The following is a 57,671-nucleotide window of genomic DNA, read 5'->3' on the forward strand; positions in this document are numbered from 1 at the left end:
GAACACCGACCGCAACACCTCATGCCGCCCGACCACCCACCGCAGCGCCCCCTCCAGCGCCACCACATCCAACGCACCCTCCAGCCGCAACGCCAGCGACACGTTGTAGAACGGATTACCCGGCACCAACCGATCCAGGAACCACAACCGCTGCTGCGCGAACGACGACACCAGCTCCCCGCCGCCACGCGGCACCGGAGCCAGCTGCGGCAACGCCGACCTCGGCTCCGGCAATGCCCGCCAGTCCACCTTGCCGTTGGCCGTCAGCGGCACCTCGCCCACCACCACGAACGCCGACGGCACCATGGGCTCGGGCAGCCGTTCACGTGCGTAGGTCCGAGCCGCGGCCGTGAGGTCCTGAGCCCTGGCTCGCACGCGCCGAGCGGCCAGGGGGTCGTTGGTGAGGGGGCGGTGTCGCAGGAGGTCGTCCTGCGGGAAGACGACGGAGCCCGCCTCCGCCGAGGGGACGAGGGCCACGTCGAAGTCGCCCGTGGCTGCTCCGCGCGACCAGCTGAGGTGCACTGAGCAGGGCAGCTCCGCCTCCAAGGCCCAGATGTCCTCGGGGTCGACCCCCTTCTGCACGCGACGCTCCAGGTCGTCGGCCGTGAGCGGGCCGGCGGCTCCGTCCAGGAGCAGCTGGAAGGCGTGAGCCGGCCGGTTGACGCGGGCGTTGGGGACGGACTTGATGCCGACCCCGGCCGGGTGGCTCTCCAGCAGCTCGCGGGCCGACTGCGGCGACAACCGGTCCGCGTTCCAGTCGAGCCAGGTGCCGATCTCACAGGTCTGGGTTTCTCCCACGTGGAGGATGACGTCATAGCGGAAGCGGGTGAGCTCGTCGTCCATGCGCCCGCGCTTGGGCAGGACCTCGCAGTGGGAGACGCGGCCGTGACGCCGCGCGAAGTCGGCGAAGTAGGCCGGGGCGACGGCCAGCTCGCGCTCTTCGCCGAGCGAACGGCGTACCGGGCCTTCGAGGTGCCGCAAGGGCGAGCTGTCCGAGGAGCGGGCCAGGGCGACGGCGAGGTGGTGCGCCCCGAGCAGCGGCAGGCTGCGTACGTCGCCGACGAACACCGTGCCCGATCCGGCCATCACGGCTATCGCGTCGTTCAGCACCTGCTCCAGGTAGTCCTGACCGGGGAAGTACTGGATGACCGAGTTGATGATCACGGTGTCGAAGCCGGTGCCCGCGACCTGGGCCGTCCGGAGGCCGTCGCAGGCGAACAGCGTGACATTGTCGACGCCTGCCTTCTCGAGCGCGGTGCCGAGTCCGGCAACCGTGGCGGGCGACAGGTCCGTTCCCACGTAACGCTCGCATCCAGGAGCGATGCGCCAGGTCAGCAGGCCCGTGCCGCAGCCGATCTCCAGGACGCGCGAGGGGGCCAGCCGCCCGATCCTGGCCACAGTGGCGTCCACCCAGGCGCGCATCTGGTCGTCGGAGAGGGGCAGTCCGTCGAAGCTGCTGGTCCGGCCCGCGAGGTTGAACCGCTCGTCGTCCGCGACCCACGTGGCGGTGTCGTCGAAGAATTTCTGCCACTGGCCGACTTGAGAGGCGGCCAGATCGTCGTCCTCCGCCGCGTCGGGCACCAGGTAGGCCACGACCCGCCGGCCGCCGGACGCGTCCGCGCGCACATCCACCACGGCCTGACGCACCCCGGGGCACTCCTGGACCACGGCCTGGATCTCGCCGGGTTCGATGCGGAACCCGCGGATCTTCACCTGGTCGTCGACCCGGCCCATGAACTCCAGATCACCGCTCGACCGCTGCCGTACGAGATCACCGGTGCGGTAGAGACGCGCCCCGGCCCGGAAAGGGTGCGGCACGAACGCCGCCGCGGTCAGGCCCGGCCGCCCCCGGTAGCCGCGGGCGATGACCGGCCCGCCGACGTACAGCTCGCCCACCGCGCCCGGTGCGACCGGCCTCATGGCTTCGTCGAGGACGTGGACGTCGGCGTTGCGGATCGGCACGCCGATGGGGACGGGCGTTCCGTCCGGGGGCGGGCCGAGGACCGCGTGGGCGCAGCAGCCCATGGCCTCCGTCGGCCCGTACTGGGTGAGGATCACGGCGTTGCGCCACCGCGGCACCTCGTCCGGCCAGCCGGGATCCTCATCGGCGAGCACGACCACGCGCGCCGCGTCGTCCGGGATTCCGCCCGTGAGCCGGTGGGTGATCGCGTCGAGCTTCGCCGGCGTGATCGTGAGGAGGCTCAGGTCGCGCTCGTCGTCGAGGAAGCGTGCGAGCCCGTCCGCTTCTCCGCCGTCCGGCACGAGCCTGAGCGTGTTCCCGGCGACGAGCGGGGCGAACAGGGCCGGGACCGTCCCGCTGGAGTCGATGGTCGAGTGCAGCGGCACGCCGCGGCCGCCTGTGAGGTCGACCCGATCGGCGAGCCAGGAGAAGTAGTTCACGAGCTGGCCGTGTGTCACCTCGACGCCCTTGGGACGGCCCGTGGTGTCGGAGGTGTAGATCACGCACGCGAGGTTGTCCCGGACGGCGGCACGCGGAAGGGCATCGCCGGGCTCGGCGGCGAGCTCCTGCTCGACGCGGTCCAGCCGCACGACCTCCGTCCCGGCCTGACCGAATCCGTCGACGTCACCGGTCGCCACGATCAGCCGGCAGCCGGCGTCCGCCAGCCTGAAGGCGGCGTGGTCCGCGGGCAGGTTCGGATCCATCGGCAGGAAGGCGCCCCCCGCCTTCATGACGCCCAGCAGGGCGACGATCAGCGACGCGCTCCTGGGGCCGCACACCCCCACAACCGTCTCCGGGCCGACCCCCCGGCCCCGCAGCCGGGCGGCCAGCCGGTCGGTCCGCGCGGCGAGCTCCGCGTACGTCACCTGCCGGCGTCCCTCGGCCAGCGCCACGGCCCCGGGCACGCGGGCGGTCTGAGCGTCGATGAGCTCGTGCAGGGTGAGCTGCAGGACGGGTGCCTGAACGCCGTTCCGGTCCAGGGGCGATCGGTCTGTGGCCTCGTCTCTCATGCCGTGATCAGCCAGCCTCGCCCGAGCGCATGGCCAAGCGCAGGCTGCGAGGTCTCATGTCGGTCCACACCTCGTCGATGTAGCTCAGGCAGTCCTCCTTGGTGCCGGACTTGCCGCAAAGGGCCCAGCCGGCCGGCGGGTCCTGCTCCGCCCACCAGATCGAATACTGATCCTCGTCGTTCTTCACCACAGTGAAGAGATCCGGATTCGCCATGGTATTTCCCCGTCTCCAAATGCTCCGCAGCTCGGACACGCGGTCTTCGCCGCGCCTTTTACTGGACGATTTCCCGGCGGCGTGCCGCGTTCTGCAGCAGGGGGGGCTCCGCACGGCCCTCGCCCCGTACCTGCCTGGCCACCTCGGCCAGCATGTCGTACTCTTTTTCGTCCGCCGGATTCGGTGCGCAGAGGATCGCCAGGTCGACGCCCGCCTCGGCCATGCGGCCCAGCCGCTCCACGTGCAGCGGGACGTCGTCGCCGCTCACCAGCCCCACGGTGGTCCGCACGATGTCGTCGTACGGCCTGCCCACCGCCTCGCAGTGCCGGCGCAGGACCGCCAGTTTCCGCTCCAGCCCGGCCAGATCATAAAGGTCGTAGAAATTACAGGCATCGGCGTTCTCCGCCACGATGCGCAGTGTCCTGCGCTCGCCCTCACCGCCGATGAGAATCGGTATCCGCCCGGTCGGGGGAGGCACGTTCAACGGCCGCTCCAGCGTGAAATACGTGCCGCGGAACGGCGTCGAATCACCGTCGAACATCTGGCGGGCGATCTGCACCGCCTCCGTCAGCTCGCCCAGCCGGTCACGCGCCGACGGGAACCGCAGGCCCAGCGCCTGGGTCTCCTCCTCGTACCAGCCCGCGCCCACGCCGAGCCAGGCACGCCCACCGGACAGGACGTCCAGCGTCGTCGCGAGCTTCGCCATCAAGGCGGGGTGCCGGTAGGGAGCCGCCGTCACCAGGGTTCCCAGCTGCACGTCCCTGGTGCGTCCGGCGATCCACGACAGGGTCGTGTACGCCTCGGGCATGGGCGCACCCGCCCCGCCGAAGAGGGGCACGTTGAAGAAGTGATCCGGCGTCCAGATGCTATGGAAATCCGCTCCCTCGGCCGCCTGGAGCAGATCGTCGAGCATGGACCGGCAGCCCTCCGGCTCCGCCGGCCAGGGAAGGCTCGCGAGATAGAGGCCGATGCGCATGCTCAGCCTTCCCCGCCCGACGACGCGATCGCGTCGGCCACCGTGCCGGTGGAGCCGCTCGGATCCGATGCCGCGATGGCCGCCAGCCCGGCGGTGACCCCGTCCAGGAACGTGGCCACGCCGTCCTTCTGGTAGCGCTCAGGGTTGCAGATGGAGCCGATGTTCACCTGCTCGCCCACTCTGACCTCGATCAGCAGCGGCATGACGTCGTTCCCGACGCTGTACGCCGACTGCGTCGGGACGGGTATGCGCGTGCCGAGGACCGGGTCGTCCCGCGACGGTCTCTCCGGGGACGCGAAGTAGTTCACCGTGAGCGCTCTGGCCAGCCGCATCATCGTCTCGAAGTCCATCGCACCCGTGCCGAGCAGGTGCCTGAACAGCCGCCCCAGGGTGAACGGCGCGGCGGAATACGTCACGCTGTCCAGCCAGCCCCGCGCCGCGTTCCTGATCAGCCGCTCCACCGGGAGGTCCCGGTCCAGGCCGAGCTTCACGAAGGAGGTCCGGGTGAAGCAGCCGACCAGTCTCATGGAGCCCGGCACGTCACGCCCCAGGTGCACGTTCTTGACCAGCATGTCCGTGACGCCGGATCTGGCCATCGCCGTGACGCCGATCGACGCGATCGCCAGTGCGGGCATCGGGACCCGGAGCTTCCTGCTCAGCTCGAGCAGCCGGGTGGTGGTCTCGGCGCTCACCGCCCTGGCGATGGTGGCCGCGACCGCCTCTTTCGCGCCGGTTCTGGCCAGCTCGGTGGGCAGCTCGTACGGTGAGCTGTCGAGCAGCAGGTCCGACCAGTAGCGGACCTGCGCGTCGGTGACCGTCTCACCGGCCTCGCACTCCAGCCCGACGTGGTCGGTGAACGAGATCCTCAGGCCGGGCAGCTCCGGCTGCACACCCGAGCACAGGGCGGCATAGGCCTGGGTGAGCTCGCTTATGAGCAGTTCGAGACCCCACCCGTCGATGGCCATGTGATCGATGTGGAGCGCGAAGGCCGTCCTGCCCGCCTCCTCGTCACGGAAGAACGCGCTGCGAACCGGCCCGTCCTTGTAGATGTCAGGGTGCTGCAACTGGAAGTCGGCCAGCGCCGTGTCGATCGACTCGACCACGTGCACCTCCGGCCGGGCCGGCTGCCCGGTGTCCCGGAACTCCTGCCGCAGCGATCCGTCGTCCTGCTTGAGCAACCGCATCCTGAGCGGCTCGTGCCGGGAGATCACAAGGTCGAGCGCGTCCGCGAGCCGTTCGGTGTCGATTCCGCCGGCGAGTTCGTAGGCGGTCATCATGGTCACTGGACCGATCGGGGCCAGTTCCTCCTGCGAGAGTGAAAGCGGCAGCGGCATGCCTACCTCGACTTCCTCACCAGGTGACCTCCAGAGAAGTCAGCCCATAGACAATATTCGTCGTGCGGAAACGTGCCTCGTCGTCCGTGGCGCGCAGGCCGGGAAAACGCTGCAGCAGCCTCGGCAGCGCCACCCTGAGCTCCAGCCGGGCCAGCGGCGCTCCGAGGCAGTGATGAATTCCGTGGCCGAAAGCGATGTGGCCCGCTTCGCCGCGCGAGAGGTCGAGCCGGTCGGGATCGTCGATCAGCGCCTTGTCGCGGTTGGCCGCAGGCAGCGAGCACATCACCAGGCTCCCGCTCGGGATGTGCTGTCCGGCGATCTCCACGTCCTCGGTGGTCCGGCGCGGTGCCGTGATGTGCACGACGGTGAGCCAGCGGAGCAGCTCCTCCACCGCGGCCTCCGTGAAGCGTGGCTGCTCCTGGAGAAGCTCGAGCTCGTCCCGGTGCCGCATCAGGGCGAGTGTGCCGAGGGCCAGCATGCTCGCCGTGCTCTCGTTGCCCGCGACCATCAGCAGGTGACCGAGACCCGCCAACTCCTCCCTCGACAGCCGCTCGCCGTTCTGCTGCCGGATCAGGGCCGGGAGCAGACCGTCACCGGGAGCCTGGCTCATCCGGTCCACACAGTCGAACATGTACGCGCGGATCGCCTGCTCGGCCGCCATGCGTTCGGCCGGCGCGACCGCGATGTCCAGCATCCTGTCCACCTGTTCCTGCAGGAACGTGCGATCCGTCACCGGTACGCCAAGAATCTCGCAGATCACCAATGCCGGGACCGACGTGGCGAAGGACCGGACGAGGTCGACCGGTGGGCCGCTGCGCGCCATCGCGTCCAGTTGCTCGTCCACGATCCGGCGTATCCGGGGCTCCATGCCCTTGATCCGCCCGGCCGTGAACGCCGGCCCCACCACCCTGCGCAGGCGCGTGTGCTCTGGCGGGTCGAACGCGAGAAGGTTGCCGGCCCGCAGGATCCGTCGCTGTTCCTCGTCGAGGGACGGCCCTGCCTGTCCTAGTTCTTCACCGCTCACGATGCGGAAACGTTTGTGGTCGCCCAGCACTTCGCGGACGTCCGTGAAACGGGTCACGAACCACATGGGCTCGATCCCCGGAATATTTACCGCCGAGATTCCGTCCGTGTCGCGAATGGCGACGAGCTCACGGCTCGGCCCGAATTCGGAGCGGCTGAAATGAACCCGTGGATCGTCTTTCCTCATGACAGGTCCGCACGCCCTCTCCAGTCGGTCCCGCACCGCTGTGCATTGGCAGAGTAGACGCCCCTATGCGCGGCTGTCCATAGTCGTGTTTTCCGCCGGAAAGCCCCGCAAAAATTCGGCCGCCGGGCCGAACAGAAGTCCGTCTGAAAAAAGACCCGGGAAAATTGGGCGCGCCCGGCCGGTCGCTGCACGATGCACGTCCCGCCTGTTTTCGCGGCACGCCGGAGCCCGCCCCGGTTCATCGTGTGAATTCGTGACCGAATACCTGGATCCGCCGTGGAGACGGACGCCACCGGAGCCGGGAGGCCATGCCTCAACCGGCTCCCGCGAGATCACCCAGGAGTGGGCTCAGCGAATGATGCCCTGCTGTTCAGGGGTCGGGAGCGCCGACCGGAGGAGCGACACCAACCGGCGCAGGCCGCCGTTGCCGCTGAAGGACGACGCCGCGGATCCGACCTTCCAGAATTCGACGCCGGCGACCCGCACCTGGAGAGAGTCGATCACCGCGTATCCGGAAAGATTCCGCAGCCACTCCATCACTTCGGCATGTTCCTGTACGTCGCCCAGTTTGCCGTCGCGGCTGCGGATCACCTCGATGACTTGTGGCAGCAGGGCATGGATCGCGTTTATTCCGACCCCTTTCTGGATGACATATTCGTCGGGATCGCCGTTGAAGGCCTCCGGCAGGACCTCCGCAATTCCACACCAATGGGAGTTCACCAGCAATGCCATTTCCGACGGATCGGCGCCGCGCAGGAGCGGGAACTCCAGCACCGGCCGCAACGACCGGACGAACTGCGACCGCCCGACAATCCGGCCGTCGCCTTTCCTTTTCCTGCGGTTGACCGGACGGAACCTTCCCTGCCAGGGGCCGTCGAGTTTCTCCAGTTCCGCCACGGCCTGGTCGCCGCGAATGAGCCAGTCCTTTCCTTTCTCCGCGAGAGCTCCGCGGAGTTCGGTGTCCTCGGCCGCGAGCGCGGCGAGCAGCGTCCACGCCAGATCGGTCTGGACGCTGACCGCATTGGTATTGAGCTCGTAGAATTCGCGCGCCTCGGCCTTCCAGCTGAGGCCCAGGGTTATCGCCACCGGGACGGGGAACGAGGCGAACTCGTCGGGCATCGCGGTGAGCAACTGGGTGAGGGCGGCCCGGCGGTGCTGGCCGTCGTACACCCAGAGCGGCACCTCGGAGCTGAGCTCCAGCGTGGCGGGGCCCGACCAGTTCCCCCGGTTCCTGCAGGCCTCCTCGTAGGCGGCCCGCTGGCCGCCGGCCGGCACGATACGCACCGGCGGGAGATCGCAGTCTCGTATGTTGAGCATGAGCGGGTTGGGCATCGTACCGCCGCGCAGATAGTACTCGGCCACCTTCGCGATACGAAACCTGGCCACGGACCGCTGATATCCCGTGCCGGAAACCGGATCGTGCGTGTCGACGCGGACCTGGCCGGCTATTATGCTGGCCGGCACATATCCGGTGAACATGAGAATTCCACGTTGAACGCAAAGCGCTCCGTGCAGGACGATGTCATCAGTTTTCCGGTCATTCACCTGGAGGACTCACTCATTCGCTACACCGCACCAGCCTACGAGTTGAATCGCATGCCCCGGATCAGCGTCGACAGCCCCACCCCGGACACACGCCGCCTGCTCAGCCTAATGTCACCCCGGACGAGTAGCCTGCAGACCTTGAAGGCATCGCTTCACCACGTTCCACCGAGGTCCGCACCAGGGCACAGTTCGAAATACTGCTAGGCAGAGTAGATCGCCATATCGGGCCTGTCAATGTCCTGGATGTTAAATAGCCGATATGGTGGACGCTTTAGTTGTGTTGCAGAGAGCGGTTCCGCCGACGCAGCAGACGGAAACCGATCCACTGCGATATGTGATCGATGATGTCATGTAGGTGTCGATTAGACTGCCGACCTCGATTCTCCGGCCCACCGGGGCGCGGGGGCGGCTCCGCGGCTGTCCGTAATACCCCCGAGGAGGTCGGAGCGGGCCGGATCAGGGCGCGGGTCCGGCGGGCCCGACGGAATCTGGGCCAGGCCAGGGCAGGCGGGAGAGCGCCGAGCTGCGCGAGAACTGGCGTACTTGAGAAGCAGCCCTGGATTCAGGCGGCCTGGGCAGCACGGCGCTTCTGAAGTACGGCGACGGCCTCACCACCCTCGCCTCCTTGACACGCCTTGCCGGCCAGGGTGGGCTCCCGGCCCGTTCCGGCACGCGTGGGACGCCCCGGATGCGGACGGCGCTCCCGACGTCCGCACGACCGGACCGTCCGGCGAGGCGATGCCCCGGACGTTCATCCCGTCTACGCGGCGCTTGCCGGAGGACACACCGCCACGCGGTCGCCGCGGACACGCCGAGACCGGCTCCCAGTTCGATGATCGTCTCGCCCTTGCGCAGGTGGACCGGCACCAGCAGGGCCTGCCGGCCAGGGCTGAGCAGCAGCCGGCCCGACCACAGGCGCCGCTGCTCACGGTGCGCAACCACCGGCGGAAGCCGGAACCGCGCCATCCGCCTAAATCACGAAGAGCCGCTTTCCGACGAGTTTTCCTGGCGCCGCCACGACGAAATACAGCTGAGCTCACGGAGCACGCCGTTTTGCGAGATCGCCACTGTGACCTGCGAATATGGGGGCACGAGGGAGCCGTAGCATTCCTCGTGAGAAATTCAGAACACCTGCGCCGGCCACTCATTGGTGCCGTAGACTGCCGAACCCGGACTCAGTATTCTCTCGACATCCCCCTGATTACCTCGGAAGGAGTCGTCGTGACTTTTGCGGCACGCGATACGCTGCTGCGATTCTTCCCCGCTGTGGCGCCGCGCTGGCGGCTGGTACGTCTCATGCTTCGGCTGAGCCCTGGCCTCGCTTTAGGGTGCGCCGCGCTGATACTGCTCAGCGCGGCGTTGCCGATGAGCGTCATCATTGTCGTGGGGCTGGCGCTCGAACGCGTTCCCTCGACGGTCGGCGGTGGTTTCGGCAGTGCGGCGGGCCGTGAGCTGCTCTGGGCGCTGGTCGCTCTCGGTCTTCTCTACGTCGGCCAATATCTGACGGAGGTCGCCAGAGAAGCGACCGCGCAACTCGTCTCCGACCGCGCCAACGACGCGGTACGCCGGCGGCTGATGTTCATCGTGGACAAGCCCGCCGGCATCGCTCACTTCGAGGACGAAAAAGTCGCCGGCCTCATCACCACGGCCCGCGGCGCCGTCAGCGGCTTCACGGCCGGGACCGCGGCCAGCGGGCTGGTGAAGATCTGGAGCAGCGCCGCCGCCGCCGTCGGCGCGGGGCTGCTGTTCTTCACTCTCAACTGGTGGCTGCCGATCGTGGTGATCGTGGCGTGCGCGCTGGCCGCCAGGGGGAACCGGGCGGAGTACGTCCGCAGCGTGCAGGTCATGGCCGAGCGCGATCAGATCCTGCGGCGTGCGGCCTACCTGAGCGATCTGCTGATGCTGCCCGAGGCGGGGAAGGAGGTCCGGGTCTTCGGCCTGCTCGACTGGCTCGTTGCACGGATGACCTCCGAATGGCGTACGGCCATCACGCCGGTCTGGGCGACGCGCCGCAAGGACGCCCGCTCAGCGGTCTGGACGAACCTGCTGCTGCTGGCCGCGAACCTGATCGCCATGGTGGTGATCGCCCGTTCGCTGATCGAGGGCTCGCTCGGTTTCGGCGCGGCCATCATCCTGCTCATGGCACTTCTGGCGGTGAACGAGCTCGCCACTCCCAGCCCGGACCTCCTGAGCGTGGAGTACGGCACCGCCTGCCTGCCCGCGCTCGACGAGCTCGAACGCAGGCTCTCCGCTGACGCGCCCCGGCAGAGCGGCGGCGAGGACGAGCCGCTCACGGCCCGCACGATCCGCTTCGACGGCGTCGGCTTCCGCTATCCCGGCTCGGAGAAACAGGTGTTCGACGGGCTGGACCTGGAGATCGAGACCGGTCGCTCGCTGGCGATCGTCGGTGTCAACGGGGCCGGCAAGACCACCCTGATCAAGCTCCTCACTCGCCTCTACGCGCCGACCGAGGGCCGGATCACCATCGGCGGCGAGGACCTCGCGGAGGTTCCCGCCGGGCAGTGGCGCCGCAGCATCTCGGCGATCTTCCAGGACTTCGTCCGCTACCCGCTGCCGGCCAGGGACAACATCGCACTGGGCGACCTGGGCAAGGAGACGGACGACGAAGCCGTGTCCAGGGCCGTCTCGCGGGCCGGCGCCGAGGACATCATCGCGGCGCTGCCCGCCGGCCTCGACACGCCGCTCTCCCGTGCGTTCACCGGAGGTCAGGACCTGTCCGGAGGTCAATGGCAGCGCATCGCGCTCGCCAGGGCGTTCCACGCCGTGGAGCGGGGCGCCAACATCCTCGTGCTCGACGAGCCGGCCGCGAACCTCGACGCGCGGGGTGAGGCGGAGCTCTACGAGCGGTTCCTGGAGATAACCCGCGGCCTCACCACGATCATCATCTCGCACCGCTTCTCCAGCGTGCGACGTGCCGATCGCATCGTGGTCATGAACGACGGACGGATAGTGGAGCAGGGCACCCACGAGGAGCTCCTGGACCTGGACGGGGAGTACGCCGAGATGTTCCGGCTCCAGGCCGAGCGGTACGCCAGCGAGGTGGAGTCATGAGCGCACTGCGTGAGCGCCTCAGGGGCATGGTCGCCATGATGCGGCTCGGCTACGAGGCGGACCGGATGCTGATGGTCACCGTGTACGCGCTGACCGCCCTCGGCACTCTGGCGCTGGTCGGCTCCCTGTACTGCTTCAAGCTGCTGGCCGACGCCGTGCTCGCCGGCGACAGCGGCGCGGCCTACCGCGCCGCGGCGATCTTCGCCGTCGCCGTGGCGGTCAACGGGCTGTGCCAGTCGGTGGCGCTGGGCCAGCGGACGACGCTGGCCGACAAGACCAACCTGCTGGTCGACCGGCGGATCATGGAGATCACCTCCGGCGTGCCCGGTCTCGAGCACTACGAGCGCCCGGCGCACGCCGACGAGATCGCGCTGCTGCGGCAGCTCCGCTCGCAGCTCTCCCTCGTGGTGGACTACACGCTCGTCACCCTGGCCGTCGTGCTGCGCGTCGTCGTGACGACGGCCATCCTCACCGTGATCTATCCGGTGTTCATCCTGCTGCCGCTGTTCGCGGTGCCGTCCATCTGGATGACCGCGCGGGCGCAGCGCGCCTCCTTCGCGGCGATCATGAGCACCGCGGAGAAGGGACGGCTGGCCGACGCGATCTTCAACGTGGCCATCTCTCCCGGCTCGGCGAAGGAGCTGCGGGTCTTCGGATTCGGCGAGGAACTCGCCCGTCGCGAGCGCGAGATCCGGAGCGACATGGCCCGCGTCCGCCGCCGGGCGGCGCTGCGCGCCTCGGCCCTGAACGTCGTCGGCTGGCTGGCCTTCGCCGTCGCCTTCCTCGGCGCGGTCGTGATCGTCATCTTGCTGGCGATCGAGGGACGTGCGACGGTGGGCAACGTCTTCCTGACGCTGCTGCTCGCGGCGCAGCTCAACAGCCAGGTCAGCATGCTGGTCACGTCGGTCAAGGGGCTGATGGGGTTCGCCACCACGACGGACAAGTACCTGTGGCTGCGCGAGATGGCCGAGCAGTGGAAGAGCCGCAGCGGCCACGGGCCGGTTCCCGAGCGGCTCACCGACGGGATCGCGCTGGACGACGTCACCTTCCGCTACCCCGGCACCGACGTCGACGTGCTCAAGAACGTGAGCCTGCACATCCCCGCGGGGTCGATCGTGGCCCTGGTCGGTGACAACGGCGCCGGGAAGTCCACGCTGGTCAAGCTGCTGTCCCGGTTCTACGAGCCGCAGCAGGGGCGGATCACCGTGGACGGCGAGCCGCTGGACGGGCTCGACCTCCAGCAGTGGCGGTCGCGGCTGTCGGCGGGCTTCCAGGACTTCGTGCGCTTCGAGTTCGTGCTGAGGGAGAGCGTCGGCCTCGGCAACCTGGAGCGCATCGACGACGAGGCCGCGCTCGCCGCCGCGCTCGACCAGGGCGGCGCCACCGAGCTGGTCGCCTCGTTGCCCGACGGCGCCGAGACCGAGCTCGGCGGGAGCTTCAGCGGAGGCAGGGAGCTCTCCGGCGGTCAATGGCAGCGCCTGGCGCTCAGCCGCGCGATGATGCCTGACTCGCCGCTGCTCGTCATGTTCGACGAGCCCGCCTCGGGGCTGGACCCGCACGCGGAGGCGGAGCTGTTCGACCGCTACGCGACGGTGGCCAGGCAGGCGGGCGCCAGGAACGGGGCCATCACGCTGTACGTCTCGCACCGCCTCTCGACCGTGCGGATGGCGGATCTGATCGTCGTCGTCTCCGGCGGGCAGATCGTGGAGTCGGGCAGCCACCAGGAACTGATGCGACGCGGCGGCGCCTACGCCGAGGCGTACAGCGCGCAGGCGCAGGCCTATCAGTAGGTGTGCTCACGCAGCCTGGCGTCGATGCCGGCGAGCATCCGCCGCTCCTCGGCGTGCAGGAAGAAGTGGCCACCGGGCACGGGTTCCAGCGTGAACCTCCCGGTGGTCCGCTCCTGCCACGGCTCCATCGTCGCCCTGGCGACCGACGGATCAGCCTCGCCGTAGAAGGCGTGCAGCGGGCACGCCAGCGGCGGCCCGGGCCGGTGCACGTAGCTCGCGGCCACCGCGAAGTCGGCTCGGATGGCCGGCAGCATCAGTCTCAGCAGGTCGGTCTGGGAGCTCGCCGCGGGCAGCAGCCGGAAGGCACGCAGGTAGTCGATGAACTCCGCGTCGGAGAGCGACTCCACCGGCTCCGCCGAGAACAGGTGCGGCGCGCGCGTGGCGGAGACGAAGAGCTGGACGGGGGACGTCGTCCGGGCCAGCTCGAACGCGAGCAGCCCGCCCAGGCTGTGCCCGAACAGTGCCAGCGGCCGGTCCCGGAGCGCGGCCAGCTCGGCGGCGAGCACGTGGAGCACCTTGTCGAAGTCACGCAGCGGCGTCTCCTTGAAGCGGGTCTCCCGGCCGGGCAGCCGGACCACGGCCACCTCCACGCCGGGCAACGACGCCGGCCAGGCGCGGAACGCCCCGGCGCCGCCTCCGGCGTACGGGACGCACACGAGCCGAAGCGGCGCGTCCGGCCGGCGGGCGGGGAACCAGAACCACGGGCTCACCTGCGTCATCTCACCCATTCCCCTCGTCAGGTGCGCCGGCGTCGCACGTGCCTGCCCAGCACGCGTGCGACGCCTCGCGGCGCGAGATCCAGAACTGTCATGAGCGCTCTGTACCGCCGCCCGGGCACCGAGACGACCTTGCCCCGCCGCAGGTCCGCCAGCCCCTCCTCGACCACGCGTGCGGCCGTGAGCCACAGGAACGCGGGCCCGGCCGCACGCACGCCGGCCCGCTGGTGGAGCTCGGTGCGCGTCCAGCCCGGGCACAGCGCCATCACGCGGACGCCGCGACCGCGCGTCTCGGCCGCCAGCCCTTCGGAGAACGAAGTGACCCAGCTCTTGCTCGCCGAGTAGGTCGTCTCGTAGCCGGGGATGAAGGCGGCCATGCTGGAGACGTTGACGACGTCCCCGCGCCCGCGGGCGAGCATCCCGCCGAGCGCGGCGTGGGTAAGGCGAAGCACGGCGGTGACGTTCACGTCGAGCTGGTGCTGCAGCAGGTCCATCGGGGCCGCGTCGAAGCCGTCGGCGACGCCCAGGCCGGCGTTGTTCACCAGCATGTCGACCGGCTCGGCCGAGAGCCGCTCCGCGACGAGCGCGCGTCCGGCCGGCGTGGACAGGTCGGCGGGCAGCGGGTGCGCCGTCACGCCGTGTCGTCCGGCCAGCTCCGCCGCGCTCGTACGGAGGCGGCCGGTGTCCCGTGCGACCAGGACGAGGTCGTATCCCTGCCCGGCCAGCGTCCGGGCGAACTGGGCGCCGATCCCCGAGGTCCCTCCGGTGACGAGTGCGACAGGCATGCCTGGATCACCCGCGCGTGAGCCCGAGGGCGGACCGGATGGCCCAGCCGGTGAACAGGTCGGAGGTGAACCCGGCCATGCCCGCGACGATCCGGCGGCGGAGCACGTCGTTGCCGCTGTTGCGGCTCAGCAGCAGCGGGCGGGCCAGCCGTACGGTGGCGGAGGTGCTGGTGAAGAGCAGGGCCAGCGTGTGGCTGAGCCGGCTGACGTAGCCGAGGACGGGCCGCCGCGCCGCCTCGTACCGGCCGATCGCCTCGTCCACGGCGGTGGCGCTGAGGTCCCGCACCGCCTCCAGCTCTCCCGCCAGGCACCAGGCGTCGCCGATGGCGGCGTTCATGCCCTGCCCGACCATGGGGTGCACACCGTGCGCGGCGTCGCCGAGCAGCGCCAGCCCCGGCACCTGCCACGTGGGCGCCACGAAACGCCAGGCCGGCAGCACCTGGACGCTGTCCAGCCCGGCGCGCAGCGGCCCGGCCACCCGCCGCAGCGCCGGGACCTCCCGCAGCAGGTCGTCGGCCCAGGCCCCGAGATGGCGGCGGCCGATGGAGCGGAAGCGGCCGGCCGGTATCTGGACGTAGAGTCGCGCCCGGCCGCCGGGCATCTGGAAGAGCACCCGCAGCCCGCCGGGCGTGAGGTACATGGCCATGTCCTCCCCCAGCTCGGGCGCGTCGGGCAGGTCGAGGCCGACGAGCTGGTGCGGGTAGCGCCGGATCCGCGGCTCGATCCCGGCGGCGTTGCGCAACCGGGACTCCCGGCCGTCGCAGGCCACGGTGAGGGTGGCCGCCACCTCGGTGACGCGGCCGGCGGTCCCCAGGTACGCCCCGGCGACGCGGCCGTGCCGGTCGCGCCGCAGCTCCCGCACCGAGGCGCCCTGCCAGTAGTCGACGGTGGACCCGAGCCGGCCGCCGAGCACGTCCCTGAAGTCCTTGTAGTAGTGCAGCAGGCCGTAGTCGTAGGGCTTGTCCAGCAGCCTGAAGTCGAGGTCGATGAGCTCGTCGCCGCGCGGGGTGTGGCAGCTCAGGCGGCGGACCGTCCTGGCGCCCCGCTCGGCCAGCGGCTCGACGAGCCCGGCGGCCTCCAGGATCTGCACCGTCCTCGGCTGCACCAGCTCGCCCTTGTGCGCGCTGCGCGGCCTCGACTGCTTGTCGGCCAGCAGGACCCGGTGTCCTTGCCGCCCGAGGAAGTGGGCCAGGGTCAGCCCGCCGGCGCCCGCGCCGCAGATCAGGACGTCATAGTCCGGCATGGACGGCCTTTCCCGGGCCGGGCGGGGCCGTGGCCTGCCGGTATCGGGCGAGCGCCTGCAATGCGTAGCCCGCGGCGAGCAGATCGCAGGAGTACTTCAGGTCCAGGAAGTACATGCCGAGGATCGTGGGCTGCCACAGCCCGTCCGGGCGCTGGTGCGACACCAGCCAGGCGACGCCGTCCTGCACGGCGGGCTCGCTCGCCGGGCCCGAGCCGAGCAGCCCGAGCAGCGCCCAGGCGGTGTCCTCGGCCGTCGAGGCGCCGAACTCGTCCTGGCCCCATCCGCCGTCGGGGTTCTGGTTGGCCAGCAGCCAGTCCCGGCAGCGCCGGGCCGTCGGGTCGTCGGCGAGCCCCAGCCCGGCCAGTGCGTCCAGCACGTTCCCGGTCCCGGCGACCAGGCCGCGGTACCAGGGCGTGGTGAACGAACCGTCCTCTCGCTGGTTGCGGCGGAACCAGGCCAGGGCCCTGGCGATCGGCCGGTCGGCCGCCGTCAGGCCGCCCGACTCGCGCAGCGCGGTCACCGCGTGCGCGCTCATCACCGAGCAGGCGCCGTCCAGGGCGATGGGGTTGTTCCTGCAGAAGCAGCTCCACGAGCCGTTCCTGCTCTGCATGGCGACCAGCCAGTCCACGCCCGCGCGTACCTGCCCGTCGGTACGCGGGTCGCCGAAGCGGGCGAGCGCGATGAGCGCGTCCGCGGTGTCGTCGGTGTTCGGCCAGCCGCAGCGCCACGACCATCCCCAGCCTCCGGGCGGGCACCCCGTGGCGGAGAAGCGGGTGTGGCGCTGGCAGTCGCGGATCCACTCCCGGGTGGCGGCGAGCCGCTCGTCGGAGGCGTACCCGGTGTCCTGGAGGCCGTGGGTGACGAACGTGGTGGCGCACAGCTCCAGGTCCCGGTTGACCGGCCAGGAGCCGTCGGGCCGGACGGTCCTGTGCAGGTAGGCGATGCAGCGCTCGACGATGTCGCGCCGCAGCCCCGCCCTGGCGAGCGCGAGGCAGGCCAGCGCCACCATGAACGGCGACTCCTGGTAGCCGCCGTCCTCGCCCTCGAACTGCTCGAGCTCGTCGAGGTAGGCGAAGATCGGCCGCTCGCAGACCCGGTTGACGGCTCTGCGCAGCGGGTTCCACGGGCGGGTGTGTGCCTGCATCATGCCCCACAGCAGCAGCCAGGGAACGGTGAAGGAGACCTTCTGCCGGAACATCCGGGGGAGGAAGATGATCTCCAACGGCAGGCGCATGATCTTCCGCTCGTCGTACAGCCCGCCCAGGCTGAGGAACTGCTGGCACATGAGGAAGATCTTGCAGATGTCCCGGTCCGCGACCGCCTCCATGCCGCCGAAGCCCTCGATGCGCTCCAGCCCCCGCCGGATGTGCTCGGCGGAGCCCTCGGGGTCGATCAGGGAGAGCGCGCCCGTCGCCATCGGGGTGACGTTGAAGGTGGACGGCGCCTTCGCGGCGTCTCCCCATCCGCCGTCGTCGCTCTGCGCCGCCCGCAACCACGCCGCACCCGCCCGGATCAGCGATGCGGAGCCGACGGGGTCGGCGAAGTGCAGGGCGACGATGGCCGAGGCCGTGGCGATCGGGGCCGAGGGCAGGTGGTCCTGCCAGGAGCCGTTCACGCGCTGCCGGTCGAACAGGGCATCGACGGCCAGCTCGACGCTCCGCCGCACGTCAGTCATGCGTTCATCCCTTCCTTTTCCCCTCCGGGGGCGACCTGGGCGAACTCGTACCGGGCCCGCATGATGCGCTGGGTGAGCCAGGTCAGGACGAGGACCGCGACCAGCAGCGGCAGGGCCAGGCCGGCTCCCCTTCCGAGTGCCAGCAAGGCGGCGGCGAGCACCAGCCGCTCCAGGACGAAGAACTCGTGCGCGCGCAGCGCGGTCCGCGGGGACAGCGGGCGCGGCGCCCGCAGGATCGAGACGAGCGCCGAAGCTCCCAGCGCGGCGGCGATCCCGAGCAGGATCCAGTACCAGCCGGCCGGGCGCGGCTGCGGGACCAGCGCGGGAACGGCGGCGGCCAGCGCCAGCACGGCGGCGTAGAGGACGGCCGCCCAGGTCAGCGCCACCGTCACGCCATGCCGCACGGGGACGGTCCCGTACCCGCCCTCCCTGTCGCCGTCCAGGTCGCGCAGCGTCCCCACCAGGTTCGAGCTCGCGTCGTGGAGCCAGAACAGGGCGGCGACGGGCAGCAGGTACGGCGGCGGCAGCGTGGCCGTCGCCATGGTGCCGAACAGGAACGCGAATGCGGTCAGGCCACCCCGCACCAGGTTGCCGGACAGCCCGCGCGCCTTGAACCACGTGCTGTAGAGGATGCCCGCGACCAGGGCCAGGCCGACGAGGCCGAGCGTGCGCCAGTTGAGCAGCAGCGCGCCCACCGCTCCTGCCGCGCAGCAGATCACCATCATGGCCAGCGCGGTGCGCGCGGGCAGCCGGCCGGACGGGATCGGCCGGTGTGGCTTGGCGATCGCGTCGAGCTTCCTGTCGAAGTAATCGCCGCCGTACAGGCCGGCCAACCAGCCCAGCGTCGGCACCCCCCACGCGCCCAGGAGCTGCCACGGCGACGGCGACGGCGACGCCAGGGCGCCGGCCGCCAGGCCGACGAGGCCGACGTAGGTCAGCCCGTAGGGGCGCCAGGTCTCGGCATGCGCGACCAGCGCGACTCTTAACCCGCCGCTCGGCATCAGCGCACTCGCTCGACCGCGTCGTCGGCGAGCTGCCCGAGCCGGTCGCGGCTCGGCGTGTCCGGCAGGAGCAGCAGCTCGTCCTTCGCCGAGGTGATGTGCTCCAGGGCGACCTTCCGGCAGATGTCGAGGACGCCGGTACGTTCGACGGCCTTGGTGGCGGCGGCCAGCGCCTCCTGATCTCCCAGCTCGCCGGAGAACGCGTCGTCGAGCAGCCGGACGGCGACGGGGTCCGCGCTCTCGTAGACGAGGATGAGCGGCAGCGTCAGCCGCCGGTTCCGGACGTCGCTGGCCGGGTGCTTCCCGGTCACCGACCCGTCGTCGGTGAACGCGAACAGGTCGTCGATGATCTGGAACGCCACACCCAGGCCCGTCCCGTAACCGCCCATCGACCGCACCGACGCCTCCAGCCCGCCGCCGAGCACCACGCCGCACTGGCAGGCGCTGCGGAACAGGGCGGCGGACTTGAGGTCCACCATGCGCAGGTAGCGGTCGCGATCGCGGATCGAGTTCTTGGTGATCTCGCTCTCCAGGTGTTGGCCGCGGCACATGTCCAAGCCCGCCGTCGCGGCGATCTCCAGGGCCCTGACGACCCGCTCGGCCGGTGCCCCGGCGCGCCGGCACTCGGCCAGGCAGAGGAAGAGATGGAAGATCAGGGCGTCGCCCGCGACGATCGCGTCCTCGATGCCGTACCTGGAGAACACGGATGGGCGGCCGCGGCGCAACTCGTCGCAGTCGATGATGTCGTCGTGGATCAGGCTTGCCGTGTGGCCGTACTCGCTGCCGACGGCGGCCGGCAGGACATGCGCGATCGTGCCTCCCACGGCGAGCGCCGACTCGACCATGAGCATCGGACGGAAGAGCTTGCCTGCGGGCATGAGGGCGTAGCGGCAGATGGCGTCAAGGCTGTCACCTCCGTCCGACCAGCGGTGGCCTAGCTCACTGATGATGTTGCCGGTTGGCTGAGTTCCGTTGACGTGCTTCGTGTGCACCGTACCGACCACCCTGGAGTTGATGAGACCGGCGAATTTCTCAGACGATTTCGAGCGAGGCCGGCAGGTCCGCCTGCGCGCCGGCTTCGGTCAGGACGAGGCTGAGGATCTTGCCGTCCTCCTCGAACAGCAGAGACCGCTCCCGCAGGAGAGCCAGCCGCCGCGCCACGGCCTCCGGGTCGAGCCCGAGCTCTGCGGCGAGCCTGTCCGGCTTCGCCGGCGACGACAACCGGTGCAGCAGCAGCCGGGTCTCCGCGTCCACGGGCAGGGTCGTGGCGGGCCCGCCGCCGCGCGAGTCGGTGATCTGCTCCTGACCGTCGGCGCCGCGTTCGAGCGTGAGCGACGGCGGCCGCCGGGACCAGGCTCTGGTCCACTCCTCGACGCGCTCGCTCAGCCGCGCGTGCCAGCGGGTGGACGCGGCCGCGTACGGTCCGAGCTTCTCGTCGGTGAAGTAGTAGGCCAGGTCGGTGAAGGTGTCTTCGGGGAACGGGTAGACGTAGCGGTAGTGATCGGAGGGCCGCAGCTCCAGGCCGTAGAAGCCGCCGTTGGTGTGGTACGGGCTGTATCGGTCGAACCGCACCACGTAGACGCCGTTCGGGGGAGGCAGGTGCACCAACGACGGCAGGTCGTCGAAATACTTCTGGAACACGCTCTCGGGCTCGCCGGGGAATCCGATGAGCAGATTCCAGTACGGCTCGATGCCGTGCCGCATGCACTTCTTCAGGAACTGCAGGTTCTGGAAGGCGGTGGTGCCCTTCCGCATGATCGAGAGTGTCTGTGTGGAGAGCGCCTCGATGCCGGGCTGGATCTGGTTCACGCCGCCCGAGACCATGGCCTCGAGGTCGTGATCGGCGATCGGGACCTTCACCTCGTAGAAGATGGACGTGCCGGCCGGGGGCTGGAGCGGGCCGAAGACTTCCTTGGGATAATTTCGCGGCATGATGTTGTCGGTGCAGACGTAGCGGTTGCACCACGGCGCCAGTTCGAAGAGCCGCTCGAACTGACGGATCGCCTTGCCCGCCGACAACGCGCGGTAGTCCATGCCGAGCCCGTTCAGGCCACAGAACGTGCAGTGCGAGCGCGCACCCCACCAGCAGCCCCTTGACGTCTCGAAATAGAGCTGGGGGTGGGCGGTGCCGTCCTGGACCGCCTTCCAGAGCACCTCGTCGCGCGGTAGCGCGGTCAGCCAGCCCGAGTAGTCGGGAGGGATGTGGTCCTCGATGTCCCGGTCGCGGCCGACGGCGTTGCGGAAGCGGGGATCGCCGCAGTTGCGCCCGGTGACGATGCCCGGGATGGCATGGGCCGTCTCGGTGTCGCCGTTCAGCAGGGCACGCAGCAATTCGGGATAGGTGTGCATCGACGGACCCGAGAACACGAAGTCGATGGTCGGCGTCTGCTCGGCGATGACGGCCCCCATCGGCGCCTCGCAGTTCGCGCCGCCCATGAGCGTCACGACCTCGGGGTTGATCTCCTTGATCAGCCGGGCGACGGCGATGCTGGGCACGTTCTGCGCGAACATCGAGCTGAAGCCCACCACGTCGTAGGACGCCAGCCGGTACCGATCGATCAGCTCGCGGCAGCGCTCCTCCAGCCCGGGACGTCGTTGCAGGACGCGCTCGCGCAGCCGCAGCCAGCGCGGGCCGCGGTAGTAACGGCGGAAATAGGCGCGCTCATTGTCGCCCGCCTCCGGAAAGGCGATGTCGCGGAAGACCCACTCGCCCAGCCCGGCGAGCAGATGCTCCCCGTCGTTGGCGAGCGAGTCGTATTCAGGCAGACCGAAATAGCGCGCGAAATCATGGTTGAGGTAGAAGACGTCCGAGGTCACCTGGCCGGGAAATTCGTGGTGTCCCAGAGCGGCGAGCTGGCTGAGCGCGAAGGACGGGTAGTGCCAGTTGGCGAACGGCATGTTCACGAGGGCTATACGCATGGGCTCAGTGCTCGATCACAGTGTCTCACGCCCCAGCTTGACGATGGGGGTGGAATCCCGGTCGACCAGGAACTCCGGCCGGTTCGGATGTCGCGGCAGATTGGTGACGGAGTTATAGCTGATGATGAGCAGCGCGCGCCTGTCGGCCGAGAGATTGGCCGACGACGAGTGCACGATGCACGGATGGAACACGTAAATGGTTCCGGGCGGTCCGGTCAGCAGCTCGGTGCCCCGCTCCGCAGCCAGCCGCGAGGCGACCTCGCCGGGTACGGTCAGCGGCAGCGAGGCGCGCATGTTGACGCGCCAGTCGGCCGCGGAGTCGTCCTCGTCCTCCGCCGCGTTCCACAGCGGGCCGAGCCGATGGCTACCGGGCACCAGGACCACCGGCCCGTTGTGCTCGTGCGCGTCGTCCAGCAGGATCGCGATGTTCACGGCGTGCGGCGCGGGCATGCCGTCCTCCGTCTGCCAGAACGGGAAGTCCTGGTGCCAGGGCCACTCGGCGCCGTCCCTCGGCTGCTTGAGGTTCACCTTGAACTGGTAGACATAGGCCGGGGTGCCGAGGATCTCCTCGGCAACGTCGACCAGCGGGGGAAGCCGGGTCAGGTCCGAGCACACCGGGTCGAAACGGTGGCAGCCGTGAATTCCGCGCACCGCCTGCGAGCCTTCTTCGTATACCAACCCCGGACGGCGCTCACTAATGTGACGTTCCACGCTGTCCCGCAATTTTTGGATTTCGCCGTCGGATAACCGATGGTCCAGCCGGCACCAGCCCTGGCGCTCGTACAGAGTTTTTATTCTGGTAATGGTCTGCTGAGTCATGAGCGCCCTCTCCGGGCCACTGCGGGCCGCTGCACCAGACATTCCAGAGGTCATCTTTGGCGATGACCGACGACCTGTCAAGATAGGCGGGAATCGAGGCTGTGCCACCGAAATATTCGCCGCGAAAAAAGCGCCTGCTTCCCATACGCCGGGCGCCCTTGTTATAACTTCCCATAACGAGCGACCACTGCCGAGGTGAGAGAATTCCCATGCCAGCCCAGGACGGTTTGCCGGCGTTGCCCTTCCCTCAACCCGACCCGATGTCCCCGCCGCCGCGGCTGCTGGAGCTGTCCGAACACCAGCCGGTCGCCCGCGTCCGCACGCAGGCCGGCGACGAGGCCTGGCTCGTCTCCCGATACGCGTACGTGAAGCAACTGCTCAACGACGACCGGCTGGGAATGTCGCACCGCGAGCCCGAACGCGCGGCCAGGATCTCGAACGCGAGCCTGTTCAGCGGCCCCTCCCCCGAGTACACCTTCGACACCGAGGTCGAGCGGCACACGGCGATGCGCCGGATGTTGTCGCCGTTTTTCTCCGCGAAACACATACTGAGGCTGCGGCCGAGGGTCGAGCAGCTCGCCGCCGAACTCGTTGCCGAGATGGCCGGCCTCACTCCTCCGGTGGACCTGCACACCGACTTTTCCTGGCCGTTTCCGGTGCTGGTGATCTGCGAGCTGCTCGGCGTGCCGTACGAGGACCGCGAGCGGTTCCGCGCCCTGTCGTACACGATCGCCGGCCTCCGGGACAGGGACGCCTCGATGGCGGCGCTCGCGGAACTGATCGTGTACATGGGGGACCTGGCCAGGCGCAAGCGGGCCGAGCCGGCCGACGACGTGATGTCGGAGCTGTGCAGGACGCAGGACGACGACACGGTCGCGATCCGCAGCGCCGGACTGCTGTTCGCCGCCCACGAGACCACCACGGGCCGGATCGACGTGGGCGTGGCGATGCTGCTCGGTCACCAGGGCCAGTGGGACAGGCTGGTGGCGGAGCCGGAGCTCATCGACGACGCGGTGGAGGAGATCGTGCGCGCGGCGCCCATCGTCTCGATCGGGGGCGTCGTCCGCTACGCGCGGGCCGACATCGACGTGGGCGGGGAGCGGATCAAGGAAGGCGACGCGGTCCTGCTGAGCCTGGTGGCCGCCAACCGGGACCGGACGGAGTTCCCCGGAGGGGAGCGGTTCGACATCGGCTGCAAGCACGCCGGCGCCCATCTCGGGTTCGGGCACGGCGGCAGGTACTGCCTGGGCGCCCCGCTGGCGCGCGTCGAGCTGCGGGCCGCTCTCACCGAGCTGACCACCGCTCTGCCCGGACTCCGGCTGGCAGTGCCGCCCGGCGAGCTCAGGATCAGGACGAGCCAGCTCTCAGGCGGTATCGAGGCGGTCCCCGTCACCTGGTGATCAGCCGGCGGGTCAGGAGGGCCGCCGGCGCGGGGCGCGGCTGCTACGCCGACTGTTCCCGGGGCCCGCGCTTCCTGGCCAGGGCGGCGCGCCCGAGAGGGATCAGGCTCGGGTTGACGCTCTGCAGCACCGTGTCCTCGGTGATCAGCACCCGGGCCACGTCGGTGCGGCTGGGAACGTCGAACATGACCGGCAGCAGCACCTCCTCCATGATGGCCCGCAGGCCTCGCGCTCCCGTGCCGCGCAGCAGCGCCAGCTCCGCGATCGTGTCGAGCGCGTCGGGGGTGAACCCGAGCTCGACGCCGTCGAGCTCGAACAACCGCGCGTACTGTCTGACGAGCGCGTTGCGCGGCTCGGTCAGGATCTGGACCAGGGCCTCGCGATCGAGGTCGTGCACCGTCGTGATGACCGGCAACCGGCCGACGAACTCTGGGATCATGCCGTACTTGACCAGGTCCTCCGGCATGAGTGCCGCCAAGGCGTCACCGTGGCCGTGCTGCTCGCCCGCCGGGCGCAGCACCGCGTTGAAGCCCATCCGCCGCTGCCCGACGCGCTGCTCGACGATCTGGTCGAGGCCCGCGAAGGCGCCTCCGCAGATGAACAGGACGTTGGTGGTGTCGATCAGGATGAGCTCCTGCTGCGGGTGCTTGCGGCCGCCCTGCGGCGGGACGGACGCCGTGGTGCCCTCCAGGATCCGCAGCAGCGCCTGCTGGACGCCTTCGCCCGACACGTCCCTCATGATGGACGGGTTCTCGCTCTTGCGGGCGATCTTGTCGATCTCGTCGATGTAGACGATGCCCGTCTCGGCCTTGCGCAGGTCGTGGTCGGCGGCCTGAATGAGCTTGAGCAAGATGTTCTCAACATCCTCGCCCACGTAGCCGGCCTCGGTCAGAGTCGTCGCGTCGGCGATCGCGAACGGCAGGTCGAGGAGCTTGGCCAGGGTCTGGGCCAGGAGCGTCTTGCCCGACCCCGAGGGCCCGAGCAGCAGGATGTTGGACTTCGCGAGCTCGACGTCGTCGCCGCGCGAGCCGGTGCTGCCGGAGAAGACGCGCTTGTAATGGTTGTAGACCGTGACCGACAGCGTTTTCTTGGACTTCTCCTGTCCGACGACGTGCGCGTCGAGGAACTTGTAGATCTCGTGCGGCTTGGGCAGGTTGCCGCGCCTGACCTCGGTGGTCTCCTCGGTTTCTTCCTCGAAGATCTCGTTGCAGATCTGGATGCACTCCTGGCAGATGTAGACGCCCGGGCCCGCAATGAGCCGCCTGGCCTGCCGCTGGCTCATTCCGCAGAACGAGCATTTGAGCTGATCCGCACGATCACCGAGGCGTGCCATTTCAGTCGCTCCTTCGCATCTGGCCACCCCTGGCGGAGTATCCCAGTCGTTCGGAACCTCTGGATTCGAGGCCACCTGTGCCGACATTATCCCGGCGGGGTCTCTTCCCCGGTCCGGACGCTGCCAAGCGCGGACTTCCGCGTTTTTTCGCTCCACAGCGTACACGCCTGGGACGCCCCCTCGACCGGGGCAGGGAAGGCGGCGAGCCTCGTGCGCGCCGGGCTTCCGGCCACGCCCGCCATAAATGGCGACGGCGCGCGAATTTCGGTCCGAAAATTATTGACGGTCCGGCGGCGGAGAGCGGTCTCGCAGAACTCCGGAGTCGCGGGTTACACTCGATGATCGCCCGGATCCACAGCATGGAGAGGTCATCGATGGCGTCAGCGAAAGAGAAGATGCTTGCGGGCGAGCTTTATATCGCGGACGATCCCGAACTCAACGCCGAACGGCTCGAAACGGCCCTGATCGTGGCGCGATTCAATTCGTCGAGCGCCGCCGATCCACAGCTCCGGCAGCTGATTCTGAAAGAGCTGTGCGGTTCCGTCGGCGATTCGGTCGAGGTGCGGCCGCCGTTCAGTTGTGTTTACGGTGAGCCGATCTCCCTCGGCCACCGGGTGTTCGTGAACTTCGGCTGTGTTTTTCTCGACATGGCGCCCGTCGACGTCGGCGACGGGGCGTGGCTGGGCCCGGGCGTCCAGTTGCTCACTGGCACCCACCCGCTCGACCCCACCTTGCGGAAGGCAGGTTACGAGTACGGCGAGAAGGTCACCGTGGGGCCCGACGCGTGGCTCGGCGGTGGTGTGATCGTGCTGCCCGGGGTCACGATCGGCGAGGGTTCCGTGGTCGGCGCCGGCAGCGTGGTCACGAAGGACGTCCCCGCCGGCGTCGTCGCCTACGGGAACCCGGCTCGCGTCATCCGCACCCTGACCTGAGCCCCCGCACGATCACCATGCCCCGCACCGCCGTTGTGGTGTCTGGCGGCCGTTGGCGCCTGGACTGGTGCGGCCGGTGCGCGTTGTAGTGGTTCAGGTACTCGCGGAGCACGAGGGCCAGATGGCGTTCGCTGAGGATCAGCATCCGGTCCGGGAGTTCGCGGCGCAGGGTGCCGATGGCCCGGTCGCAAATGGCGTTCATCCTCGGCGTCTGCGGCAGTGTGGTGATGGTCCGCAGCCCATTGGCTGTGAAACCTCCCGAAGGGCGACGGTGAAGAGCGAGGCCCGATCTTGGATCAAGAATCGTAGCCTGGCGATGCGCTTTCCAGATCCATGACCAAGTTGCGGGCCTGCTGCACCGTCCACGCCCCAGTCGGATGCGCGGTCACCCCACCCTGAAGGGTGTCAATACTCCGTTCACGCCTGCCGCATCGTGGGCCGGCTGACGCTGCTGACTCGTAGCGACGCGACCAAGAACATGGAGATCCTCGTGCCGCGGCACGAGGTCGCCGTGTTGCGCCGTCAACTTGGCCGTCCGAGGCTGTCGTGGGCAGATCGAGCGGTGCTGTCCGCGCCGGCCCGCAGACTGCCGGAGATGATGCGGGCACAGCGGATCTCCTCATCGGTGAACACACGGGTTGACAACGCGCCTCACCCGCCCACGTCAGCCCCCGAAGCAACGCAGCCCGGGCTTACGCCGGGGATCTCGCCTCCTCCTCCCGTGGTCGACCAGTAGCGAGGGCTGCAGACGGGCCGCCGATACGCAGGGCCGCCCTCGCCTAAGCGAACCGTCCCCAGGTCGTGACGAGCGGACGGTAGCCCTGGCGGGACCAGAAGGGGACGGACAGCGGATTCGGGGCCGCGTAGTGCACCAGTATGGTCTCGACGCCTGCCGCTGCGGCCTCGGCATGGGCGTGGGCGACCAGCGCGGTGCCGATGCCGCGGCCCCTGCTGACCGGTCGCGCGTACAAGGAGCCCACGTACGCCACGGGCGGAGGCTTCTGCACGGCGGGCGCGATCCAGCCCGAGTGGTCGGGGTGATGGACCGCGAGCATGCCGGCGACTTCACCGTCCGATTCGGCCAGCCAGCACCAGCCGTCGTCACGGGCGAGCTTCTCCTCGAGCTCGGCCCGGGCGGCGGAGGGCGTCGAGGGCAGCACCGAGAACCAGCCGAACTGGGCCTCGTAGGCGACCAGCTCCACGTACAGCCGGCACATGGCATCCAGATCGTCCGCCGTGGCCCGCCGTATACCTGGAGACGAGTGCCCGCCCGCTGAAGCGGGGCCGACGCGGACGCCGAGCACGGAGCGTGGCGCGAACCCCCGCCTGACCAGTGCCGCCACGGGCGCGGCATCCCGGCTCGGCCAGTTCACCACCAGCCCGGAACCCGGCTCGGCGTCGAGGGTCGAGATCCACCGGTCGAGGAGGCCGCCGAGGGCGTACGCGGGGTTGTCGTCGGCGACTCTGGCCTGGAGTGAGTAGGTGGTCAGCGGGCCCCAGCGCACTGACGGGGCGCCGGGGTCGGCTCTGGACACCGAGGGGGCGCCGACAGCGTTCACGGTCTCGATCAGGTCTTCGCCGAGATCCGCGACGGCGACGAGAGGGTCGGCGGCGCGCACACGCTCACGGTGACAATCGATCACATCGCTCACGGTTTGCAACACTAAACCGCCGTAGCGACATTTCAGCTTCCGCAACGGCTGCGTGCTGGTTTCCGCCCCCACATAGCCATCGAGGCCCGAAGAGCGTTGGGGGTCCGAGACGCCCCGCCTGGGGTCATGGTGGCGTCGCTGGAGGGAGACGCGGGCGGACACGTGCGGTCTGCTCAGCTCTCGGACGGGACCGCCGTCGAGGCCGACCTGGTGCCGGCCTCGCTGGGGTCGATCCGTAACGTGGAATGGCTGGAGGGCTCCGGACTGGCGGCCGGCTTCTGGGGTGTCGGCTGCGACGCCGGCGGGCGCGCCTTCGACCTCAACGGCGTGGCGACCGACAGGGTCTACGTGGCGGGAGATGTCGCGCGGCCGATCGGTCCCTCATCATGCTCGAACGCGACCTGCGTGAGGTCCTTGCCGAAGACAAGGCCTACTCGACAGGCATCGACCACATCGGACCCCGCAGCAGGCCGGCCCTCTGCGGGCGCTGCTCGATCTCGTCGACGCCGACATCGACGTGCCCCGACGCGACCGCCTCACCCGGGCATTCACGCAACCGGCCTGCAATCGAACAACGAGCGGGGCGGTAGTCAGGACCACGAATACAGCCAGGTTCACCGTGAACGGCGACAACTACGCATGCCACATCGTCAGGGCACTTCCACGGGCCGTAAATCGTGATCGAGTACGGGTACGTGGGCGCGCCGCATTTCGCTGGTCGCTGCGCCACGTTGTCGCCGTATACCCAACCGTGGCATCGCTCCGGTACGACATCCCCTGCCCCACAACGACCGACCACTCCATCTCGCGGATGACAACGTAGGGTGTCGGAACTTCGGCCCGCCCCCTCCCGGGGTCGGCGGGTCAGTACCGGCTGCCGGCCGGTGCGGGCAACGCGTCCAGGTCCGCGAGGTCTTCCGGGGTGAGCCTGAGGCGTGCCGCGGCGGCGTTCTCCTCCACCCGTGAGCGACGCCGGCTCCCCGGAATCGGGACGACGTGCTCTCCCTGGGCGAGCGTCCAGGCGAGGGCGACCTGGGCCGCGGTCGCCTGGTGCCGTGCGGCGATCCGCTCCACCGCGTTCACGATGACCAGGTTGGCCTTCAGGTTCTCCTCCTGGAAGCGGGGGTTGCGGGAGCGGTAGTCGTCCGGGGAGAAGCCGGCCTCACGGAAGCGGCCGGTCAGGAAACCGCGGCCGAGCGGTGAGTAGGCGACGAAGGCGGCGTCGTGGCGGGCGCACCACTCCAGCGACGTGGACAGGTGGTCTCTCGTCCACAGGGACAGCTCCGACTGCACGGCCTTGATCGGGTGGACGGCCTGCGCCCGGTCGAGCTGTTCCAGGCTGAACTCCGAGACCCCCACGGCCAGCGCCTTGCCCGCCGCCACCATCTCGGCCAGGGCGCCGACGCTCTCCTCGACCGGCACCTCGGGGTCCGGGCGGTGCAGGTAGTACAGGTCGACATGGTCCACGCCCAGCCGCCGGAGCGAGGCGTCGACGGCCGCGCGCAGATGCTCGGGCCTTCCGTCCGGCACAGGCAGGGCGGGGGCGCCGTTCCCGGTGGTCCGCGCGACGTTGCCGCCCTTGGTGGCGAGCACGACCTCCTCCCGCCGTCCGGCGATGGCCCTGCCGACGGTCTCCTCGTTGGTGAAGGGTCCGTACACGTCGGCGGTGTCGAGGAAGTTCACGCCCAGGTCCAACGCCCGCCCGATGACGGTACGGGGGTCCTCGGCGTCCGGGGAGTCGCCGTACGCCCACGTCATCCCCATGCAGCCGAGCCCGACCGCGCCCACCTCCGCTCCGCCGGGCCACAACCGCCGGGTCATCCGATCCTGATGCATCTCGCCGTTCACGACGTTTCTCCTCCTCATCCGATCAGACCATGCGGTCTGCCCAGGAGCGGAGTGATGAATCGCCGGTCAGCGGAGGCGTCGGAGATGGATCCGGCGCCGTCGTGGGCGGTGTGCCCGCCGTCCATGGGGATCTCCGCGCCGCTGACGCAGGACGACTCGTCGGAGATCAGGAAGGCCGGTGAAGCGGCTCAGGCGCCGTCGCCCGGGTTCGCCGGGCCGTCGCGGAGTACGCCGCGTACCGTGTCGAGCCGTACACCCGGGTCGAACTCCGTCAGCCACCAGGTCGCGCCGGCGGCGGCGTACGGCAGCGGGTCGACGCCGGCGGGCAGGCTGACGGCGATGTCGTACGAGGCCATGTCGCCGTTTCGCAGCTCGGTGAGGGTGCTGGCGACCTCGGCGAGCTGGTCCGGGTGTTCCAGGTTGATCGGAAAGAAGCCGTCGAGCCGGGCGGCCCGGCGGATCGGCTTGACGTTGCCGGGGAATCCGGCGGCCCATACCGGCACGCCTGGCCGCTGAACCGGCTGCGGCAGGAACGTGATGTCGTCGACGGTGTAATGCTCGCCGCGGTGGCGCACCGGCTCTCCGGACCACGCGGCGGCCAGGATGGCCAAGGACTCATCGAGCATCCGCCCCCGCTGCCGGTCGTCGAGCTGCTCGCCGGTCCTGGACAGCTCGCCGCCGAACCGATCGCTGCCGAGTCCGACGCCCAGGGTGAGGCGGCCGTCGCTCAGCTGGTCCAGTGTCGCGGTTTCCCGCGCCACCTTGGCCGGACGCCGGCGGGCGAGCGTCGCCACCATCGGACCGAGCCGCAGCCGCTCGGTGGCGGTCGCGACCGCCGCCAGCGTGATCCACGAGTCGGCGACCTGCTGGACCGGCTCCCGCCAGGACAGGTGATCCCACACGAAGCAGCCGTCCCACCCGGCCTCCTCCGCGTCGGCGGCCAGGTTCGCCACCGCCCGCGGGTCGGCGAGCTCGTCGAAGAGCGGCAGCCAGAGTGCCGATCGCAGCCGGCTCACGGGCGCTCTCCGCTGGAGACCGAAAGGATCTCTGCGATCGCGACGTCCCAGAGCTCCGGCGGTGGCATCTGGTGCCCCATGCCCTCGAGCGGGACCAGCCGGGCTCCCGGGATCTCCCGTGCCAGCGCCTCGCCGTGCCCGTACGGGAGCAGCGGGTCCGCGGTGCCGTGCAACACCAGCGTGGGCGCCGCGATCTCGGCGAGGCGGCCGCGGACGGGCTCGCCGCCGTCGAGCTGCCAGTGGTTCTGCGCCGACGCAGGGGACGGGCTGCGGTCCCAGACGCGGCCGGCGATGCGGCGCATCCGCTCCTCGTCGACGGGAATGGTGCCCGCGAAGGTGCGCTCGCCGTCGGTGTAGTACGCGATGACGGCCTCGCGGTCGGACCAGTCGGGCGTCTGGTCGCCGTCCTCGGCGAACCGCTTCGCCAGTTCGGCGCTCATCGGCGGCAGGTCATGGCGGTCGGGACCGCCGGGTCCGCCCGGGCTGGTGGCGATGAGCGTCAGGGAGGCGACCCGGCCGGGGTGGCGCACGGCCAGGCGCTGGGCGATTCCGCCGCCCATGGAGACGCCGACGATGTGGGCGGCCGCGATGCCGAGTTCGTCGAGCAGGCCGACGGCGTCGTCGAACAGGGCGTCGTTTCCGTACGGCGGCGCGCCGGGCGGGAAGGTCGTGGAGCGGCCGGTGTCCCGGGTGTCGTACCGGATGACGTGCCGGCCGCCGGCGGCGAGGCGCTCGCAGAAGTCGTCGTCCCACCAGTCCATCGACGCCTCGGCGCCGCCGATGAGCAGCAGGGCGGGCGCAGCCGGGTCGCCGAACGTCTGGACGCAGAGCTTTATGCCGTTGATGTCGAGGAGCCGCTCGGGGTGATCTTGGTTGGCGTTCATGTCCGGCACGCTAGGCCTGGCCGCCCCATCGCGAAAAGCTATGATTTTCGATCGAGTCGATCGCCTACAGCGATATACCGTGTTCCATCTGGCCGGCCAGCTCAGCGGCGGCTGCGACGGCGAGGTCGATGGCCCGGGCCGCCAGCGGCGAGCGGGTGCGCCCGGCCGGCCGACACAGGTACCACGTGCAGGTGGGCGGCGGTTCCAGCCGATGGATACGGAGCCGGTCGTCGGACCAGACGTCCGACCCCAGGAGGGCGAGCCAGGGCAACACCGCCGAGCCCAGGCCCACCCGCACCATCGACACGACGGTTTCGTGGCCGGCCGTGCGGAACACGATCCGCGGCCGGGCGCCCGCGCCGGCGAGCTCCCGTTCCAGCCATCTCTGGTGGACGGTGGGCGGCCAGGCGACCATGGGAGTGTCGTCGAGCAGCTCGACCGGCACCGGACCGTCGGGGAACGCGCCCGCGGCGGCCACCAGGAGGTGAGGCTCGTCCAGCAGCTCGACGTGTTCGACGTCGCCGTCGATGCGGTCGTAGTGGAACAACAGGTCGACATCTCCGATGTCCGGGTTCTCCGGTGCCACTTCCGACAGCCTGACGTCGCAGCCGGGGTGCTCGTCCAGCAACCCGCGCACCACTGCGGGCAGGATCAACCGGGTCGCGCCCTGGAAGGTGCCGATGTCGATCCGGCCGTGACCCGCCTTGAACCGATCGACGGCGTCGGTCAGCGCCTCCGACCTCGCAAGCAGATCACGCCCGTGGGCCAGGACCAGCTCGCCGAGAGGAGTGGCGCGCACCGGCCTGGGACCTCCCGGCCGGTCGAAGACGGCCCCGCCGACGGCCTTCTCCAGCGCGGCGATCTGCTGGCTCACCGACGACTGGGTGTAGCCGAGGCGAACCGCCGCCCGGCCGAACGTCCCCTCCTCGGCGATGGCGGCCATCGTCCTCAGATGGCGCAGTTCCACGTCAGCCATGACAGCCAGATTATCGTCAAGAGCGATTGATTCGAGCGAAATAATCACATTCATTGATGAATGCGCGCTACTCCCGGTGCTCCTGCGCGACCGGCTGCGCCGCAGCCCTCACGACCCCGCCGTCGGCGAGTACGCCGCCGACGACGGGTCCGGTCGACTCCAGCCTTGAGCCGACCGGACGCGGTCAAGCGTCTTCAGCCGCGCGCCGCCAGCAGGTGATCCATGGCGAGCTGGTCGAGGCGTTCGAAGGCCATTCCGCGCTCCGCGGCGGCCTTCACGTCGAAGTCCTCGTAGGCGGTGCGGTCCGCGAGGAAGTCGGCCACGGTCTCGCCCTCGCCCAGTGTCGGCAGCGCGAGTTCGTCCAGGCGTGAGGCACGCAGGGCCTCCTGCACCTCCGGGTCGGCGCGGAAGGCCGCGGCCCGCTCCTTGAGGATCAGGTAGTTGCGCATGCAGCCGGCGGCCGAGGCCCAGACGCCGTCGATGTCCTCGGTCCGCGGCGGCTTGAAGTCGAAGTGGCGGGGGCCGTCGTAGCCGCCGGTCTCCAGCAGGTCCACCAGCCAGAAGGCGGCCCTCAGGTCACCGGCCCCGAAGCGCAGGTCCTGGTCGTACTTGATGCCGTTCTGGCCGTTGAGGTCGATGTGGAAGAGCTTGCCCGCCCACAACGCCTGCGCGATGCCGTGCGGGAAGTTCAGCCCCGCCATCTGCTCGTGGCCGACCTCGGGGTTGACGCCGTACATGTCGGGCCGTTCCAGCTGCTCGATGAAGGCCAGGACGTGTCCGATGGTCGGCAGGATCATGTCGCCGCGCGGCTCGTTCGGCTTCGGCTCGATGGCGAAGCGCATGTCGTAGCCCTGCTCGACGACGTGCGCGCCGAGCACGTCGAAGGCCTCCTTCATCCGCTCCAGCGCGGTGCGGACGTCCTTGGCGGCGCCGCTCTCCGCGCCTTCGCGGCCTCCCCAGGCGACATACGTCTTCGCGCCGAGCTCGGCGGCGAGATCGATGTTGCGGATGGTCTTGCGCAGCGCGTAGCGGCGCACGTCCCGGTCGTTGGCCGTGAAGGCGCCGTCCTTGAAGACGGGCTGGGTGAAGAGGTTCGTCGTGGCCATGGGGACGACGAGACCGGTCTCGTCCAGGGCCTTGCGGAACCGCTTGATGTGCTCTTCGCGCTCGGCGTCGGAGGAGCCGAACGGGATCAGGTCGTCGTCGTGGAACGTCACGCCGTAGACGCCGAGACCGGCGAGCCGTCGCACGGTCTCGGCGGGATCGAGGGCCTGCCGGGTGGCCTCACCGAAGGGGTCCCTTCCCTCCCAGCCGACCGTCCACAGGCCGAAGCTGAACCGGTCCTCCGGGGTGGGGGTGTAACTCATGCTGCCTCCCTGCCATTTGTCATGCCGATTGACAAATTAGTACATTGAGACGTCCCGGGGAACCCTTCATCCGCATCCCGGGTTCGAGACGAAGGACGCGAGGGCGAACAGATGGCGGCAGCCGTACCCGTGCAGGAAGGCCCCTTGGTCATCGGCGTGGACAGCTCCACGCAATCGACGAAGGCGCTGGTCGTCGATGCCGCCACCGGCGCCGTGGTCGCGCGGGGACAGGCCCCGCACACCATGAGCGGCGGGCCCACGGGCGACGGCAAGGAGAGCGACCCCGAGCAGTGGTGGGCGGCGCTGCGGGAGGCGCTCGCCCAGTGCGGACCGTACGCCTCGCGGGCCGCCGCCGTCTCCATCGCCGGCCAGCAGCACGGGCTCGTCACGCTGGACCGCTCCGGCCGGCCGGTACGCCCCGCGCTGCTGTGGAACGACGTCCGCTCCTCCCCCCAGCGTGACCGGCTCATCGGCGAGCTGGGCGGCCCCCAGGCGTGGGCGGAGAGGACCGGCAGCGTTCCCGCGCCGTCGTTCACGGTCACGAAGTGGGCCTGGCTGCGCGAGAACGAGCCGGAGGCGGTCCGCGCGACCGCGGCCGTCCGCCTCCCCCACGACTACCTGACCGAACGGCTCACCGGGCAGGGCACGACCGACCGCGGCGACGCCTCGGGCACCGGCTGGTGGGCGGCCGCCTCCGGGACGTACGACGAGGAGATCCTGGAGCACGTCGGGCTCTCCCCCGAGCTGTTGCCGCGGCTCCTGCCGCAGGGCGCGGCGGCCGGGACCGTACGGAACCTGCCTGGCCTGCCCTTGGCGCCCGGCGCGCTGGTCGCGGCGGGCACCGGCGACAACATGGCGGCGGCACTCGGGCTCGGGCTGCGTCCGGGGCGGCCGGTGCTCAGCCTCGGGACCTCCGGCACGGTCTACGCCGTCACTGTCCGCAGACCCGCCGACCCGACGGGGATCGTCTCGGGGTTCGCCGACGCCCGCGACGCGTGGCTGCCGCTAGCCTGCACGCTCAACTGCACGCTGGCCGTGGACAAGATCGCCGGCCTCCTCGGCCGCGACCGCGAGGCGGTCGAGCAGGGCGGCTCGGCCGTCCTGCTTCCCTTCTTCGACGGCGAGCGCACGCCCGACCTGCCCCTGGCCTCCGGGCTGCTGTACGGGCTGCGCTACGACACGACACCCGGGCAGGTGCTCCAGGCCGCGTACGACGGCGCCGTCTTCGCCCTGCTCACCGCCCTGGACCGGGTCCTCGACGAGGACGGCCCGCCGGACGCCCCCATCCTGCTCATCGGCGGCGGTGCCAAGGGCACGGCCTGGCGCGAGACCGTCCGCAGGCTCAGCGGCCGTCCCGTCCAGGTGCCGGAGGCCAGGGAACTGGTCGCCCTGGGAGCCGCCGCGCAGGCCGCCGGGCTGCTGCTCGGCGCCGACCCGGCGGCGGTGGCGCTCGGCTGGGCCACCGCCGAGGGCGCCCTGTACGAACCGGTCCAGCGCGACGACGAGGCGTCGCACCGCATCAGCGAGGTCATGTCCGGGGCGGAAGGACTGCTGCGGCGTGGATGAGGCCGCCCGCGCCGTAGCCTGACACCTGGCGGTTCTCACTTCGCACCGCGGAGTCCGGGTCTCTCCACACGAGCCGCCTCCGCCACCCCCGGTGGCACGGAGCCGGAGAGACACGACGACCGGTCTAGAGGAGTCCAGGTGTCAGAGCCACCGTCCATCACCCAGCAGGAGATGCGCCGGCGCAACCTCTCGCTCGTCGCGCACGCCGTGGCTCGGCTCGGCCCGCTGTCCCGCGCTTCCGTCGCGGCCCACATCGGCTTGACGCGGGCCGCCGTGTCGACGCTCGTCGACGAGCTGATCCGCGACGGGCTGCTCGTGGAGCTGGGACCGTCGCGCCCGGGAACCGTAGGACGTCCCGGCAGCGCGCTGCAGCTCAACGACCAGGGACCGGCGGGTCTCGGGGCGGAGATCGGGGTCGATCGCCTCGCCGTGTGCGCGGTGGACCTCAGCGGGCGGGTGCGGGCGCGGGTCACGTACGAGGCCGCCAACCGGGGGCGCGAGCCGGGGCCCGTGCTGCGCGACCTCGCGAGGCTCGTCCGGAAGGTCTCGGCGGAGGCGGAGGGCCAGGGGCTACGACCGGCGGGGCTCGCCGTCGCGGTGCCCGGCCTGGTGGCGCGCGGGTCGTCGTCCGTGGTGCGCGCCCCCAACCTGGGCTGGGAAGGCGTGGACCTCGCCCCCGCGCTCCCCGCTCTCCCGCTGACGGTCGACAACGAGGCCAACCACGGCGCGCTCGCCGAACTGTGGCTCGGGGCGCACGACCCTTCCCTCCGCAACTTCGTGCACGTCTCCGCGGAGATCGGCATCGGTGCGGCCATCGTCATCGACGGACGCCTGTTGCGCGGGACGCACGGCTTCACGGGGGAACTCGGCCATGTTCCGGTACGCCCCGAAGGCCCGGCGTGCGCCTGCGGCGGCCGAGGCTGCCTGGAGCGATACGCGGGCGAGGAAGCCCTGCTGCGGTCGAGCGGCGTCGATCTGGCGCGGGTCGCGGCCCTGCATCCGGGTCCGGGCGGCCGCATCGCCTTTCTGGCGGAACGCGCCCGCGAGGGCGACCAGCAGGTACGGCGTGCCCTGCGCGAGGCCGGCAAGGCACTCGGCATCGCCCTCGCCGGCGTCGTGAACCTCCTCGATCCGCAGAAGGTGATCCTCGGCGGCGGGCACTCCCCGCTGCTGCCGTGGCTGCTGCCCGCCCTGGAGCGGGAGCTGGACCGCCGGGTCATGGATCCGGGCCGCGTGGGCCAGGGCGCGGTGATCGTCTCGCGCCTGGGCTCGGACGGGCCTCTCCTCGGCGCGGCCAACTCGGTCGTGCAGGCGTGTCTCGACAATCCGGCCCGGCTCAAGGCAGGCGGCAGAGGCGCAGCAGCAGGTCCTTGACCTCCGTCGCCTCGAACCGGTCCTTGCCCAGGGACGGGTCCGAGCAGAGCAGCACCGGCCCGTCGGCGGCATCGGCGGGGAGCAGCCCGTGCGAGCCTCGTACGGCGCGGGCGCCCTGGTCGAGGCCGACGACGTTCATGAGGTGGCGCAGGCCGAGCTTCTTGCGCAGCAGCGCCACCCCGGCCCTGCGCTTGGCGGCGCCGGGGTTCGCCGGGTCGAAGAAGAGCTCGGCCGGGTCGTAGCCGGGCTTGCGGTGGATGTCGACGAGGCGGGCGAAGTCGGGTGCGCGGGCGTCGTCGAGCCAGTAGTAGTAGGTGAACCACGCCTCGGGCTCGGCGAGCAGGACCAGGTCGCCGGAGCGGGGGTGGTCCAGGCCGTACGCCTTCTTCCCCGCGTCGTCGAGCACCTCGGCGACGCCGGGAAGGGCGGCGCAGAGCTCGGCGACGGCCGGCACGTCGGCGAGGTCGGCCACGTAGACGTGCGCCACCTGGTGGTCGGCGACGGCGAACGCGCGCGACGTCCACGGGTCCAGGTACTCCATGCCGTCCTGGGTGTGGACGTGCAGGAATCCCTCCGCGCGGAGCGTCCGGTTGACGTCGACCGGGCGGGAGACGTCGGTGATGCCGTACTCCGACAGCACGACGACCGTCCGGCCCGCCACCGCGGCGGTGTCCAGCAACGGCGTCAGCACTGTGTCGAGCTCGGCGGCCGCCGCGGCGGCGCGCGGGTCGGACGGGCCGTACCGTTGCAGGTCGTAGTCGAGATGCGGGATGTAGGCCAGGGTCAGGTCGGGGTCGTGCGCGGTCATGACGTGCTGGGTGGCGCGGCAGATCCAGGCCGAGGAGGCAAGGCCCGCCCCGGGGCCCCAGTAGGTGAACAGGGGGAACGTGCCCAGCTCCGCGGTGAGCTCGTCGTGCAGCTCCGGCGGGTGGGTGTAGCAGTCGGCCTCCTTGCGGCCGTCGGCGTAGTAGATCGGCCGGGGGGTGACCGTCCAGTCGACGTCGGCGCCCATCGCGTACCACCAGCACACGTTCGCCACCGTGAGGCCGGGCCGCTCGCGGCGGGCGGCCTGCCACACCTTCTCCCCGCCGACGAGCGCGTTGTGCTGCCGCCACAGCAGGACCTCGCCGAGGTCGCGGAAGTACCAGCCGTTGCCGACGACGCCATGGCCGGAGGGCGGCAGGCCGGTGAGGAACGTGGACTGGACCGAGCAGGTGACGGCGGGCAGGACGGTGCCGAGTTCGGCCTGGAAGCCGCCCTCGGCGACGGCCCGCAGCCGCGGCATGTGCGCCAGCAGCCGAGGGGTCAGCCCCACCACGTCCAGGACCAGCAGCGATGTCATGAGGTCACTCCCAGCTTGTGCAGCTCGGCACGGGCGAAGTCCAGCTCCCCGGCGATACCGGCGGCGAGCTGCTCAGGGTTCCGCGGACGCAGCGCGGGCGGCAGCACCCCCCAGGTGTAGGTCTCCACGTCGAAGTGGTCGCAGAGCGGCCGCGGCCCGCCGAGGAGTTCCGCCAGCGCCGCGCGCAGCACGGGGACGGTCGTGGCCAGCGGCGCGGCCGGCGTGACGTGGAGGGGGACGTGGTAGTGGACCCGCCACGGTCCGGGCAGCGACCGTTCGAACGCCTCGTCGAGGTCGTCGGCGGACTCCCCCGCCGGGTTGCGCGTCTGGTGCAGGAAGCGCGGCTCGGCGTACTCGCGCAGGACGTCAGGCTCGGCGGACTCCAGGGCGGCGGAGAGCTGGACCTTGACGACGGGCAGGCCGGCGCGGCCCAGCTCTTTCAGCGCGTCGGCCGGATCCTCCCACGCGCAGGCCAGGTGGGCCAGGTCCAGGCAGACGCCGAGCCGGTCGCGGTCGACGTCGGCGAGCCGGGCCACCGCCTGCGCCGTCGTCTCCACGACGCAGCCGGGTTCGGGCTCGAAGCCGACCCGTACCGGCCGCCCGGTGGCGGACTCGACCGCGGCCAGGCCGGCGGCGAGCCGATCGAGACGGCGGGCGGCGCGGTCGGCGGTCGCGGTGTCCCACGGGTCGCGCCAGGCGAGCGGCAGCGTCGAGACCGACCCACGGGCCGCGTCGTCGGGAAGCAGGTCGGCGAGAACGAGCGCCAGGTCCAGCGTGTACGTCAGGCGGTCCCGGGTGGTCCAGTCGGGACGGTAGACGGCGTGCTTGACGACCGGGTCCTGGAAGGAGCGGTAGGGGAAGCCGTTGAGCGTGACCACCTCCAACCCCCGTACGGACAGCTCGCGGCGCAGGCGGGCCCGCAGGGCGGGGTCGGCGGCCAGGGCGGCGGCGACGGGCGCGGCCAGCCAGAGCCCGAGCCCGAGGACGTCCGTGCCGAGGCGGGCGCGGATCGGGACCGCGTAGACGTCGAGCTGGGCAAGGATGCCGTCGAGGTCCTCGGCGGCGTGCACGTTGGTGCAGTAGGACAGGTGCAGCGGGGTTCCTCCCGCGTGGCGGAGCCGCATCAGCTGCCGCCGCGCTTGATGGAGCTGCCTTCGAAGGTTTCCCCGCCCGAGGCGGAGCCGGTCAGGTCGAGCCGTCCCGACTGGCCGTAGAACTCGACGGGGTTGCGCCACAACACCCGGTCGACGTCGTCGTCGGTGAACCCGGCCGCCAGCATGGCCCTCCCGGTCTCCAGCGTGAGCAGCGGGTCGGAGACGCCCCAGTCGGCGGCGGAGTTGACCAGCATCCGGTCGGGGCCGTACCGCCGCAGGATCTCCACCATGCGGGGCGGCGACATCTTCGTCTCGGGGTAGATGGAGAAGCCCGTCCAGCATCCGGCCTCGCGGACCATCTCGACGGTGACCTCATTGAGGTGGTCCACGGCGACCCGCTCGGGCGCGATGCCGGAGGCGGCGACGACCTCCAGCGTGCGCCGCGTGCCGGCGGCCTTGTCGCGGTGCGGGGTGTGCACGAGCGCCGGCAGGTCGTGCTCGACGGCGAGGCCGAGCTGCCGCTCGAAGGCGTCGTCCTCCTCCGGGGTCATCGAGTCGTAGCCGATCTCACCGACCGCGACGACCCGGTCCTTGTCCAGGTAACGCGGCAGCAGGTCGAGAACGGGACGGCAGCGGGGGTCGTTGGCCTCCTTGGGGTTCAGCGCGATCGTCGCGTGGTGGACGACACCGAACTGGGCGGCCCGGTACGGCTCCCAGCCGATCAGCGAGTCGAAGTAGTCGGTGAAGGAGCCGGGGCCGGTGCGCGGCTGGCCCAGCCAGAAGGCGGGCTCCACGACGGCCCGGACGCCGGCGGCGGCCATCCGCGCGTAGTCGTCGGTGGTGCGGGACGTCATGTGGATGTGCGGGTCGAAGATGCGCATCAGGACTCCTCGCGGGTCAGGCGGTCGAGCAGGGCGGCGGCGTCGGCGGGCATCGGGCGTCCCGCGGCCGCGCGCTCGTCGGCGAACGCGGCCAGCATCTCCGCCAGCTCAAGGTCGGCCCGCTCCTCGAGCCCGTCCACGGCGATCAGCGGCACGCCCATGAAGACGCACTTGAGCACCGCCTGCCGCCAGGCGGCCTGGTCGAGGTGACGGGCGTAGGGGCCGAGCGCGGCGGCCAGCAGGCGGGCGTCGTTCGTGCGGATGGCGTCGTGCAGGAGCGGCAGGCCCGCTACGCCGACGGCGAGCATCGGCAGGGCCTTGAGCGCGGCCTGCTTCTCGTCGGCGTCGCCGTGGTGGTAGAGGTCGGCGATCCCGGCCCCGGCCCGGTCCGGCGGCAGCGCGGCCAGCAGCAGCGCGCGGGTGGCCTCGTCCGCCGTCCAGCCGGGCACGCCGGGCAGCGGGGTGCGCCCGGCCCGCCGTCCGGCCTGGGCGAAGGACCGGCTGATCGTCTCGGGCCGCTCGCCCGCCTCGGCGAGCGCGGCGTCCACCCATTCCGCCCGAGAGGTCTCCCGCAGCGTCTCCCGAAGCGCGGCGCGCAGCCGCTCCGGACCTGTCATGCCGTCCTTCCTTCGTTGGAGGCCCGCTCGGCGTCGCGCAGGAACTCGATCGAACGCGCGGCCACGACGGGCGCGGCGTGGCTGTGCCGGGGCAGCTCGACCGCGACCAGGCCCCGGTAGCCCACGTCGGCGAGCGCCCGCAGCACTGGCGGGAAGTCGATCTCCCCTTCGCCGAGCTCCAGGTGTTCGTGCACGCCGCGCCGCATGTCGTCGATCTGTACGTTGACCAGGTGCCCGGCGAGGGCGGCGACGCAGTCGGGCACCGGCTGGGGCTCGTTGCAGCGGCAGTGCCCGATGTCCAGGGTGATGCCGAAGCCGTCCGGGGAGCCGAGCGCCTGGTGCAGCGTCCGCCAGCCGGCGATCGTCTCGACGAGCATGCCCGGCTCGGGCTCGAACCCCAGCGGCACGCCGGCCCGCCGCGCGGCGTCGAGAACCCGCCCGCAGCCGTCGACCAGCCGATCCCAGGCGGTGGCCCGGTCGACGCCGGCCGGGCGTACGCCAGACCAGAACGACACCGCCTCAGCCCCGAGATCCGCGCCGACGGCGAGGGCGCGGCTCAGGAAGTCCACCCGGCGGTCGCGGTCGTCGTCCAGCAGGGTCGGGGCGTGCTTGCGGCGCGGGTCGAGCAGGTAACGCGCGCCGGTCTCGACGACCACCGCCAGGCCGAGGTCGCGCAGCCGGTCGGCGACCCGCGCCACGCGCCGTCCCAGGCCGTCGGCGTACGGGTCGAGGTGGCAGTGGTCGAGCGTCAGGGCCACCCCCTCGTAGCCGAGGCCGGCGATGACGTCGAGGGCGTCGGTCAGGCGGTGGTTGGCGAAGCCGTTGGTGCCGTAGCCGAATCGCGTCATGTCGCGGAGATCCTTCTGACCAGGCGCCGGGCCAGCGGGACCGCCGCCCAGAGGGCGAGCGCGACGCGGGCCGCGCCGGCGCGCGCGGTGAGTGCCGCCTGGAGGGCGGGCAGGCTGACGATGCCCGCGCTGACCGCGTCGCGCACCCGGCCCGCGCGGGGGTCGGCGACTGCGCGGGCCTGGGAGAGCCCGAACTGCGCGGCGTACCAGGCGGCGAGGGCCGGCTGCGTGAGGCTCACGCCGGTGCGGACGGTGACGGCCGCCCGATCGGGGCTCGCGCCGCCGCGGGCGGTGACGGCGGCGAGCGCGACGGTTCCTGAGAGGGTGAGCGCGGGCAGGCGCGGACCGGTGCCCGACACCTCCGCCCGCGAGAGCGCGGTCAGCAGGTACGTGTGCGCGCCGACCGTGACCGCGGCAGGCAACGCGTCCGCGACATGCCTGGTGGAAAGGGCGGGGGCGGTGCCAAGGAGGACGTCGAGGGTGCGGCAGAGGGCCATGGTCAGGGGACCGGCGCGGGTGCCCTTGGCGGCCACGTCGTACGCCCAGACGGCGGCGGCCAGCGGGACGGCGACCGCCAGGGCACGCCGGCCGCCCGCGAGCCCTGCCACGGCGAGCCCGGCAGCGGTGAGGCCCACCGCGACGCCGAGAGCCGCTCCGGCGGGCACCCGCCCTGAGGGGATGGGACGTTCCGGGCGTTCGACGGCGTCGAGACGCCGGTCGGCCCAGTCGTTGGCCGCCATTCCCGCCCAGTACAGGCAGACCGAGGCGCAGGCCAGCCCGACGGTACGGCGGCCGAGCACCCCACCGGCGGCCGCCCCGGCGATCACGTCGCCGGGGACCGACAGCGCGGCAGGAGCCCGGACCAGGTCCAGCAGGTCTCGCGGCGCCGTCATCGCGGGGCGCTCGCGTACGCTTCGACGGCGGCCCGCAACGACTGCCACTGCTCGGCCAGCCCGTGAGGCACCTCTCCGAGGGGGTCCTTGAAGAAGAAGGCGAGTTCCGTGAGCGGCCCCGTGCGCCCGGCCCGGTGGGCGGCGGCGGTCAGGCGTGCCAAATCCAGGACGAGCGGTGCGGCCAGGGCGGAGTCGCAGCCGTGCCAGGTGAACTCCATGCGCATGCGGGTTCCGAGGAAGCCCTCGAAGGAGATCAGGTCCCAGGCGGTCTTGAAGTCGTCGAGGTCCTCGACGAAGTCGATCCGGGTGTCACCCTGCGGGACGTAACCGAGCGTCTCGGGGAGCACGCGCTGCTTGCTGGCGGCCTTGGCCGCGTTGGCGGCCGGATCCGCCAGGTTCGCGCCGTCACCGCCGCCCAGCAGGTTGATCCCGGACCAGGTGCGCACCTTCAGGTTGCGCTGGGCGAACATCGGGGCGAGCACCGACTTGACCAGCGTCTCGCCGGTCTTGCCGTCGTGGCCGCCGTACGGGAGGGCCTTCTCCCGGGCGAGGGCGTCGAGCGCGGGCAGGCGGGCGCCGGTGGAGGGCGTGAAGTCGACGTACGGGCAGCCGGCGGACAGCGCGGCGTAGGCGGCCAGGGCACTGGGCGGGAGAACCGGGTCCGGACCGTCCAGCGCGGAACGCAGCGCGTCGAGGTCGGCGTGCGCGAGGTGCGGTGACGGCGCCGGTTCCGTGGTGGAGACGTTGATCACGACGACCCGGTCCAGGTCGTGCCCGGCGCGGAACCGGTCGAGGTCGGCGGCGATGGCGCGGGCGGTCTCGCCCTGCGTCGCGGCGACCGGCAGGGGCCGCACGTGCTGCTCGATGCCGAGCAGCGCGTCCTGCACCGCGCTCGCCAGCCCGTCCGGGACGACTCCCGCCTCGGCCAGCGCGGCCGCCTTCTTGTCCAGGGGTGTGGAGGAGATGTCGTGGCCGCCGAAGACCAGGTCCCCGATGCCGGGCAGGGCGTCATGGCGCAGTTCCGGCGTCTCCAGGACGCATCCGGTCGGCGCGGCCAGGCCGGCCCGGATCGCCAGTGCGCCGATCATGCTGGTGACCGCGACCGATCCTCGTGCCCCGATCAGCCATAATCCCGTTCTCATTGCTTTCCTCTCGCTGTTCTTCTCGCGATCGGTCAGCCGGGACGGCGGTGCCGCCGTCCCGGCGAGGCGCGCTACTCGGCCGAGAAAGCGGCGTCGAAGGCGGCCGTGGGCGGGGTGATGGCGTTGAGGTCGCGGATCAGCGCCAGCGCGTCGGGCGCGCCGACCAGGCGGTCCATGCCCGCGTCCTCCCACTCGACGGAGATCGGGCCGTCGTAGCCGATCGCGTTCAGGGCCCGGAAGCAGTCCTCCCAGGGCACGTCGCCCCGGCCGGTGGAGACGAAGTCCCAGCCGCGGCGCAGGTCGGCCCAGGGCAGGTGCGACGACAGCCGGCCGCGGCGGCCGTTGCCGGTGCGCACCTTGGCGTCCTTGCAGTCGACGTGGTAGATCCGGTCGGCGAAGTCGAGGATGAAGCCCGCCGGGTCCAGCTCCTGCCACACCATGTGGGAGGGGTCCCAGTTCAGCCCGAACGCGGGCCGGTGCCCGATGGCCTCCAGCGTGCGGACGGTGGTGTGGTAGTCGTAGGCGATCTCGCTCGGATGCACCTCGTGGGCGAAGCGCACGCCCACCTCGTCGTAGACGTCGAGGATCGGGTTCCACCGGTCGGCGAAGTCCTGGTACCCGGCCTCGATCATCGACGGCGGCACCGGCGGGAACATGGCCACGGTGTGCCAGATCGACGAGCCGGTGAACCCGACCACGGTCTTGACGCCCAGCTTGGCCGCCGCGCGGGCGGTGTCCTTCATCTCCTCGGCGGCGCGCCGCCGTACGCCTTCTGGCTCGCCGTCGCCCCAGATGCGGGCGGGCAGGATGCCCTTGTGCCGTTCGTCGATCGGGTTGTCGCAGACGGCCTGGCCGACGAGGTGGTTGGAGATCGTCCACACCCGCAGGTTGTGCTTGGCCAGGGTCTCCTTCCTGCGCTCGACGTAGGAGTCGTCGGCGAGGGCCTTGTCGACCTCGAAGTGGTCGCCCCAGCAGGCGATCTCCAGGCCGTCGTAGCCCCATTCCGAGGCCAGGCGGCAGACTTCCTCGAACGGCAGGTCCGCCCACTGCCCGGTGAACAGCGTGATGGGCCGGGTCATGAAACCTCCACAGGGGTGAAGCGGCTGTCGTCAGCCGCGCTCTGCTCGACGGCCGCCAGCACCCGCTGCACCTGCAGCCCGTCGTCGAAGGACGGCTCGGGGTCGGTGCCGGCGGCGATCGCCTCGATGAAGTCCTTCAGCTCGTGGGTGAAGGCGTGCTCGTAGCCCAGGCCGTGTCCGGGCGGCCACCAGGCGCCCGCGTACGGGTGGCCGGGCTCGGTGACCAGCACCCGCCGGAACCCGGCTTCGGCGTCGTCGAGGGTGTGGTCGTGGAACCACAGCTCGTTCATCGACTCGAAGTCGAAGGCCAGGCTGCCCAGGGATCCGTTGATCTCGATGCGCAGCGCGTTCTTGCGGCCGGTCGCGAAGCGGGTGGCCTCGAAGGAGGCCAGGCCGCCGCCGGTGAGCCGCCCGTTGAACAGTGCGGCGTCGTCGACGGTGACCGGCCCCTTGCCCGTGCCGCTGCCGGCCCACCGGCCGGACGACGCGGCGGCCAGCGGGCGTTCCTTGACGAACGTCTCGGTCATGGCGGAGACGCCGGTCAGCCGCTCGCCGGTGACGTACTGGGCGGTGTCGATGATGTGGGCGCCGATGTCGCCGAGCGCGCCCGATCCGGCCTTGTCCTTCTGCAGCCGCCACACCAGCGGGAAGTCGGGGTCGACGATCCAGTCCTGCAGGTACTGGGCTCGTACGTGCCGGATCTGTCCAAGCTTGCCCTCGGCCACGAACCGTCTGGCGAGCGCGACGGCCGGGACGCGGCGGTAGTTGAAGGCCACCATCGCCCGTACGCCCCGTCCGGCGGCGGCGCGGGCGGCGGCGGCCATCTCCTCGGCCTCGGCGACGCTGTTGGCCAGCGGCTTCTCGCAGATGACGTGCTTGCCCGCGGCCAGCGCCGCGATGGCGATCTCGGCGTGGCTGTCGCCGGGCGTGCAGATGTCGACGATCTGCACGTCGTCACGGTCGAGCACGCGCTTCCAGTCGGTCTCCGCGTGCGCCCAGCCCAGCTTCGCCGCAGCCTGCTCGGTCGCCTCGGGGTTCCTGCCGGCCAGCGCGACCATGGCGGGCCGGAGCGGCAGGTCGAAGAAGGCGTCCACGTTGCGCCAGGCCTGGGAGTGGGTGCGGCCCATGAAGGCGTACCCGACCATGCCGACGCCGGCCACCGGCCTCATGATTCGAACCCCGACGGGAGGTACTTGGCGACGTTGTCCTTGCTCACGGTCTGCGAGGCGAGCGTGATCGACTGCGGCACCTCGTTCTCCATCAGGTCGCTCATGCCCTTGCCCTGAGCGATCAGGCGGGCGAGCTTGATCGCGGAGGCGGCCATCGTCGCGGGGTAGGTGACGGTGGCCTTCAGCACGCCGGAATCGGCCTGGATGTCGCGCATCGCGTTGGCCGAGCCGGCGCCGCCGACCATGATGAACTCGTCGCGGCCGGCCTCCTTGATCGCAGCCAGCACGCCGATGCCCTGGTCGTCGTCGTGGTTCCAGATCGCGTCGATCTTCTTGTGCGCCTGGAGCAGGTTGCCGGCGACCTGCGTGCCCGACTCGACGGTGAACTTGGCGTCCTGCTTGGCGGTCACCTTGAACCCGTACATCTGCAGGGCGTCGGCGAAGCCCTTGCTGCGCTCCTGGGTCAGCGGCAGCGTGGCGATGCCCTGGATCTCCAGGATTACCGGGTTCGACACCCCCTTGTCCTTGAGCGTCTTGCCGATGAAGTGCCCGGCGGCCACGCCCATGCCGTAGTTGTCGCCGCCGATCCAGGTCCGGTACGACAGCTTGTCGGGGAAGACCCGGTCCACGTTGATCACCGGGATGCCCGCGTCCATCGCCTGCCGGGCGACCTGGTTGAGCTGCTGGCCGTCGTTGGGCAGGATCACCAGCGCGTTGACCTTGGCCTGGATCAGCGACTCCACCGCCGAGATCTGCTGGTTGATGTCGTTGGTCGGCTCGACCGCCTTCAGCGTGACGTCGGAGTACTGCTTGGCCGCCTCCTGCGCGTTCTTGCTGATGGCCGCGATCCAGCCGTGGTCGGCGGCCGGGGCCGAGAAGCCGATGACGACCTGCTCGCCCGGCTTGTCGTTGTCCGTCCCGGCCGACGCCGCCGCCTGCGGGGCGGCGGAGGAGGAGGCCGACACGGCAGCGGGCTCGTTACTGGTGCAGGCCGCGAGGAGGGCGCCCGCGCCGAGGACGGCGCCGCTCGCGAACAGCCCTCGACGGCCGACGTTCTTGCTCATGTATTTCTCCGATGGGTGGGGCCCGGGTCAGGGACGGAAGGGTTTCGGTGGGTCATAGAGGTGATTTGAGACTTCGCCGCTGCAGGAGCACGGCGGCGACGATGATCGCGCCCTTGGCGACGAGCTGGTCGGCGGTGTTCAGGCCGTTCAGGATGAACAGGTTGGTGATCACCGTGAAGATCAGCAGACCGAGGATCGACCCGATGATCGTGCCCTTGCCGCCGCTCAGCAGCGTCCCGCCGATGATCACCGCGGCGATCGCGTCCAGCTCGTACAGGTCGCCGTGGGTGGAGGAGCCGGTGGTGGTCCGCGCCATGATCAGCACGGCGGCGATCCCGCAGCACAGGCCCGACAGCGCGTACAACATCAGCGTGTGCTTGCGTACGTCGATGCCGGCCAGGCGGGCCGCCTCGGGGTTGCCGCCCACCGCATACGTGCGCCGGCCGAACGTCGTGCGGTTGAGCACCAGCCAGCCGACCAGCACCACCAGCGCGAACATGTACACCAGCAGCGGCAGCCCGAGCACCCGCGTGGTCGACAGGTCGACGATCAGCGAGTTGTCCGGCTGGACCAGCTGGGTGCGCTGGTTGGACATGCGCTGGGCCAAGCCGCGCGCGGCCACCATCATGGCCAGCGTCGCGATGAACGGCACCATCCGCCCGTAGGCGATGAGGAATCCGTTCAGCAATCCGGCGCCGGTGCCGACCAGAACCGCGCACACGATCATCACGACCGGCCCGTACGCCTGCGTCGCCAGCGTTGTCGCCCACACCGACGCCAATGCCATCAACGCCCCGACCGACAGGTCGATGCCACCACCGATGATCACGAACGTCGAGCCGACCGTGATCACGCCGATGGTCGAGGCCAGCGCCAGGATGCTCACCAGGTTGGAGGGGGTGGCGAAGTTCTCCGGTCTGGTCACCACGCCCACGATCGCCAGCAGCACCAGCGCCGCGACCAGACCCAGATGGCGGATCTCGCCGAGCCGGCCGAGGCGGCCGCGCGCCCCCACGGCTTTCAGGCGCGGGCCGGCCGGCGCGCTCTGATCAACGTCAGTCATGGAACGCTCCTTCTAGGGGATTCGCTTCGTCGGCCCCGGACGCCGACCCTGTGGAGACCATCACCAGGTCGAGCACGCGGTGCTCGTCCAGGTCCTCGGCCGGCGCCTCATGGACGATCCGGCCCTCGCGGACGACCAGCACCCGGTCGGCCAGGCCCAGCACCTCGGGCACCTCGCTGGAGACCAGCAGCACGCCGATGCCGTCGTCGGCCAGCTTGCGGACCAGCGCGTACAGCTCGGCGCGGGCGCCGACGTCCACACCGCGCGTGGGCTCGTCCAGCAGCAGCAGCTTGCGGTCCTCGGCCAGCCAGCGGCCCAGCACCGCCTTCTGCTGGTTGCCCCCCGACAACGTCCTGATCGCCCGGAGCGGATCGGGCGGGCGGATGTCCAGCGCCTGCGACAGCCTCGTGGCCTCGGCGAGCTCGCTGCGGCGGTCGAGCCAGCCCAGCCACCGCGGCTTGGTGTAGCGGCTCATGCTCGCCAGCGTGATGTTCTGCGCGACCGAGTGGTCCAGCAGCAGCGCCTGCGCCTTGCGCTCCTCGGGGGCCAGGCCCATGCCCATCCGCACCGCCCGGGTGGTGCTGCCCGGCCGCACCGTGCGCCCGTCGAGGACGACCCGGCCGCTGCCCTTGCGCGCGCCGTAGATCGTCTCGATGATCTCGCTACGGCCTGAGCCGACCAGCCCGGCCAGCCCGACGATCTCCCCCGCCCGTACGGTGAACGAGACGTTCTCGAAGCGGCCGGGCAGCGTCAGGTTCTCCACGCGCAAGATCTCCTCGCCGGGCGGGGCCGAGGAGCGGGGCGGGAAGACGTACTCGACGTTGCGGCCGGTCATCAGGGAGACGATCTGCGAGGTGGGCGTCTCCTTGGCCGGCAGCCCGACGGCGACCGTACGGCCGTCCTTCAGCACGGTGACCCGGTCGCCGATCTCGCGGATCTCCTCCAGCCGGTGGGAGATGTAGATCACCGCCACGCCCTGGGAGGTGAGGTCGCGGATCACCCGGAAGAGATTGTCCACCTCGTCGTGGGCCAGGGCGGCCGACGGCTCGTCCATGATGATGAGCCGGGTCGAGTGCGACAGCGCCCTCGCCATGCTGACGATCTGCTTGTGCGCCGGGGACAACCGGCCCACCTCGGTACGCGGGCGGATCTCCCCGTGCCCCAGCCGCCTGAGCAGCTCGGCCGTGGCCCGGTCGGCCTCCGACCTGCGGGAGAAGCCGAAGCTCGCCGGCTCATGGCCGAGGAAGACGTTCTCGGTGACGCTCAGCCCGTCCACCAGGTCGAGCTCCTGGTACATCGTGGAGATGCCGAGACGGATCGCGGCGGTGGGGCCGGACAGGCGGGCTTCCTCGCCGGCGAAGGTGATGGTGCCCTCGTCGGGCTGGTGCGCCCCGGCCAGGATCTTGATGAGCGTGGACTTCCCTGCGCCGTTCTGGCCGAGCAGGCAGTGCACTTCCCCGGCGCGTACGTCGAGGTCGACCCCGTTCAGGGCGCGGACACCGGGGAACTGTTTGACGATTCCCCGCATGTGGAGCAGAGACGCCGAGTCGGATGTTGACCGCGGCACAGGTGCCTCCCTGGATTCATGGTGCGGTCGGGTCCCGCCCGCCTGACGGCGCCGGTTGGCACCGCCGACGGCATCGAGGTCGGCGTGAACGATGCCGATACGGCACCGGACTGCCGGTCAGGCGGGGCGGGACGTTCTGGGGGGGAGAGGTGGCGGGTTCCCGTCCGCCTGACGGCATGCGCCATGGCCGCGGCACCTATGTGGGCGGGGCGTGCCGAGGCGGGCGGAGCGATCGGGCGGACGGGAGGTCTAGTGGGGGGATCGGAGGTGTTCGGTCATGCCGATGGCTGGGGATGTCGGATCTCGATGTTCGCGGGGTCGGACAGTGCTCGTTCGACGACGACGCCGGCCGCTCCTCGCGAGGCGGCGCCGAAGCCGAGGTCGGAGGCGACGAACCGGCAGCGGCCGGCGGCGCCGCTCATCCCGAGGCGGGCCAGCTCTCGCTCGGCCGCGGGGATGAGCAGGTCGGCGAGCCTGGCGAAGTAGCCGCCCAGCACGATCGTCCGTGGGTTGAAGAGGTTGACCAACATGGCCGCCCCGATGCCGAGCCACGTGCCCACCTCGGCGACGGCCGCGTCGACCCTCGGGTCTCCTTCGGCGCGCCGCTGCTCGATCTCGGCCAGCCGCTCCTCCGGGTCGCGGACGATCTGGGAGCGCATGCCGTACGCGCGGTCGGGGGTGGCCATGCGCACGAGCGCGGCCAGCCCGACCTTGGTCTCCCAGCAGCCGGTGAGGCCGCAGCGGCACGCCTCGCCGGACGGGTCGACCACGACGTGCCCGACCTCCCCGGCGAATCCGTCCGCTCCACCCAGCAACCGGCCTCCGGAGATGACGCCGCCGCCGACGCCGACCTCGCCGGTCAGGTAGACCAGGTCGGAGGTGCCCGCCGCGACGCCGAAGGTGTACTCGGCCAGGGCCGCGAGGTTGGCGTCGTTGTCGACCCCGATGGGGATGTCACCCGGAATGTCGGCGTGGGACAGTCGCTCCGCCACCTTCACGCCGCGCCAGCCGAGGTTCGGGGCGACGACGACGGTGCCGTCGGTTGTGTCGACCAGGCCGGGGACGGCCACGGTGATCCCGGCCGGCGTGACTCCGAGCGGTTCGAGGTCGGCCAGGGTCTTCTCGATCACGCGGGCCAGCTCGTCCAGCGAGCGTTCCGGGCCGGATCCCATCGCGTCGAAGCTGATCCGCCGGTCGATGAGGACCCTGCCTGCCAGGTCGGTGGCGATCGCCGCGATGTAGTCGACGTTGACTTCCACGCCCAGGGCGCCGACCCGCGAGCCGTCCAGGACGAGCGCGACACTCGGTCGGCCGACGGAACCCGCGTGCTGCGGGCCTGTCTCCTTGACCAGCCCGCGTGCCTGCAGCTCGCTCACCAAGCTGGTGACGGTGGTCTTGTTCAACCCGGTCTCGACAGCGACGGCGGACCGGGAGCACGGGCCGTGCCCGCTGATGTGACGCAGCACCAGAGCGAGGTTGGAACGTCGCACGGTGGTCTGGTCCGCGGGAACTCCCGCGGGCAGGCCCCGACTCGTCGAGTCGGTCGCTGGGGCGTCAGCCCTGCCGTGGTGCACGCGTCTCCTTAGGACTCAATTAGTACGTATGGCTGGCCGAATTAAAAGGGGCAACGGATGAAGAGCACAAGAGGGAAAGCGGTTGCACCGCGCATAACAGTCCGGTAACGACATGGCGAAGACCTGCTGAACTGCGCGAAGACGACCGATGCCAACTCGTTACGCGGTGCAGGGGTGCGTGGCCGGACACCTCCGTGTTACAACCCTCATTAATTGATCGCCGATACAAACAAAGGCCGGGTGACACGAGTGACCAACGGGCACCTCACCCGCACCTCCAACGTGGGCGCTTCCTCGGCCGGCTCCGCCACGCTGCGCAGGGCGAACCTCTCCTCGGTGCTGCGTGAGCTGCGCGACCACACCTCCCTGTCCCGTGCCGACATCGCCGAGGCGACCGGGCTGCACCGCGCCACCGTCTCCAACCTCATGGCCGAGCTCCTCGAACGGCGGCTCGTACGGGAGGTCGGCGTCGAGCACGTGGGCGCGATCGGGCGCCCCCGACGGGCGGTGGCGCTGCACGGCGCACACGTCGGCGCCCTGGGCATGGAGATCAACGTCGACTACATCGCCGTCCACGGCACCGACCTCAGCGGCCGGGTCCTGGTCGAGCGCCGGGTCGTCTTCGACGCGATGGGCAGCACGCCGGATCGTGCGGTGCGCCGCCTCGGGCTCGTGGCCAAGGAGGCCGTGGAGGCGATGTGCCGGGCCGGAGCGACGCCCGCCGGCATAGCGGTGGCCGTCCCCGGGCTCGTCGACGTGGCACGCGGCGTCGTGACGTTCGCGCCGAACCTCTACTGGCATGATTTGCCGCTGGCCGAGCGGCTGACCTCCGTGCTCGGCCCGCTGAGCGTACCGGTGCTGGTGGACAACGACGCCAACCTCGCCGCGCTGGGCGAGTACATCTCGGGTGTCGCCGCAGGCACGTCCGACCTGGTCTATCTCACCGGCGAGGTCGGGGTCGGCGGCGGCATCATCTCCGGGGGCCGGCTCCTGCGCGGCGCGGACGGGTTCTCCGGCGAGGTCGGTCATCTGCGGCTCGACCCCAACGGCGACCAGTGCGGCTGCGGCCGCATCGGCTGCTGGGAGACCAAGGTCGGCCTGGCCGCGCTCGTCCGCGCGGCGATGCCGGAGCACGCCTACGGGCTGCCCGGCATGCCGATGCCCGACCCCGGCGAACGAGTGGCCGACATCGCGCGCGGCCTGGCCTCGGGCGATGTACGGATGACGAAGGCGGTGGCGCAGGTCGGCGAATGGCTCGGGCTCGGTGGCTCGATCCTGGCCAACCTGTTCAACCCGCGGGTGATCGTCATCGGCGGCTACTTCGCCTCCCTGGCCGAGTGGCTGCTGCCGCACGCGCAACATCAGCTGCAACGGCTCGTGGTGGCCGCTCCCGCCGCCCAGTGCCGATTCGTCGCCTCCACGCTCGGCTTCGGCGCCGCCTCCCGGGGCGCCGCGAGCATGGTGGTCACCCAGATCATCGACGACCCGACCACGATCATGGACTCGCCACCGCGGCCGGCAGTCCACTGACAGCACCCCACAGACCTGGAGACGGCACCCTCCAGCACCCCGCAACACCCGCTCGAAAACCAAGTGGCAACAAGCGCGGCGGCGCGCGCCTTGCCTGACGTCCCCCCGGTCAGGAAGGGTTTCCATGTCACCACGTCATCGAACGTGGGCCAGGCTGCTCCACGCGGCCCCGCCACAGGACCGACGTCGTCCGCGACGTCGCATCGCGGCGGCGACGGCTCTTGCTCTCGTCGCTCCCTTCATCACCTTCTCAGCCGCACCGGCGAGCGCCACGGTCACCGCGTCGTCGGCCGCCACGGAAGCCGCCGCGGCGCCTGACTTCAAGGTGCTGGTCTTCTCGAAGACGACCGGCTTCCGGCACGACGCGATCCCCGAGGGCATCGCCGCGGTGCAGAAGCTCGGCCAGGACAACAACTTCGCGGTCGACACGACCGAGGACGGCGCCCAGTTCACCGATGAGAACCTGGCGCAGTACCAGGCCGTGGTCTTCATGTCCACGACCGGCGACCCGCTGGGCACGCAGGAGCAGAAGGACGCCTTCCAGCGCTACATCCAGAAGGGCGGCGGGTTCGTGGGCGTCCACGCCGCCGCCGACAGCGGGTACAACTGGGCCTGGTACGGCAAGCTCGTCGGGGCGTACTTCAAGCAGCACCCGGCGATCCAGCAGGCCACGGTCAAGGTCGAGGACCCGGCCCACCCGTCGACCAAGGACCTGCCGACCACCTGGACCCGTACCGACGAGTGGTACGACTACCAGGCCAACCCGCGCAACACGGTCCATGTGCTGACCTCGCTGGAGGAGAAGTCCTACACCGGCGGCACGATGGGCGCCGACCACCCGAACACGTGGTGCCAGGACTTCGACGGCGGCCGTTCGTGGTACACGGGGCTCGGCCACCTCAAGGAGAACTACACCGAGCCGAACTTCCTGAAGCTGCTTCTCGGCGGCATCCAGACCGCCGCCGGCGCGATCAAGGCCGACTGCTCGGCCTCGCAGAGCTCCAGCTTCGAGAAGGTCACGCTCGACGACAGCACCTCCAACCCGATGATGGTGGACGTCGCCAAGGACGGCCGGGCCTTCTACATCGACCGGCTCGGCGAAGTGAAGATCATCAAGCCCACGGGCGGCACGGTCACCGCCGGGAAGCTGAACGTCTTCACCGCCAACGAGAGCGGCCTGCTCGGCCTGGCGCTCGACCCCGGCTTCGACACCAACCACTGGGCATACCTCTACTACTCCCCCAGCGGCGAGAACGTCGACCGGCTGAGCAGGTTCACCGTCAACGGTGACAGCCTGGACCTGACGAGCGAGAAGAAGCTCCTCGACGTCCCGGTGCAGCGGGCCGAGTGCTGCCACCACGGCGGCGGCATGGTGATGGACCCCAAGACCGGCAACCTGTGGCTGGCCACCGGCGACAACACCAACCCGTTCGCCTCCGACGGCTACGCGCCGCTCGACGAGCAGTCCGGCCGCACCAACTGGGACTCCCAGCGCACCTCGGCCAACACCAACAGCCTGAGCGGCAAGCTGCTGCGCATCCACCCCGAGGCTGACGGCACCTACACCGTTCCGTCCGGCAACCTGTTCCAGCCGGGTACCGCGAAGACCAAGCCGGAGATCTACGGCATGGGCTTCCGCAACCCGTTCCGCATGGGGCTCGACCCGAAGACGGGCGGCATCATGCTCGGCGAGTACGGCCCCGACGCCAACACGGCGAGCGCCACGCGGGGCCCGGAGAACACGGTCGAGTGGAACCTGGTCTCCAAGCCGGGCAACTACGGCTGGCCGTACTGCGTCGGCAACAACACCCCGTACGTCGACTACGACTTCGCCACCAAGAAGTCGGGGTCGCCGTTCAACTGCGCCGCGCCGGTCAACGACTCGCCCAACAACGACGGCCTGACCAACCTCCCCCCGGTCATCCCGGCGACGATCTGGTACCACTACGGGGCCGACCCGCAGAACTTCCCGGAGCTGAGCGGCGGCGCGCCGATGGGCGGCCCGGTCTACCGCTTCGACCCGAACCTGCAGTCGGACGTGAAGTGGCCGGCCTACTGGGACGGCAAGGCCGTCTTCGGCGAGTGGAACAACGACAACGTGTGGTCGTTCCAGCTCGATGAGAACGGCACCAAGCTCGTCGAGATGAACCGCATCCTCGGCTCGCTGAAGTTCAAGAAGCCGATGGACATGAAGTTCGGCCCCGACGGCGCGCTGTACATGATCGAGTGGGGTTCCGGCTTCGGCGGTGACAACGCCGACTCCGGCATTTACCGCATCGAGTACATCAAGGGCAACCGCCCGCCGATCGCCCGCGTCACGGCGGACAAGACCGACGGGCCGCTGCCGCTGACCGTGAAGTTCTCCAGCGAGGGCAGCCGCGACCCGGACGACAAGGCGATCACCTACGCCTGGGACCTCGACGGCGACGGCGACACCGACTCCACCGACCCCAACCCCACCTTCACCTACGACAAGGCAGGCGAGTACGGCGTCGTCCTGACCGTCACGAACTCCGACGGCAAGACCGGCACGGCGAGCGTGACGATCACCGCGGGCAACACCCGTCCCGTCGTGACCGTCGACGTGCCGCCGAACGGCTCCTTCTTCGAGTTCGGCGACCAGGTGAAGTTCAAGGTCACCGTCACCGACGCCGAGGACGGCGCGATCGACTGCGACAAGGTCCAGATCCAGGCGATCCTCGGCCACGACAGCCATGGCCACCCACTCGACCAGCTCAAGGGCTGTGAAGGCACCCTGCAGACCTCGCAGAGTGGCCACGGCGAGACCGACAACCTCTTCTACGTGATCGAGGCCAGCTACGCCGACAAGGGCGCCGGCGACGCCAAGCCGCTGACCGGCCGCGGCCAGGTCATCCTGGAGCCCAAGCGCAAGCAGGCCGAGCACTTCGCGCAGACCGGCCGGGTGGCCGACGGCAAGGGCACCGACGCCGCCGGCGTCCAGACGGAGACCACGACCGACCCGCAGGGCGGCAACCTCAACATCGGGTTCGTCCAGGACGGTGACTGGTGGTCGTTCGACCCGGTGAACCTGTCGAACGTCACCGGGATCCGGTTCCGGATCGCCTCGGGCGGCGCGGGCGGGACCGTACAGGTGCGGGCGGGCAACCCCGGGACCGGGACCCTGGTGGGCTCGGCCGAGGTGACGCCCACCGGCGGCTGGCAGACGTTCACCGACGTCACGCTCGACCTGACCAGTCCGCCGTCCGAGAGCGGGCCGCTCTACTTCGTCGTGCGCAAGCCGGCGAGCGCGGCCAACGACGCCTACCTGGCCAACTTCAACTGGGTCGACTTCGTCGGCAAGGGCGCGACCGACAACCAGCGTCCGACCGTGACCGCGACGGCGACCCCGACGACGGGCACCGCCCCGCTGAAGGTCGACTTCAAGGCGACGGCCACCGACCCCGAAGGCGGCTCGATCACCTACAAGTGGAACTTCGGCGCGGACGGCTCGCCTCAGCCTGCCACGGCTGAGGCGAGCTACACCTACAGCGCACCGGGCTCCTACACGGCCGTGGTGACCGCGACCGACGACAAGGGCGCCTCCGCCACCGCCCAGATCCCCATCAAGGTGGACTCGGCGACCACCGTCTGCCTCACCGGCCGTTCGGACGGCTTCACCGGCGACCAGCTCGACCGTCAACGGTGGTCGGTCATCCGCGAGAACCAGGACCTCAAGGTCGCCGGCGGCAACCTCGTGATCCCGACGTCGAGCACCGACATCTACGGCACCGGCGGCGACGCGACGAACATCGTCGTGCAACCGGCGCCCCAGGGAGCGTGGACGGCCACCGCCAAGGTCACGCTGAAGGCCCTCGACGCCTACGAGCAGGCCGGCCTGGTCCTGTACGGCGACGACGACAACTACGCGAAGATCGTGCTGGAGGGCCGGGGCACCAGCGACCGCGCCGGTCGCATCTTCCAGTACATCCGGGAGGAGAACGGCGCCCCGAACGAGGTGAACGCGAGCAACACGGCCAACCTCGGCGACGCCTTCCCCGACACCGTGTACGTGCGCCTCGTCACCGACGGCACCAACCTGAACGCCTCCTACTCGGCGGACGGCGTCACCTTCACCGCGATGCCGGAGACGAAGAAGCTCGCCGGCATCACCAACCCGAGGATCGGCCTGCTCGCCCTGTCCGGGACCGGCGGCCACCCGGTGGTGGACGCGTCCTTCGACTGGTTCCAGATCACGCCGGACGACACGGCCACCGGCGCGGCGCCGGACGACGAGTTCGACGGCGGCGCGCTCGACTCCTGCCGCTGGAACGCGGTCGTCCGTCCCGACGCCACCGGGATGCGGGTGACCGGCGGCAAGCTGGAGATCGACACCTCGAAGGGAGACATCTACGGGTCCGACAACAGCGGCCCGAAGAACTTCGTCCTGCAGAACGCGCCCGAGGGCGACTGGACGCTGGAGACCAAGCTCGACGGATCGGCGTTCAACCAGGCCTACCACCAGGGCGGCCTGGTGGTCTACGGCGGTGACGACGACTACGTCAAGGTCGACTACGTGGCCGACGGCGCGACGGCGACGAGGATCGAGCTGCGCAGCGAGGTCGGCGGAGCCGTTCAGGACCCGCAGCCGCAGGTCGACCAGCACGGCTCCGGCGTGTGGTGGCTGCGGCTGAAGAAGGAGGGCGACACCTTCCACGGGTACTACTCCGCGAACGGCACGGACTGGACCGAGATCGGCGCCACGGTGAAGAACGGCGCCGTGGCGAGCCGGGCGAAGGTGGGCGTGTTCGCCTTCGGCGGCAACAGCCAGACCGCGTCGGCGACGGCGAAGTTCGACCACTTCCATCTGGTCAAGAGTGGCGGGGGCGCCGACGACAAGACGGCGCCCACGACGACCGCGGCCACCGACCCGGCCGCGCCGCAGAGCGGCTGGTACACCGGTCCTGTCTCGGTCACGCTGTCGGCCGCCGACGAGGCGGACGGCAGCGGGGTCGCCAAGACCGAGTACCAGCTCGACGGCGGCGACTGGGCCGCCTACACCGCTCCTGTCGTCGTCTCCGGTGACGGGTCGCACGCTCTGGCCTACCGCTCGGCGGACAAGGCGGGCAACGTCGAGGACGCCAAGACCCTCACGGTCAAGGCGGACGCGACCGCGCCGATGACCAAGGCGGAGTTCGCCTCGCCGAACGACAGCGGGTGGCACGACGCCGCC

43 protein-coding genes and 1 pseudogene (1 of these 44 running past the window's edge) are annotated in these 57,671 nt (G+C 70.6%); 8 read left to right on the top strand and 36 right to left on the bottom strand.

Annotated features, from left to right (window positions below; all coding sequences use genetic code 11):
• The 7 genes and pseudogenes from AB0J71_RS43135 to AB0J71_RS43165 all read right to left on the bottom strand — a co-directional run.
• Positions 1-2,970: amino acid adenylation domain-containing protein (locus AB0J71_RS43135; RefSeq protein WP_364419949.1), on the bottom strand; the 2,970-nt coding region annotated here is incomplete at its 3' end.
• A gap of 7 nt (positions 2,971-2,977) precedes the next feature.
• Positions 2,978-3,184 (bottom strand): MbtH family NRPS accessory protein, encoded by a 207-nt coding sequence (locus tag AB0J71_RS43140; RefSeq protein ID WP_352326996.1) that lies wholly within the window; start codon positions 3,182-3,184, stop codon positions 2,978-2,980.
• A 58-nt stretch (positions 3,185-3,242) separates the two neighbouring features.
• Positions 3,243-4,160, bottom strand: a complete 918-nt coding sequence (locus tag AB0J71_RS43145; RefSeq protein ID WP_364419951.1) for a TIGR03560 family F420-dependent LLM class oxidoreductase — start codon at positions 4,158-4,160, stop codon at positions 3,243-3,245.
• Positions 4,161-4,162: 2 nt separating this feature from the next.
• Positions 4,163-5,494, bottom strand: a complete 1,332-nt coding sequence (locus AB0J71_RS43150) for a condensation domain-containing protein (RefSeq protein ID WP_364419953.1) — start codon at positions 5,492-5,494, stop codon at positions 4,163-4,165.
• A 16-nt stretch (positions 5,495-5,510) separates the two neighbouring features.
• Positions 5,511-6,704, bottom strand: coding sequence for a cytochrome P450 (locus AB0J71_RS43155; protein ID WP_352326994.1), 1,194 nt, complete (start codon positions 6,702-6,704; stop codon positions 5,511-5,513).
• Between the two features lie 348 nt (positions 6,705-7,052).
• Complete coding sequence (locus AB0J71_RS43160; RefSeq protein WP_364419956.1) at positions 7,053-8,249, bottom strand: DGQHR domain-containing protein; 1,197 nt, start codon at positions 8,247-8,249, stop codon at positions 7,053-7,055.
• Positions 8,250-9,029: 780 nt separating this feature from the next.
• Positions 9,030-9,128 (bottom strand): annotated as a pseudogene (locus AB0J71_RS43165) (IS5/IS1182 family transposase); the annotation flags it as partial.
• 342 nt (positions 9,129-9,470) lie between these two features.
• Here AB0J71_RS43165 and AB0J71_RS43170 point away from each other — a divergent pair.
• Both AB0J71_RS43170 and AB0J71_RS43175 read left to right on the top strand, forming a co-directional pair.
• Positions 9,471-11,321, top strand: a complete 1,851-nt coding sequence (locus AB0J71_RS43170) for an ABC transporter ATP-binding protein (protein ID WP_364419958.1) — start codon at positions 9,471-9,473, stop codon at positions 11,319-11,321.
• Positions 11,318-13,111 (top strand): ABC transporter ATP-binding protein, encoded by a 1,794-nt coding sequence (locus AB0J71_RS43175; protein ID WP_364389412.1) that lies wholly within the window; start codon positions 11,318-11,320, stop codon positions 13,109-13,111. Before AB0J71_RS43170 ends, AB0J71_RS43175 begins: the two co-directional genes overlap by 4 nt.
• On the opposite strand, the gene AB0J71_RS43180 is transcribed toward AB0J71_RS43175, so the two are convergent.
• The 8 genes from AB0J71_RS43180 to AB0J71_RS43215 are packed head-to-tail and all read right to left on the bottom strand — an operon-like array spanning position 13,105 to position 22,269.
• Complete coding sequence (locus AB0J71_RS43180; protein WP_364389410.1) at positions 13,105-13,830, bottom strand: alpha/beta fold hydrolase; 726 nt, start codon at positions 13,828-13,830, stop codon at positions 13,105-13,107. The genes AB0J71_RS43175 and AB0J71_RS43180 overlap by 7 nt on opposite strands.
• Before the next feature lie 17 nt (positions 13,831-13,847).
• Positions 13,848-14,612, bottom strand: coding sequence for an SDR family oxidoreductase (locus tag AB0J71_RS43185; protein WP_364389408.1), 765 nt, complete (start codon positions 14,610-14,612; stop codon positions 13,848-13,850).
• Positions 14,613-14,619: 7 nt separating this feature from the next.
• Complete coding sequence (locus AB0J71_RS43190; RefSeq protein WP_352330321.1) at positions 14,620-15,855, bottom strand: NAD(P)/FAD-dependent oxidoreductase; 1,236 nt, start codon at positions 15,853-15,855, stop codon at positions 14,620-14,622.
• Positions 15,842-17,530, bottom strand: a complete 1,689-nt coding sequence (locus AB0J71_RS43195; protein ID WP_364419961.1) for a prenyltransferase/squalene oxidase repeat-containing protein — start codon at positions 17,528-17,530, stop codon at positions 15,842-15,844. The genes AB0J71_RS43190 and AB0J71_RS43195 overlap by 14 nt, the downstream gene beginning before the upstream one ends.
• Positions 17,527-18,531 (bottom strand): UbiA family prenyltransferase, encoded by a 1,005-nt coding sequence (locus AB0J71_RS43200; protein WP_364389406.1) that lies wholly within the window; start codon positions 18,529-18,531, stop codon positions 17,527-17,529. The genes AB0J71_RS43195 and AB0J71_RS43200 overlap by 4 nt, the downstream gene beginning before the upstream one ends.
• The gene (locus tag AB0J71_RS43205; protein WP_352326371.1) at positions 18,531-19,535 is read right to left on the bottom strand and encodes a polyprenyl synthetase family protein; all 1,005 of its coding nucleotides are present in this window, start codon (positions 19,533-19,535) and stop codon (positions 18,531-18,533) included. Before AB0J71_RS43205 ends, AB0J71_RS43200 begins: the two co-directional genes overlap by 1 nt.
• 28 nt (positions 19,536-19,563) lie before the next feature.
• A complete protein-coding gene (locus AB0J71_RS43210; protein WP_352326372.1) occupies positions 19,564-21,450 on the bottom strand; it encodes a RiPP maturation radical SAM C-methyltransferase in 1,887 nt (628 codons plus the stop codon).
• Positions 21,451-21,465: 15 nt separating this feature from the next.
• Positions 21,466-22,269 carry a phytanoyl-CoA dioxygenase family protein gene (locus AB0J71_RS43215; RefSeq protein WP_352326373.1) on the bottom strand — a complete coding sequence of 268 codons (804 nt, stop codon included), beginning with the start codon at positions 22,267-22,269 and terminating at the stop codon, positions 21,466-21,468.
• 260 nt (positions 22,270-22,529) lie between these two features.
• On the opposite strand from AB0J71_RS43215, the gene AB0J71_RS43220 reads away from it, so the two are divergent.
• Positions 22,530-23,669 carry a cytochrome P450 gene (locus tag AB0J71_RS43220; RefSeq protein ID WP_364419964.1) on the top strand — a complete coding sequence of 380 codons (1,140 nt, stop codon included), beginning with the start codon at positions 22,530-22,532 and terminating at the stop codon, positions 23,667-23,669.
• Between the two features lie 43 nt (positions 23,670-23,712).
• Here AB0J71_RS43220 and clpX read toward each other — a convergent pair whose 3' ends face one another.
• On the bottom strand, positions 23,713-25,002 hold the full coding sequence (gene clpX / locus AB0J71_RS43225) for an ATP-dependent Clp protease ATP-binding subunit ClpX (RefSeq protein ID WP_352326375.1): 1,290 nt from the start codon (positions 25,000-25,002) through the stop codon (positions 23,713-23,715).
• Positions 25,003-25,340: 338 nt separating this feature from the next.
• On the opposite strand from clpX, the gene AB0J71_RS43230 reads away from it, so the two are divergent.
• The gene (locus AB0J71_RS43230) at positions 25,341-25,934 is read left to right on the top strand and encodes a sugar O-acetyltransferase (RefSeq protein WP_352326376.1); all 594 of its coding nucleotides are present in this window, start codon (positions 25,341-25,343) and stop codon (positions 25,932-25,934) included.
• Here AB0J71_RS43230 and AB0J71_RS43235 read toward each other — a convergent pair.
• The 7 genes from AB0J71_RS43235 to xylA form a co-directional block, all read right to left on the bottom strand.
• Entirely contained in the window at positions 25,915-26,313 is a 399-nt protein-coding gene (locus tag AB0J71_RS43235; protein ID WP_352326386.1) for an integrase core domain-containing protein, read from the bottom strand. The two genes, AB0J71_RS43230 and AB0J71_RS43235, sit on opposite strands and share 20 nt — an antisense overlap.
• Positions 26,314-26,713: 400 nt before the next feature.
• Entirely contained in the window at positions 26,714-27,586 is an 873-nt protein-coding gene (locus tag AB0J71_RS43240; protein ID WP_364389400.1) for a GNAT family N-acetyltransferase, read from the bottom strand.
• A gap of 864 nt (positions 27,587-28,450) precedes the next feature.
• On the bottom strand, positions 28,451-29,407 hold the full coding sequence (locus AB0J71_RS43245) for an aldo/keto reductase (protein ID WP_352326387.1): 957 nt from the start codon (positions 29,405-29,407) through the stop codon (positions 28,451-28,453).
• A gap of 215 nt (positions 29,408-29,622) precedes the next feature.
• The gene (locus AB0J71_RS43250; RefSeq protein ID WP_364419966.1) at positions 29,623-30,450 is read right to left on the bottom strand and encodes an LLM class flavin-dependent oxidoreductase; all 828 of its coding nucleotides are present in this window, start codon (positions 30,448-30,450) and stop codon (positions 29,623-29,625) included.
• Positions 30,447-31,334: an alpha/beta hydrolase gene (locus AB0J71_RS43255; protein WP_352326379.1), complete on the bottom strand. Its 888-nt coding sequence runs from the start codon at positions 31,332-31,334 to the stop codon at positions 30,447-30,449. The genes AB0J71_RS43250 and AB0J71_RS43255 overlap by 4 nt, the downstream gene beginning before the upstream one ends.
• A 64-nt stretch (positions 31,335-31,398) precedes the next feature.
• Positions 31,399-32,310 (bottom strand): LysR family transcriptional regulator, encoded by a 912-nt coding sequence (locus AB0J71_RS43260; RefSeq protein WP_364419968.1) that lies wholly within the window; start codon positions 32,308-32,310, stop codon positions 31,399-31,401.
• 194 nt (positions 32,311-32,504) lie between these two features.
• Positions 32,505-33,677: a xylose isomerase gene (gene xylA, locus AB0J71_RS43265; protein ID WP_352326383.1), complete on the bottom strand. Its 1,173-nt coding sequence runs from the start codon at positions 33,675-33,677 to the stop codon at positions 32,505-32,507.
• Between the two features lie 111 nt (positions 33,678-33,788).
• Here xylA and xylB point away from each other — a divergent pair, with 111 nt between their 5' ends.
• Both xylB and AB0J71_RS43275 read left to right on the top strand, forming a co-directional pair.
• A complete protein-coding gene (xylB, locus tag AB0J71_RS43270; protein ID WP_364419970.1) occupies positions 33,789-35,243 on the top strand; it encodes a xylulokinase in 1,455 nt (484 codons plus the stop codon).
• 138 nt (positions 35,244-35,381) lie between these two features.
• Positions 35,382-36,617 (top strand): ROK family protein, encoded by a 1,236-nt coding sequence (locus AB0J71_RS43275; protein WP_364419972.1) that lies wholly within the window; start codon positions 35,382-35,384, stop codon positions 36,615-36,617.
• On the opposite strand, the gene AB0J71_RS43280 is transcribed toward AB0J71_RS43275, so the two are convergent.
• The 13 genes from AB0J71_RS43280 to AB0J71_RS43340 all read right to left on the bottom strand — a co-directional run bounded on the left by AB0J71_RS43280 (position 36,580) and on the right by AB0J71_RS43340 (position 50,866).
• Positions 36,580-37,959 (bottom strand): nucleotide pyrophosphatase/phosphodiesterase family protein, encoded by a 1,380-nt coding sequence (locus AB0J71_RS43280; protein WP_352328395.1) that lies wholly within the window; start codon positions 37,957-37,959, stop codon positions 36,580-36,582. The two genes, AB0J71_RS43275 and AB0J71_RS43280, sit on opposite strands and share 38 nt — an antisense overlap.
• Positions 37,956-39,083 (bottom strand): metabolite traffic protein EboE, encoded by a 1,128-nt coding sequence (gene eboE, locus AB0J71_RS43285; protein ID WP_352328394.1) that lies wholly within the window; start codon positions 39,081-39,083, stop codon positions 37,956-37,958. Before eboE ends, AB0J71_RS43280 begins: the two co-directional genes overlap by 4 nt.
• Positions 39,083-39,934: a TatD family hydrolase gene (locus AB0J71_RS43290; RefSeq protein WP_364419974.1), complete on the bottom strand. Its 852-nt coding sequence runs from the start codon at positions 39,932-39,934 to the stop codon at positions 39,083-39,085. Before AB0J71_RS43290 ends, eboE begins: the two co-directional genes overlap by 1 nt.
• The gene (locus AB0J71_RS43295) at positions 39,934-40,551 is read right to left on the bottom strand and encodes an EboA domain-containing protein (protein ID WP_364419976.1); all 618 of its coding nucleotides are present in this window, start codon (positions 40,549-40,551) and stop codon (positions 39,934-39,936) included. Before AB0J71_RS43295 ends, AB0J71_RS43290 begins: the two co-directional genes overlap by 1 nt.
• Positions 40,548-41,399: a sugar phosphate isomerase/epimerase family protein gene (locus tag AB0J71_RS43300; protein WP_364419979.1), complete on the bottom strand. Its 852-nt coding sequence runs from the start codon at positions 41,397-41,399 to the stop codon at positions 40,548-40,550. Before AB0J71_RS43300 ends, AB0J71_RS43295 begins: the two co-directional genes overlap by 4 nt.
• Positions 41,396-42,292: an SCO3242 family prenyltransferase gene (locus tag AB0J71_RS43305; protein WP_352328390.1), complete on the bottom strand. Its 897-nt coding sequence runs from the start codon at positions 42,290-42,292 to the stop codon at positions 41,396-41,398. Before AB0J71_RS43305 ends, AB0J71_RS43300 begins: the two co-directional genes overlap by 4 nt.
• Positions 42,289-43,434: an inositol-3-phosphate synthase gene (locus tag AB0J71_RS43310; RefSeq protein ID WP_364419981.1), complete on the bottom strand. Its 1,146-nt coding sequence runs from the start codon at positions 43,432-43,434 to the stop codon at positions 42,289-42,291. Before AB0J71_RS43310 ends, AB0J71_RS43305 begins: the two co-directional genes overlap by 4 nt.
• Before the next feature lie 71 nt (positions 43,435-43,505).
• Entirely contained in the window at positions 43,506-44,513 is a 1,008-nt protein-coding gene (locus tag AB0J71_RS43315) for a sugar phosphate isomerase/epimerase family protein (protein ID WP_352327224.1), read from the bottom strand.
• On the bottom strand, positions 44,510-45,682 hold the full coding sequence (locus AB0J71_RS43320) for a Gfo/Idh/MocA family oxidoreductase (RefSeq protein ID WP_364419983.1): 1,173 nt from the start codon (positions 45,680-45,682) through the stop codon (positions 44,510-44,512). The genes AB0J71_RS43315 and AB0J71_RS43320 overlap by 4 nt, the downstream gene beginning before the upstream one ends.
• Entirely contained in the window at positions 45,679-46,746 is a 1,068-nt protein-coding gene (locus AB0J71_RS43325) for a substrate-binding domain-containing protein (RefSeq protein WP_352327222.1), read from the bottom strand. The genes AB0J71_RS43320 and AB0J71_RS43325 overlap by 4 nt, the downstream gene beginning before the upstream one ends.
• A 52-nt stretch (positions 46,747-46,798) precedes the next feature.
• The gene (locus AB0J71_RS43330) at positions 46,799-47,809 is read right to left on the bottom strand and encodes an ABC transporter permease (RefSeq protein WP_358297102.1); all 1,011 of its coding nucleotides are present in this window, start codon (positions 47,807-47,809) and stop codon (positions 46,799-46,801) included.
• Positions 47,802-49,337 carry a sugar ABC transporter ATP-binding protein gene (locus tag AB0J71_RS43335; RefSeq protein WP_352327220.1) on the bottom strand — a complete coding sequence of 512 codons (1,536 nt, stop codon included), beginning with the start codon at positions 49,335-49,337 and terminating at the stop codon, positions 47,802-47,804. The genes AB0J71_RS43330 and AB0J71_RS43335 overlap by 8 nt, the downstream gene beginning before the upstream one ends.
• A gap of 314 nt (positions 49,338-49,651) precedes the next feature.
• Positions 49,652-50,866 carry an ROK family transcriptional regulator gene (locus AB0J71_RS43340; RefSeq protein ID WP_352327219.1) on the bottom strand — a complete coding sequence of 405 codons (1,215 nt, stop codon included), beginning with the start codon at positions 50,864-50,866 and terminating at the stop codon, positions 49,652-49,654.
• Between the two features lie 333 nt (positions 50,867-51,199).
• Here AB0J71_RS43340 and AB0J71_RS43345 point away from each other — a divergent pair, with 333 nt between their 5' ends.
• The gene (locus AB0J71_RS43345; protein ID WP_364419985.1) at positions 51,200-52,480 is read left to right on the top strand and encodes an ROK family transcriptional regulator; all 1,281 of its coding nucleotides are present in this window, start codon (positions 51,200-51,202) and stop codon (positions 52,478-52,480) included.
• A gap of 124 nt (positions 52,481-52,604) precedes the next feature.
• On the top strand, positions 52,605-57,671 hold part of the coding region annotated (locus tag AB0J71_RS43350) for a ThuA domain-containing protein (RefSeq protein WP_364419987.1) (this coding region is incomplete at its 3' end). Its footprint extends 587 nt past the window's final position; 5,067 of 5,654 annotated nt are visible.

The organism is Nonomuraea sp. NPDC049637 (assembly GCF_040675235.1).
GTDB lineage: Bacteria > Actinomycetota > Actinomycetes > Streptosporangiales > Streptosporangiaceae > Nonomuraea.

Excerpts from the sequence above, each read along its gene's own strand:
- AB0J71_RS43140 (WP_352326996.1), bottom strand. The coding sequence starts at position 3,184 with ATGGCGAATCCGGATCTCTTCACTGTGGTGAAGAACGACGAGGATCAG.
- AB0J71_RS43145 (WP_364419951.1), bottom strand. The coding sequence starts at position 4,160 with ATGCGCATCGGCCTCTATCTCGCGAGCCTTCCCTGGCCGGCGGAGCCG.
- AB0J71_RS43150 (WP_364419953.1), bottom strand. The coding sequence starts at position 5,494 with ATGCCGCTGCCGCTTTCACTCTCGCAGGAGGAACTGGCCCCGATCGGT.
- AB0J71_RS43155 (WP_352326994.1), bottom strand. The coding sequence starts at position 6,704 with ATGAGGAAAGACGATCCACGGGTTCATTTCAGCCGCTCCGAATTCGGG.
- AB0J71_RS43175 (WP_364389412.1), top strand. The coding sequence starts at position 11,318 with ATGAGCGCACTGCGTGAGCGCCTCAGGGGCATGGTCGCCATGATGCGG.
- AB0J71_RS43180 (WP_364389410.1), bottom strand. The coding sequence starts at position 13,830 with ATGACGCAGGTGAGCCCGTGGTTCTGGTTCCCCGCCCGCCGGCCGGAC.
- AB0J71_RS43185 (WP_364389408.1), bottom strand. The coding sequence starts at position 14,612 with ATGCCTGTCGCACTCGTCACCGGAGGGACCTCGGGGATCGGCGCCCAG.
- AB0J71_RS43190 (WP_352330321.1), bottom strand. The coding sequence starts at position 15,855 with ATGCCGGACTATGACGTCCTGATCTGCGGCGCGGGCGCCGGCGGGCTG.
- AB0J71_RS43195 (WP_364419961.1), bottom strand. The coding sequence starts at position 17,530 with ATGACTGACGTGCGGCGGAGCGTCGAGCTGGCCGTCGATGCCCTGTTC.
- AB0J71_RS43200 (WP_364389406.1), bottom strand. The coding sequence starts at position 18,531 with ATGCCGAGCGGCGGGTTAAGAGTCGCGCTGGTCGCGCATGCCGAGACC.
- AB0J71_RS43210 (WP_352326372.1), bottom strand. The coding sequence starts at position 21,450 with ATGCGTATAGCCCTCGTGAACATGCCGTTCGCCAACTGGCACTACCCG.
- AB0J71_RS43215 (WP_352326373.1), bottom strand. The coding sequence starts at position 22,269 with ATGACTCAGCAGACCATTACCAGAATAAAAACTCTGTACGAGCGCCAG.
- AB0J71_RS43220 (WP_364419964.1), top strand. The coding sequence starts at position 22,530 with ATGTCCCCGCCGCCGCGGCTGCTGGAGCTGTCCGAACACCAGCCGGTC.
- clpX (WP_352326375.1), bottom strand. The coding sequence starts at position 25,002 with ATGGCACGCCTCGGTGATCGTGCGGATCAGCTCAAATGCTCGTTCTGC.
- AB0J71_RS43230 (WP_352326376.1), top strand. The coding sequence starts at position 25,341 with ATGATCGCCCGGATCCACAGCATGGAGAGGTCATCGATGGCGTCAGCG.
- AB0J71_RS43245 (WP_352326387.1), bottom strand. The coding sequence starts at position 29,407 with ATGACCCGGCGGTTGTGGCCCGGCGGAGCGGAGGTGGGCGCGGTCGGG.
- AB0J71_RS43255 (WP_352326379.1), bottom strand. The coding sequence starts at position 31,334 with ATGAACGCCAACCAAGATCACCCCGAGCGGCTCCTCGACATCAACGGC.
- AB0J71_RS43260 (WP_364419968.1), bottom strand. The coding sequence starts at position 32,310 with ATGGCTGACGTGGAACTGCGCCATCTGAGGACGATGGCCGCCATCGCC.
- xylA (WP_352326383.1), bottom strand. The coding sequence starts at position 33,677 with ATGAGTTACACCCCCACCCCGGAGGACCGGTTCAGCTTCGGCCTGTGG.
- xylB (WP_364419970.1), top strand. The coding sequence starts at position 33,789 with ATGGCGGCAGCCGTACCCGTGCAGGAAGGCCCCTTGGTCATCGGCGTG.
- AB0J71_RS43280 (WP_352328395.1), bottom strand. The coding sequence starts at position 37,959 with ATGACATCGCTGCTGGTCCTGGACGTGGTGGGGCTGACCCCTCGGCTG.
- eboE (WP_352328394.1), bottom strand. The coding sequence starts at position 39,083 with ATGCGGCTCCGCCACGCGGGAGGAACCCCGCTGCACCTGTCCTACTGC.
- AB0J71_RS43290 (WP_364419974.1), bottom strand. The coding sequence starts at position 39,934 with ATGCGCATCTTCGACCCGCACATCCACATGACGTCCCGCACCACCGAC.
- AB0J71_RS43295 (WP_364419976.1), bottom strand. The coding sequence starts at position 40,551 with ATGACAGGTCCGGAGCGGCTGCGCGCCGCGCTTCGGGAGACGCTGCGG.
- AB0J71_RS43300 (WP_364419979.1), bottom strand. The coding sequence starts at position 41,399 with ATGACGCGATTCGGCTACGGCACCAACGGCTTCGCCAACCACCGCCTG.
- AB0J71_RS43305 (WP_352328390.1), bottom strand. The coding sequence starts at position 42,292 with ATGACGGCGCCGCGAGACCTGCTGGACCTGGTCCGGGCTCCTGCCGCG.
- AB0J71_RS43310 (WP_364419981.1), bottom strand. The coding sequence starts at position 43,434 with ATGAGAACGGGATTATGGCTGATCGGGGCACGAGGATCGGTCGCGGTC.
- AB0J71_RS43315 (WP_352327224.1), bottom strand. The coding sequence starts at position 44,513 with ATGACCCGGCCCATCACGCTGTTCACCGGGCAGTGGGCGGACCTGCCG.
- AB0J71_RS43320 (WP_364419983.1), bottom strand. The coding sequence starts at position 45,682 with ATGAGGCCGGTGGCCGGCGTCGGCATGGTCGGGTACGCCTTCATGGGC.
- AB0J71_RS43325 (WP_352327222.1), bottom strand. The coding sequence starts at position 46,746 with ATGAGCAAGAACGTCGGCCGTCGAGGGCTGTTCGCGAGCGGCGCCGTC.
- AB0J71_RS43330 (WP_358297102.1), bottom strand. The coding sequence starts at position 47,809 with ATGACTGACGTTGATCAGAGCGCGCCGGCCGGCCCGCGCCTGAAAGCC.
- AB0J71_RS43335 (WP_352327220.1), bottom strand. The coding sequence starts at position 49,337 with ATGCGGGGAATCGTCAAACAGTTCCCCGGTGTCCGCGCCCTGAACGGG.